General features: G+C 69.6%; 42 protein-coding genes and 1 pseudogene (1 of these 43 running past the window's edge). 16 read left to right on the forward strand and 27 right to left on the reverse strand.

Annotated features, from left to right (window positions below):
• Positions 1 to 467: 467 nt before the first annotated feature.
• A complete protein-coding gene (locus ACFWPT_RS12350) occupies positions 468 to 680 on the forward strand; it encodes a hypothetical protein (protein WP_380481515.1) in 213 nt (70 codons plus the stop codon).
• 525 nt (positions 681 to 1,205) lie between these two features.
• On the opposite strand, the gene ACFWPT_RS12355 is transcribed toward ACFWPT_RS12350, so the two are convergent.
• From ACFWPT_RS12355 to ACFWPT_RS12370, 4 genes are all read right to left on the reverse strand, one after another.
• Positions 1,206 to 1,445, reverse strand: coding sequence for a DUF2267 domain-containing protein (locus ACFWPT_RS12355; RefSeq protein ID WP_380481517.1), 240 nt, complete (start codon positions 1,443 to 1,445; stop codon positions 1,206 to 1,208).
• A gap of 59 nt (positions 1,446 to 1,504) precedes the next feature.
• The gene (locus tag ACFWPT_RS12360; RefSeq protein WP_380481519.1) at positions 1,505 to 1,909 is read right to left on the reverse strand and encodes a DUF2267 domain-containing protein; all 405 of its coding nucleotides are present in this window, start codon (positions 1,907 to 1,909) and stop codon (positions 1,505 to 1,507) included.
• Between the two features lie 51 nt (positions 1,910 to 1,960).
• Entirely contained in the window at positions 1,961 to 2,257 is a 297-nt protein-coding gene (locus ACFWPT_RS12365) for an STAS domain-containing protein (RefSeq protein WP_380481521.1), read from the reverse strand.
• A gap of 132 nt (positions 2,258 to 2,389) precedes the next feature.
• Entirely contained in the window at positions 2,390 to 2,824 is a 435-nt protein-coding gene (locus ACFWPT_RS12370; RefSeq protein WP_380481523.1) for an Hsp20/alpha crystallin family protein, read from the reverse strand.
• A gap of 110 nt (positions 2,825 to 2,934) precedes the next feature.
• On the opposite strand from ACFWPT_RS12370, the gene ACFWPT_RS12375 reads away from it, so the two are divergent.
• From ACFWPT_RS12375 to ACFWPT_RS12390, 4 genes and pseudogenes are all read left to right on the forward strand, one after another.
• Positions 2,935 to 3,630 carry a type III effector protein gene (locus tag ACFWPT_RS12375; protein WP_380481525.1) on the forward strand — a complete coding sequence of 232 codons (696 nt, stop codon included), beginning with the start codon at positions 2,935 to 2,937 and terminating at the stop codon, positions 3,628 to 3,630.
• Complete coding sequence (locus ACFWPT_RS12380; RefSeq protein WP_380481527.1) at positions 3,605 to 3,964, forward strand: hypothetical protein; 360 nt, start codon at positions 3,605 to 3,607, stop codon at positions 3,962 to 3,964. The genes ACFWPT_RS12375 and ACFWPT_RS12380 overlap by 26 nt, the downstream gene beginning before the upstream one ends.
• 399 nt (positions 3,965 to 4,363) lie before the next feature.
• A pseudogene (locus ACFWPT_RS12385) lies at positions 4,364 to 4,867 on the forward strand (hypothetical protein); the annotation flags it as partial.
• 392 nt (positions 4,868 to 5,259) lie between these two features.
• A complete protein-coding gene (locus ACFWPT_RS12390) occupies positions 5,260 to 5,787 on the forward strand; it encodes a tyrosine-type recombinase/integrase (RefSeq protein ID WP_380481529.1) in 528 nt (175 codons plus the stop codon).
• 787 nt (positions 5,788 to 6,574) lie between these two features.
• Here ACFWPT_RS12390 and ACFWPT_RS12395 read toward each other — a convergent pair.
• Genes ACFWPT_RS12395 through ACFWPT_RS12405 form a run of 3 tightly spaced genes read right to left on the reverse strand, consistent with a single transcriptional unit; the run spans position 6,575 to position 12,308 of the window.
• A complete protein-coding gene (locus tag ACFWPT_RS12395) occupies positions 6,575 to 9,454 on the reverse strand; it encodes a WD40 repeat domain-containing protein (RefSeq protein ID WP_380481531.1) in 2,880 nt (959 codons plus the stop codon).
• Between the two features lie 14 nt (positions 9,455 to 9,468).
• Positions 9,469 to 10,308, reverse strand: coding sequence for a hypothetical protein (locus ACFWPT_RS12400; protein ID WP_380481533.1), 840 nt, complete (start codon positions 10,306 to 10,308; stop codon positions 9,469 to 9,471).
• Positions 10,305 to 12,308 carry an ATP-binding protein gene (locus ACFWPT_RS12405; RefSeq protein WP_380481535.1) on the reverse strand — a complete coding sequence of 668 codons (2,004 nt, stop codon included), beginning with the start codon at positions 12,306 to 12,308 and terminating at the stop codon, positions 10,305 to 10,307. The genes ACFWPT_RS12400 and ACFWPT_RS12405 overlap by 4 nt, the downstream gene beginning before the upstream one ends.
• A gap of 557 nt (positions 12,309 to 12,865) precedes the next feature.
• On the opposite strand from ACFWPT_RS12405, the gene ACFWPT_RS12410 reads away from it, so the two are divergent.
• Positions 12,866 to 14,122 carry a tyrosine-type recombinase/integrase gene (locus tag ACFWPT_RS12410; protein ID WP_380481537.1) on the forward strand — a complete coding sequence of 419 codons (1,257 nt, stop codon included), beginning with the start codon at positions 12,866 to 12,868 and terminating at the stop codon, positions 14,120 to 14,122.
• Positions 14,123 to 14,251: 129 nt separating this feature from the next.
• Here the strand turns inward: ACFWPT_RS12410 and ACFWPT_RS12415 are convergent, their stop codons facing one another.
• From ACFWPT_RS12415 to ACFWPT_RS12435, 5 genes are all read right to left on the reverse strand, one after another.
• Positions 14,252 to 14,377, reverse strand: coding sequence for a hypothetical protein (locus tag ACFWPT_RS12415; protein WP_380481539.1), 126 nt, complete (start codon positions 14,375 to 14,377; stop codon positions 14,252 to 14,254).
• A 1,101-nt stretch (positions 14,378 to 15,478) separates the two neighbouring features.
• Positions 15,479 to 16,336: a type I-C CRISPR-associated protein Cas7/Csd2 gene (cas7c, locus tag ACFWPT_RS12420; protein ID WP_380481541.1), complete on the reverse strand. Its 858-nt coding sequence runs from the start codon at positions 16,334 to 16,336 to the stop codon at positions 15,479 to 15,481.
• Positions 16,337 to 16,368: 32 nt separating this feature from the next.
• Positions 16,369 to 18,216 (reverse strand): type I-C CRISPR-associated protein Cas8c/Csd1, encoded by a 1,848-nt coding sequence (gene cas8c / locus ACFWPT_RS12425; protein WP_380481543.1) that lies wholly within the window; start codon positions 18,214 to 18,216, stop codon positions 16,369 to 16,371.
• Positions 18,217 to 18,218: 2 nt separating this feature from the next.
• Positions 18,219 to 18,959, reverse strand: a complete 741-nt coding sequence (gene cas5c / locus ACFWPT_RS12430; RefSeq protein ID WP_380481545.1) for a type I-C CRISPR-associated protein Cas5c — start codon at positions 18,957 to 18,959, stop codon at positions 18,219 to 18,221.
• A gap of 418 nt (positions 18,960 to 19,377) precedes the next feature.
• Positions 19,378 to 21,516, reverse strand: a complete 2,139-nt coding sequence (locus ACFWPT_RS12435; RefSeq protein ID WP_380481547.1) for a CRISPR-associated endonuclease Cas3'' — start codon at positions 21,514 to 21,516, stop codon at positions 19,378 to 19,380.
• Between the two features lie 3,267 nt (positions 21,517 to 24,783).
• Here ACFWPT_RS12435 and ACFWPT_RS12440 point away from each other — a divergent pair.
• The gene (locus ACFWPT_RS12440) at positions 24,784 to 24,933 is read left to right on the forward strand and encodes a hypothetical protein (RefSeq protein WP_380481549.1); all 150 of its coding nucleotides are present in this window, start codon (positions 24,784 to 24,786) and stop codon (positions 24,931 to 24,933) included.
• 305 nt (positions 24,934 to 25,238) lie between these two features.
• Here the strand turns inward: ACFWPT_RS12440 and ACFWPT_RS12445 are convergent, their stop codons facing one another.
• Positions 25,239 to 25,490, reverse strand: coding sequence for a hypothetical protein (locus ACFWPT_RS12445; protein WP_380481551.1), 252 nt, complete (start codon positions 25,488 to 25,490; stop codon positions 25,239 to 25,241).
• A gap of 123 nt (positions 25,491 to 25,613) precedes the next feature.
• On the reverse strand, positions 25,614 to 26,066 hold the full coding sequence (locus tag ACFWPT_RS12450; protein WP_380481553.1) for a hypothetical protein: 453 nt from the start codon (positions 26,064 to 26,066) through the stop codon (positions 25,614 to 25,616).
• Positions 26,067 to 29,619: 3,553 nt separating this feature from the next.
• Here ACFWPT_RS12450 and ACFWPT_RS12455 point away from each other — a divergent pair.
• A complete protein-coding gene (locus ACFWPT_RS12455) occupies positions 29,620 to 30,009 on the forward strand; it encodes a hypothetical protein (protein ID WP_380481554.1) in 390 nt (129 codons plus the stop codon).
• Positions 30,006 to 30,359: a hypothetical protein gene (locus ACFWPT_RS12460; protein ID WP_380481556.1), complete on the forward strand. Its 354-nt coding sequence runs from the start codon at positions 30,006 to 30,008 to the stop codon at positions 30,357 to 30,359. The genes ACFWPT_RS12455 and ACFWPT_RS12460 overlap by 4 nt, the downstream gene beginning before the upstream one ends.
• 554 nt (positions 30,360 to 30,913) lie before the next feature.
• Here the strand turns inward: ACFWPT_RS12460 and ACFWPT_RS12465 are convergent.
• The 5 genes from ACFWPT_RS12465 to ACFWPT_RS12485 form a co-directional block, all read right to left on the reverse strand.
• Positions 30,914 to 32,020, reverse strand: a complete 1,107-nt coding sequence (locus tag ACFWPT_RS12465; RefSeq protein ID WP_380481558.1) for a hypothetical protein — start codon at positions 32,018 to 32,020, stop codon at positions 30,914 to 30,916.
• A gap of 287 nt (positions 32,021 to 32,307) precedes the next feature.
• Positions 32,308 to 33,513, reverse strand: a complete 1,206-nt coding sequence (locus ACFWPT_RS12470) for a Wadjet anti-phage system protein JetD domain-containing protein (protein WP_380481560.1) — start codon at positions 33,511 to 33,513, stop codon at positions 32,308 to 32,310.
• Positions 33,510 to 37,970, reverse strand: coding sequence for a hypothetical protein (locus ACFWPT_RS12475; protein WP_380481562.1), 4,461 nt, complete (start codon positions 37,968 to 37,970; stop codon positions 33,510 to 33,512). Before ACFWPT_RS12475 ends, ACFWPT_RS12470 begins: the two co-directional genes overlap by 4 nt.
• A 17-nt stretch (positions 37,971 to 37,987) precedes the next feature.
• Entirely contained in the window at positions 37,988 to 38,800 is an 813-nt protein-coding gene (locus ACFWPT_RS12480) for a hypothetical protein (protein WP_380481564.1), read from the reverse strand.
• The gene (locus ACFWPT_RS12485) at positions 38,797 to 40,341 is read right to left on the reverse strand and encodes a hypothetical protein (protein ID WP_380481566.1); all 1,545 of its coding nucleotides are present in this window, start codon (positions 40,339 to 40,341) and stop codon (positions 38,797 to 38,799) included. The genes ACFWPT_RS12480 and ACFWPT_RS12485 overlap by 4 nt, the downstream gene beginning before the upstream one ends.
• A 636-nt stretch (positions 40,342 to 40,977) precedes the next feature.
• Here ACFWPT_RS12485 and ACFWPT_RS12490 point away from each other — a divergent pair.
• The 6 genes from ACFWPT_RS12490 (at position 40,978) to ACFWPT_RS12515 (ending at position 46,398) form a co-directional block, all read left to right on the forward strand.
• Entirely contained in the window at positions 40,978 to 41,898 is a 921-nt protein-coding gene (locus tag ACFWPT_RS12490; protein WP_380481568.1) for a hypothetical protein, read from the forward strand.
• A gap of 4 nt (positions 41,899 to 41,902) precedes the next feature.
• Entirely contained in the window at positions 41,903 to 42,208 is a 306-nt protein-coding gene (locus ACFWPT_RS12495; protein WP_380481570.1) for a hypothetical protein, read from the forward strand.
• A 78-nt stretch (positions 42,209 to 42,286) separates the two neighbouring features.
• Entirely contained in the window at positions 42,287 to 42,706 is a 420-nt protein-coding gene (locus tag ACFWPT_RS12500; protein ID WP_380481572.1) for a restriction endonuclease, read from the forward strand.
• Positions 42,707 to 42,909: 203 nt separating this feature from the next.
• Complete coding sequence (locus ACFWPT_RS12505; protein WP_380481574.1) at positions 42,910 to 43,161, forward strand: hypothetical protein; 252 nt, start codon at positions 42,910 to 42,912, stop codon at positions 43,159 to 43,161.
• A 37-nt stretch (positions 43,162 to 43,198) separates the two neighbouring features.
• Positions 43,199 to 44,419 (forward strand): tyrosine-type recombinase/integrase, encoded by a 1,221-nt coding sequence (locus tag ACFWPT_RS12510; protein ID WP_380481576.1) that lies wholly within the window; start codon positions 43,199 to 43,201, stop codon positions 44,417 to 44,419.
• 941 nt (positions 44,420 to 45,360) lie between these two features.
• Positions 45,361 to 46,398, forward strand: a complete 1,038-nt coding sequence (locus tag ACFWPT_RS12515) for a tyrosine-type recombinase/integrase (RefSeq protein ID WP_380481578.1) — start codon at positions 45,361 to 45,363, stop codon at positions 46,396 to 46,398.
• Between the two features lie 712 nt (positions 46,399 to 47,110).
• On the opposite strand, the gene ACFWPT_RS12520 is transcribed toward ACFWPT_RS12515, so the two are convergent.
• From ACFWPT_RS12520 to ACFWPT_RS12540, 5 genes are all read right to left on the reverse strand, one after another.
• Positions 47,111 to 48,388 (reverse strand): hypothetical protein, encoded by a 1,278-nt coding sequence (locus tag ACFWPT_RS12520; RefSeq protein WP_380371635.1) that lies wholly within the window; start codon positions 48,386 to 48,388, stop codon positions 47,111 to 47,113.
• 136 nt (positions 48,389 to 48,524) lie between these two features.
• Entirely contained in the window at positions 48,525 to 49,493 is a 969-nt protein-coding gene (locus ACFWPT_RS12525; RefSeq protein ID WP_380371637.1) for a TauD/TfdA dioxygenase family protein, read from the reverse strand.
• 35 nt (positions 49,494 to 49,528) lie between these two features.
• Positions 49,529 to 50,308, reverse strand: a complete 780-nt coding sequence (locus tag ACFWPT_RS12530) for a hypothetical protein (protein WP_380424868.1) — start codon at positions 50,306 to 50,308, stop codon at positions 49,529 to 49,531.
• A gap of 117 nt (positions 50,309 to 50,425) precedes the next feature.
• Positions 50,426 to 51,685, reverse strand: coding sequence for a hypothetical protein (locus tag ACFWPT_RS12535; RefSeq protein WP_380481580.1), 1,260 nt, complete (start codon positions 51,683 to 51,685; stop codon positions 50,426 to 50,428).
• A gap of 28 nt (positions 51,686 to 51,713) precedes the next feature.
• Complete coding sequence (locus ACFWPT_RS12540) at positions 51,714 to 52,856, reverse strand: amidohydrolase family protein (protein WP_380371645.1); 1,143 nt, start codon at positions 52,854 to 52,856, stop codon at positions 51,714 to 51,716.
• A gap of 261 nt (positions 52,857 to 53,117) precedes the next feature.
• On the opposite strand from ACFWPT_RS12540, the gene ACFWPT_RS12545 reads away from it, so the two are divergent.
• Complete coding sequence (locus ACFWPT_RS12545) at positions 53,118 to 55,103, forward strand: B12-binding domain-containing radical SAM protein (protein WP_380371648.1); 1,986 nt, start codon at positions 53,118 to 53,120, stop codon at positions 55,101 to 55,103.
• 37 nt (positions 55,104 to 55,140) lie between these two features.
• Here ACFWPT_RS12545 and ACFWPT_RS12550 read toward each other — a convergent pair whose 3' ends face one another.
• The 3 genes in view from ACFWPT_RS12550 to ACFWPT_RS12560 are tightly spaced (at most 19 nt apart) and all read right to left on the reverse strand, a layout consistent with a single transcriptional unit that may run on beyond the window.
• Positions 55,141 to 56,244, reverse strand: a complete 1,104-nt coding sequence (locus ACFWPT_RS12550) for an amidinotransferase (protein WP_380371650.1) — start codon at positions 56,242 to 56,244, stop codon at positions 55,141 to 55,143.
• The gene (locus ACFWPT_RS12555) at positions 56,241 to 57,101 is read right to left on the reverse strand and encodes an SDR family NAD(P)-dependent oxidoreductase (RefSeq protein WP_380371652.1); all 861 of its coding nucleotides are present in this window, start codon (positions 57,099 to 57,101) and stop codon (positions 56,241 to 56,243) included. The genes ACFWPT_RS12550 and ACFWPT_RS12555 overlap by 4 nt, the downstream gene beginning before the upstream one ends.
• A gap of 19 nt (positions 57,102 to 57,120) precedes the next feature.
• Positions 57,121 to 57,671: the 3' portion of a cupin-like domain-containing protein gene (locus tag ACFWPT_RS12560; RefSeq protein ID WP_380371654.1), read on the reverse strand. It continues 349 nt past the right edge of the window; only the last 551 of its 900 coding nucleotides appear in the window; the start codon falls outside the window, past its right edge; its stop codon occupies positions 57,121 to 57,123.

Here is a 57,671-nt window from a genome sequence, read left to right on the forward strand (position 1 = left end):
ACCGTCCTTGCCTTGGGGTCTACGGAATCCGCCCAGGCGACTTCCTCACGGGCCGGGCGATCCTGATGGCGCGCTGTCCCTCCACTCATCCTCTGGACTGCACTGTCACTTTCGTACTGCTGGTACTGCACCTGCTGAACTGCGTCTTCCCGTCGGTGGCCGTGGCGGCCCACCTGTTCCCGCAGCCAGCCCCGTCGCCCGTCCTGCACCTGCCTGGCTTCGGAACTCCGCTGCCGGACCGAACCGCGAACTCTGTCCAACAACCCGGGCCAGTTCGTGTCTGCCGGTATCGCCGACTGTTGTCTACGAGAGAAACGCTAGACCAGCCCACGGGCAATGTCTACTCCGGCACGCATAGATTTTGCGTTCGCCGCGAGTGAGGTACTCTGCCGGTGCGCGGCGGCGGCACCCCCCCCGCCGCCGCCGCGCACCGCCGACGAACAAGCAGTACCGCGCAGGAGGCGGGAGTGGAGGACCTGGTGCCCGGAGCAGCGGAGACCGCCCGGCCCGGGCAGGCTGCCCTCGTCGAGGCGATCACCGAGGCCGTGCACGACGGCGACGACCGAACCATCCGCCGGTTGCTGGCCCGCTTCGCCGAACTGGCCACCCTCGCCGACCTGTACTCCCTGCGCGACGCCCTCGACACCGCCCGCCCAGCTGGCGCCCACGGGCAGAGGTGACTCTTGCCGGGCCGCGCTCGCGGACCTGCCTGACCAGATGCCCAGATCGGTCCTGCGCCTGGCGTCGTGGTGCGCAGCGCGCTCGCCCTGCTTGGCCGGGGCGAGGGAGCTGATGCCCGGCCAGGAGGTGAACTCCAACATGGTTCCGGTTCCAGCCGGTACTCGGCAGGGCTGGGCCGGTCACACCCGGCCGAGGTGGATGTCGCGGGTGCACCGGCGTGGCGCCGGACTCGAACCGGTACCCGGCGGTGGCGGTCCTGCGTCGTCGTCCTGCGCTCCGGTGGCCGCCGCCGGCCGGATTGACGGCCCGGCGCCGACTGCCCTGCCACGCTGGGTGGCGGGCGGCCGGCGCCGGTAGTGCCGCCCCGGGTCAAGCCGCGATCGTGAGGTCGGCGCGGCCGAACAGCAGCGCGTAGCCGCGGGGCAGGTCGGTGAGGATGCGGTCGGTGAGGGGGTCGCCGGCGAGGTCGGTGAGGGCCGCCAGGACGGAGGAGACGTCCCAGCGGGCGGCGGTGAGGCTGGTGTTCAGGGCGCGGGCGACGGCTTCGACGAAGGCGGGGGCGGCGACCGGCCGGGGCAGCGGGATCTGCGAGGCGAAGACGGTGCGGGCACGGGCAGGGCTGCGGCGAGGTCGCAGCGTTCCTCCCCGGTGAGTTGGCTGCCGAGGGCGGCCAGGACGACGGTGAGGACGCGTTCGGCCTCCTCGTCGCAGGTGTAGCGGCCCAGGGTGCGGACCTGCTGGAGCAGGAGGCGGTACCGGGTCATGGCGGTGGCCTTCCAGGGAAACGGGGCCGGCCGGACGGGTGCGGCGGCGCGGACGGTGTTCAGGGGCGGTGGCCGGGCCGGGGCCGGCCGAACAGGAGGTCGTAGCCGGGCGGCAGCTGGAGCAGGACGCGCTCGGTGAGGTCGTCGCCGACGGCGTCGGCCACGGTGCTGAGGACCGCGCCGATGTCCCACAGGGCGGTGGTCTCGGTGGCACCCTCGATCCAGGCCGCGGTCGCGCGCGTGAACCGCTCGGGGTTGAGCGGCTCGGCGGCCTGCAGCGGGTTGAGCAGGATCAGGGCGAGGGTCTCGGGCAGGCGGGCGGCCAGTTCGGCGCGCACGTTGCCGACCAGGTGGGCGCCGAGCAGGGCCAGTACGACGCGCGCCGCCCGCTCGGCCTCCCGGGATGTGTCGTACTCACCGCGTTCCCGGACGTCTTCCAGGAACGCCTCCCATCGAAGAGCCACGGTTCCTCTCCCTCCGTTCCGGGGCTCGGCGTGAACGCCGTCGACGCCCGGTCAGGGCTCGACGACCAGGCGCCGGTGCGCACCGGTGAGCTTGCCCAGCCGGCCCACGCGGCGGCCGGCCCCTCGCAGGACCAGGTGGCTGCCGCACCGGTCGGCCTGGTTGCGGGCCCGGACCGGAGCGCCCAGGCCCGCGCAGTCCATGAACGTCACCTCCGACAGATCGAGCACCACCTCCCGATGTGCCCCGAGCGCGGCGGTCACAGCACGGCGCAGCGCGGGGGCGGTGTCGAGGGCTATCTCGCCGCACGCCCGCAGCGCGAAGGGTTCGTGCCCCTGGTCGTCGCGCATGGTGGTCTCCCGCCGCCGGCCCGGCCCACACGGCGTGGTGCGCCGGGGCGGCCGGGCCGGACGGTGGAGCCGGCCGGGGCCGTCCCGCAGGGCCCGGGGGTTGGCGGTGCGGGACGGCGGTCCGGGGAGGGGTCAGGCCTGGATCTGCTTGCGGCTGCCGCTGTGGCTGATCTCGACCTTGCGGGGCTTGGCCTTCTCCGCGATCGGGATCTTCAGGGTCAGCACGCCGGCGTCGTAGTCGGCGCTGATCCCGGCGGGGTCGAGGGTGTCGGACAGCATGACCTGGCGGGAGAACACGCCGAGCGGGCGCTCGGACAGCTCCCACTTCACGTCGTCACCCTGGTGACGGGGGCGGCGTTCAGCCTTGACGGTCAGCATGTTCCGCTCGACGTCGACCTCGATCGCGTCCGGGGCCACCCCCGGCAGATCGAAACAGATCACGTACTCGTCGCCCACACGGCAGGCGTCCAGCGGCATCGGGGCCGGCCGCGACCACGTCCCGTTCGTGCCCAGGAACTGCTGAGTCAGCCGGTCCAGCTCGCGGAACGGGTCAGTGCGCATCAGCATCGCGAAACACCTCCACTGATCGAATGAGAGCCAGTGCGCTTCACCTGAATCTGTTCTAGCATGTCATCCATCCAATGACAAACAGCAAAGTCGCTGAAGGAGTGACAGCCATGGGAAAGCGGCCCGACGTACCCGCCACCGGCGGCGGCCCACCCACGGGACCGGCGTCCTTCCTCGCCGCCGCCGCCGCGCTCGCCGCCATCGACGACGCTGTCCGCACCGCCCGGAACACCCGCCCGACCACCCGGCCCGGCACCGGCGCACCGGACGAGGGCCCCGAGCCGGCCCTGGCCGCCCTGGTACTGCTGCGCGAACTGCGCACCGAGCTCGCCGGCTGGGAGGCGGGCCTGGTGGAGAGCGCCCGTGACGGCGGCGCCACCTGGGCCGACCTCGCCCACCCCATGGGCGTCGCCAGCCGTCAGGCCGCCGAGAACCGCTACCTGCGCCTGCGCCCCGCCGGCAGCAGACCCGAAGAGGCCGCGACCGGAGCGGAGCGCGTCAAAGCCGTCCGCGACCGCCGGGCCGCGGACCGCGCCGTCACCGCCTGGGCCCGCGACAACGCAGCCGACCTGCGCGTCCTCGCCGCCCAGATCAGCGCCGCACCCGGCCTGCCACCCCGGGCCCGCCCCGCGCTGACCGCGCTCACCACCGCCCTCGGCGCCCCCGACCCCGCCGACCTGATAACGCCCCTCGCCGACATGCGCCCCCACCTCGCCGCCACCCACCCGGACCTCACCGCCCGCCTCGACGACCTCACCCACCGCACCGAACGCCTCCGCCATGACAGCGACCAACGACGCACCTGACCCCCTCACCACCGCTGAAGACCGCTGGCAGCAGATCGAGGACCGGCTCGCCGCCATCGAACGCCGCATCCGCGAGCACAGCAGCGCCGCCATCGCCACCGTCGACACCTGCCTGGCCAGAATCGACGCCCTCCACCACGACCTGGCCCACGGGTCCTGGCCCCCGCATGCCTTCCCCACGCCGGCAGGGCCTCCGACCATCCCACCGGAGCAACCAGCGCGAGCCCCCACGCAGAACCCCTCCGACCCCGTTGGCCACCGGCACGCACCTACCGTCCCGAACGCACCGCGACACGCCTCGGAGGCCGCCAGGCAGCAGTCCGGGTACCCGTAGACAGGGAGAACTACCGCCCCCGAGACCCCCTGGCGATACGCCGCGATCTGACGCCACGGCCGAGCGGAGGCGCCGACTTCGCCCATGTCCTACCTGGTTGGACACCCCCACCCCCGCCCCTGACGTCGGCGAGGCGGCCGGGCTGAGGCGGAGTACTCTGCGTGCGTGTTCCACACTGTCGCCGCGTGGGACACGGGCAGGTCACGCGGCAATCGCCAGCTAACGAATCGACGGAGACCTCAGCGACGACGCCGAAGACCGGGACGACGAAGAGGCCGAGCAGCACAAGAACCAACAGCCCCGAACGCGGCCGAGCCCGGCCTGCAGCTCATCTCCCCTTGTCGCTGGCCAAGGGAGACCCGCAGGTCAATAACATTCTCCGGGCTCAGCGGTCGCACGGTGGTCGCCGTAGAAGAGCAGGATGGGAGGCAGATCCCGCGCGCCGCTCGACCTTCCGAGGCGATCACCATTCGCTGCTCACCGAACCCGGGAAACGACCGAGGACGCGTCTACCGGCGCTGCGGCTGCCGCGACGACCACCGTCGACAGCTCGGCACCACCTGCCCCCGCCTCACCGCCGACCCCCGCCACGGCACCTGGGCGTTCGCCGTCGACACCCCGCCCATCGACGGCCACCGCCGCACCGTCCGCCGCGCCGGCTTCCCCGACGAACTCGACGCCCGCACCGCGCTGCGGCGCTTCAACGAGGGCCTCACCCTCTGCGTCATCACCGACCCCAGGCAGCGCACCGCCGAGTACCTGAGGGACCGGCTCGACGAGACGGAGCTCCGCCTCAAGCCCGCCACCATGGCCCGCTACCGCACCTACACCGAGCAGGACCTGATCCCCGCCCTCGGCACGATCCCCCTCATCGACCTCACCCGTCAGCACCTGCAGGCCTTCGTCACCAACCTTCTGCGCCGGGGCCGCGGCAGGGTCACCGTCCACCGGATCATGGCCACCCTCTCCAGCGCCCTCAGCAGCGCCGTCCACGACGGCCGGCTCGCCCGCAACCCCGCCAAGCCCCCGCTGCTCCCCCGCCCCGCCTCCGCCCCCAGACGCCTGTGGACCGAGGAACAGACCGCCCGCTTCCTGCGCTTCACCCACGTCACCGACCCCCTCTACGCCGACCTCGCCGAGCTCATGATCGGCTCAGGCATCCGCAAAGGCGAGGCACTCGCCCTGCGCTGGGACGACGTCCACCTCCCCGACCGTGTCTTCTTCGTCCGCGCGACGCTCTCCGCCGTCGACAACAACCAGCTTGTGCTCACCACCCGAAGACCAAGGGCAGCAGGATGTGGGTCGCCCTCTCCGACCGTGTCGCCTCGGCCCTCGACGACCGCGCCGGCACCCGCGCCTTCGGCAACATCGCCGACAGCGGCGACTACGTCTTCCACCGCCACGGCCGGCCGCTCCATCCCAAGAACGTCCTCGACCACTTCCACCTGCTGTGCGACAAAGCCGGAGTCCCCCGCATCGCCCTCCACGACCTGCGCCACCTCATGACCAGCTTCACCCTGGCCGCCGGAGTCCCCCTGCCCGTCATCTCCAAGACCCTGCGCCACCGCACCCTGTCAACCAGCGCGAACATCTACGCAGAACTCACCCGACTCGCCGCCCGCGCGGCCGTCGACGCCGCAGCCTGGACCCTCGACAACGCGGACCGCGCCGTACTCGGACGCACCGTCTGCCGCGCCCAGCGCCCATGGCGCCAGCACCCACGCCCCCACCGGCACCTGCCCGCATATCAGCAGGCACGAACAGAAGAACCCCCGGCACCATGGCCGATGTGGCCCGGCGACCACCATGCGACCACCAACTGACACGGCAACAGAAAGAGCGGGCACCCGGTTTCCCAAGCACCCGCTCTCACAACCGACTTCACAGTCGGGACGACAGGATTTGAACCTGCGACCCCTTGACCCCCAGTCAGGAAGGGTTCTCCTATTCCTGCCTGAAATGCGCTCGCACACACGTCGTGCGTGTGCAGATGAGCACGTTTCGCGCACGTCGCGCGGCAGCGCGCATGACGTGTGGTCCCCAGCTGGTCCCCAGGTCAGGGGCTTGACGGAGGGTCCGAGTGGCGTTCATGTCTCCAGAGTAGCGCCACTCCGAGCGAGGATCCAGCGATCCTCTCGGATCGCTCAGAAAATCCCAATCAAGGACCACGGGGCACCAGGCGGAAATCAATCCAACTCAACCGAAGGCCAGTCGAGAATAGCCGTGACAAATACCGGACGCACCCCCACTCCCCGTAATCCTGTCAAAATCCAGCGGCGCTCACGGTAGCGGATTCCGGGGGCCAGCCCGAGATTCGGCGCCACCCCACCACACGTGCCTGGGTTGTGTGAGCCCAACAGCCCACGGCCGACGGGCAAGCCACCTGGTCCCGTTTGGCATACCCTTTCGGGCCGTGGACTCATGAAGACTGATGCTGTGCGATCAGGATCGCCTGACCCCACCGACCGCGCGCTGCGAGCACCCTCGCGGCGTGTCGTCGGGCGCGTGCCCCGGCCATTCGATCTCGCCGTACTCCACGCCCCGCACGCTCTGCCGACACACCCACCGAGCCCCCTCAACTCTGGACCATCACTACCTGGTTCGAGGAGGTCACCAAGTGCGGTGTTGCGCGACCGGGCGGCGCGCCCTGCGGGCAAGTCTTTCCACCCCCGCGGCCGAGACCTCGTACCCATCGGACCCCAGCATCGGTCGAATCAGGTTCTTGCTCTGCAGTGTGCGGAGGGCGGCCTTGAGCTGCCCGCGTTTCACAGTCGCGCCGAACGCGGACTTCAACTCCAGCAGTCCGCGGGCGTGCCCACCGTGGAGTCGGCCGAGGACGGCCAGTTCCAGGAAGGACAGCCGACCGATTCGCTGCCCCCTCGACGACTGCTGCGGCTCGACTGGTGTCGGCGACGGCTTGCCCGGACCCACCAGCCACGGCCCCGGGTTGTCCGAAGTGGACAGGATGGCCAACTCGCTTCCGAAGCCGACTGCTAGGACGTCACCCACCGCCGCGACGGTGTGCGCCGCCTCGGGAAAGGACACCAAGGCGTGATGCTCGCCGGTGCTGGCCTCTCGGAAGCGCACGTCGCCCGCCCTGTCGGCCGTGACAATGACGAGTCGGCCCTGGGCCGTCCCCATAGTCATGGCCGTCTCTCCTCCCGCGTTGATCAGCGAACGTCGACGACCGGTGTCCGCGTCCCATGTACGGATGGAACCGTCCGCGTGCCGGGACGCAATCATCGCCTCCGACGGCGTCGCGCCGAATGCCACGGCCCGAAGGCCAGGGATGTTGGTAGAGAACGCCCGGCGCAGGCGGCCGGATGCCAGGTTCCACACCTCGATGAGTCCGTCGCGGTAGCCGACGACAGCAAGGGGTTTCTCCCCGATCCGCCCGGTGGCGATGGACGTGGCGCCGGAGCGCCAACCGAGGCGCCCACCCCGGGGTCGCCCGGTGGTCAGGTCATGGACGTACACCTGCCCGTCGGCCCTGAGGATCACGAACGCCGGCCGCCGAGCCGACCCACCGACCGCTAGGTCCGCGACTGCGCTGCGCGACGCGGAGCGCCGCCACAGCAGCTTGCCGGTGCCGGGTTCGCGGGCTGAGATCCCACCATCGTCGGTGACGGTGACCACGACCGGGCCCTCGGTGGTCGTACCGAGGCCGAGTGCGGTCACGGTGCTCAGGCCCACCGCGTAGACACCCTCGGCCTTGCCCTTGGACGCGTCGAAGATGCGCAACCAGTGGTCGCCGCACCCGGTGGCCACCAGTACCCGTTCACCCGCCCGTGCCGCCGCCACGGCTTCGACGCGTCGTGGATGACGGTTGTCCCTGCCGAGTTCACGGGGTTCGTCCAGGTCCCATACGCGCGCAGTCGCGTCGTCTCCACCACTGACGGCCACTGGTCTGCCGTCACCGCGGTCGGCGACGGCGACGGCGGTGATGCCGTCCGTGTGGGCGGTGAGGATCTGGAGCGGCCTGCCGTCGGCGAGGTTCCACGTCCGCAGCGTCCTGTCCTCGGAGGCGGACACGAGCACGTGGCCGGACAGCGCGTCGAGGGTCCGGGTGCGGCGGTCACTTTGGGCCGCCAGGCCGGCCGCCCGGCGTCCGTGCAGCGTCACCGTGAGGTTGGAGACTGTCTGAGTCGGAGCGCTCCGTGCGGTGGTTTCGCCTGAGTCGTCGATGTACCAGGCGAGTGCTGTGACGGCGCCCGTGTGCCCGTTCAAGGTGTGCAACAGCTGGCCGGTGTCAACGGCCCAGACCTCGATCGACCCATCCGATCCCGCGATGACGGCGACGGGGTGTTCCCCCGCCGTGAGGGCGCGGAGGGCGGTCGACTCTTGGTGGGCCCCTCTCAGTCGGAGCTCAGGTCTACGGCGCGTCAGGTCCCAGACGTAACAGTTCTCGTCCTCGGTGGTAATGACCAGGGACGAGTCTTCGTCCTCGCCGGTGACGGCCAGCCCGATCACGGGCGCGGAATCGACGGCGAAGCGATGGCGTTCAGTGCCGTCGACGAGGCTCACCGCGACCACCCCACCCGCCTCGTCGTCGCCGTATCCGATGACCACCAGGGGTTCATAGCCGATTCTTGTGGCAAGTACGATCGGCCCGGGACCGGACTCCTCCTTGGCGAGCAGGTGGCGTTGCCGGCCGGCCCTGAGGTCCCAGCTGTAGATCGTCCCGTCCGCGCCGCACGTCACGGCGACGGGTACGCCGTCCACCACATGCGTCAACAGTTCGGTCACGGAGCCCGCATGCACGGCCCCGATCTCGGTCAGCATCTCTCCACTGCGCGGGTCCCATCGGCGTAGCGTGCCCTGCGCGTCCGCCGTGACCACGATCCGCTGCTCCGGGCGGCCGACCGCGATCGCGGTCACCGGCGCGGTGTGGCCGTGCAGTTCGTGGTGCAGGGTGCCACTGGCGATGTCCCAGACATGGGCGATGCGGTCGTCTCCCGCGGTGATGGCGAACGGCCAACCGTCCCACAAACCGGTGGCCACGGACCGCACCGGCTGTTCGCTTGCGGTAAGAGTCGCACGCAGCGCGAGGCTGACGTTCCCGGCAGTCGACCATCGACACTGCCACGGAGCGGGGAGGGCGTATGGCGGGTGGTACAACCGGTCGCTCAGGTCGGGGCGCCGGTAGCGCACGGCGTCCACCGCCAGGACATGGCGCCGGACCTCCGGTTCGGCGTTGATGTGACGGGCGAGCGAGGTCTGGTAGATGGGCATGAGACGCTCGGCACCGGCTTCCGGGAGGGCCCCGGCTGTCAGGATCGACCTGGGGTCGGCATGGACCAGGAACTCCGGCTCCTGGAACAGTCGGTGAAGGCCCCCGCTCTCGGCCGCGTGCTCGGCCGCGTGTCGCAGCAGATACGGCGATGCCAGATCCCACCGATGTGTCCCGCCGACCTTCACCTGCCGCATCAGCCGGGCGAACACTCGCCGGGCCGGGTCAGGCCGGCCGGTTCGCTCCTCGTTCGCCGTCACGTCCACGCCTTCCGTTACAGGGTCTTGAGAATCCGGGCCAGCTTCCCGCTCTTCAGGTAGTTCCCGGCCAAATGGAAGTCAAGGGTGCCAATGGAGCAGGATTCGTCGCTCTCCACCCCGCGGAACCGGCGCGAGATCCCCTTAGGGGGAACGGCGACCAAGTCTCCGACGTCGGCGAGATTGGCCCAGCGATTCACCGCGGCCGGTCGTGTGCCGAGGCCGTCCACCGGTGGCGGGGTGAGCCGGTCGAAGACTGCTCTCGGGATGGCGAGCGGGGAACCGAGAGTGACCCACAGGGGGATCGGCGCCGCGTCGTCCTGGAGCCGGTGGAGCGTCTCGTACGCGACGACCGAGCCCAACGAGTGGGCGATCAGCACGTCCGGGCGGTGCTGTTCCAGCGCCGTACGTAGCCGGTCCTGGACCCGCTCCCGGGTCATCCCGGCGGCCTGATAGGCGGCGACTTCCTTGACGAACCGGACCACGAACCACTCCACGATCCGTTCGCCGCAGGCCCATGACTCGGCCAGGTCGGCTATCCAGCGCCGATGCGGGGCGGTCAGGTGGCCTTGCGGGACGGCGGTGCTGGCCCGGCGGTTGTCCGAGCGATGGAGGTACAGCAGATGGGTGAGGAGGTCGGCCTCGCTGTCCGTCAGTTCGTCGAGCTCGTCCTCGGTGCCGCTCTGACGTCCCTGCTCACGGCACTCACGCAGGAGGTCCGCGTAGTAGACGACCACGACATCCGCCCGGTCCACGCCAAGGCTACGGGCCCAGATGGAGGACAGGTTCCGACTGGCGGTCTCGGCCGTCTCACCTCGGCGGTGGTTGCCGATGCCGTGAATGCCGACGATCCTCATTCCGGACTCGCAATCGCGTAGGGGTTGGCCTTCAGGTAGTCCGCAAGACCCTGGTGGAACAGCCGGTAGAGCGTGGATCCGTCGTTCTCGACACCGGTACGCAGGTAGAAACGCGCCGCGTCGAGCAGCTTCCGGACATCGTCGTCGCCGATCTCGGGGTGGAACTCGGGAGCGACCGCGGCGATCGCTTCGGTGGGGAAGCCCTCGCCCTTCGCCCAGGCCACCGCCGCTAGCACGGCCCGCAGACGCGAACCGTTCGTCTGCAGGCCCAGATCCAGTTCGAGGACGTCGGGGAGCGATAGCGGCACGTCGGCGCCCAGAAGAGCCGCGCCTTTCGGGTCCACGGGCGCTTCCAGCGAGTCCAGCGCCCGGCAGTAGATGCGTGCGACAAGGAACGGGCCCCACTCGCGCACGGTTCGCGGGTCCTGGGTGAGCGTGGCCGCGATGCTGCCGGCTAGAGCCGATCGGACAGGTCGCTGGTCCGGGCGACGATAGGCGGGATGCTCGGCGAGATGGCGGGAGAGATGTGTCTCGAGGTCGCGACGCAGTTCGTCATCGGGGACGTCGTCCAGGTCCAGCAGACTGCCCTGTTCGGAGGCCAGCTCCAGCAGTGGCCGGAAGAGCGGCCACCGGCGCGTGCCGACGATGAGCCGGCAGACCGGCAGGCCGTCCGGGCGCAGGGTCGTGGCCAGGGGGATCAGGAGCTGCCGCATGAGGTCCGCGGGTACGTCGGCCTCGTCCAGGGCGTCGAAGATCAGAGGCGGCGGGGTCGGCAGGGACTGGAGGCGTGTCAGCAATTCGGCGACGGTCTGCGGTTCACCGTGCCCGCGATGCGGGTCGTCGGACAGCCGCCACTGGTCGGTGAGCGAGGTGAGGACGGCGTCGAGGTCGCGGCTGCGGGCGTGGATAGCGGCGAGCGAGGGATTGGGCGACGGCACACCTTCGGGATGCTGGGCCGCGAGGTATCGGCGGATCTCCGGTGCGGCCCGGACGACCTCCTCGTGCCCGGCGCAGACGAGGGCCCCCAGGAGCGCCGACTTCCCGCAGCCCGGCGCGCCCGTGACCACGGTCAGTCCACCCGTGGCGGGGTCGTCCACCCAGGGCGCGAGTTGCGCGAGCTGACCGGCGCGGCCGACGAAATGACTGCCCACCCGGTCCATGAAGTGCTCGGCGCCCAGGTCCGCGACGAACTCCCTGACCGGCGGGGTGACCGTCCTGAACCGCTCCCGCTGAGGATCGTCCACCCACCGTGGATTGGGGAAGAACGGCAACCACCGCTCCCGGGCCAGGTCCACCTTGGTGGAGTGGATCTGCTGCTGGCTGCCCCTCCGGCCGAGGCTGCGCTGGATGGCGGGAACCACCCGGTCCCACTTGACATAGCGGAGGGAGGGATCGGTATCCAGACCATTGGCGGCGATCTGCTCCAGCACGTCGGCCACTGCCGCGCTGAACGCCCCGTCGTAGGCGTCGGAGTACGGGCTGGAAGCCGCAATGACCCACACGTTCAGCTCGTCGTCGGGCACCACCGCGAGTTGGGCAACGCGGGCCGCCCGCCCGGCGCGGCAGAGATCCACCACGAGCAGCATCGGCTCCGGCTGGAGCTGAGCGTCCCGGGTCCAGAGGTCCACCGCACTGTCCGAACCGACCCCGCCGTCGGAGGCGACCATGAAGAGCTGTTCCTGACTCTGGAACCGTCTTTCATGCGGGAGCCGGGTCGTTCCGTGCGAAATGACGTGGACGATGCCGAAGTTCTCGCGACGGGCGTGACGCCAACCACGCCCCACAGCCTCCAGATTGGGATCCCGGACATCTGTGACAGCGTACGAGAGCCGCTCGTACGCCTGTCTCAGGCGCGGCATCAGCTCGTCGACGAACGGAAGATCGTCCCAGCCGTCCGCGAGGGGCGGTGGCTCCTCGTCCTCAGGCACGGAAGAGACGAACTTGCCGACCCCCATGAGAAGCATGCTCGGCCGCTCGTCGCCCGAACCCTCCGAGACCATGCCTTCCCCTTGTCACGTTCTCGTCCGGAGAACACCGGGAACGCACCCCGGAACGCCACGGATGTCGTCATGGTATCCAGTTCGGGCAGGCGGTCGCAGAGCACCCTGCCATGGGAGGGCTGAGGCTCCGTGGGCGGAGCGAGGCCGGAGAGGGGAGAGGAAGGCGGACGCAGTGTGATGGGGCCGTCACGTGGTCATGCAAGTCGAGGCGCGACTCCACCGGCGGCGGTCGGGTCACGGTGCGGCTGGCGCCCAGGTTCCAGCGTCCGGTCCGCAACGGCTCAGCGAACACCAGCGCCAACCTTCCACTCACACTGCTTTGTCCCTGCCCGCGGCCACGCTTCCGAGTAGAGACCTCGTGCGGGCCAGTGCTTCGCGATCAAGCTCGCCTACCCACCATCCGCATAGCGTGATCACCCTCGCGGCGTGTCGCCAGCGCGTGTCCCGGCCAGTCGATCTTGCCTGTGCTCCACGCCCCGCCCCGCGCGCTCTGCCGCCACACCCACCACTCCCGCAACTCTGGACACGCCATCACCACCAGGTTCGAGGAGGACTCCATGGCGCAGCGTCCGAAGCGGGGCAGGGTGTATCGCAGGTGCGGGTGCAAGGACGGCATCAGCGGGAAGCAGTTGGGTTCGTGGTGCCCGCAGTTGGCCGCCGACACTTCGCATGGTCGGTGGACCTACGCGGTGGACCTGGCACCGGAGGACGGCAAGCGCCGCACCCGGCGGCGGGGCGGGTTCGCGAGCCGAGCGGAGGCCGCGAGGGAGATGGCGCGGGTACTGGATGCCGAGTACCGGGGCGTGTACGAGGACCGGACGCTGCGCGTCGGCATGTTCCTGTACGAGTGGCTGGAGTCGAAGCGGCCGGCGCTGGCCCCGAACACGATGGCGGGCTACCGGGCGTGCATCGAGCGCGACCTGGTCCCCGCGTTCGGCGGCATGCTGCTCGTCGATCTGCGGCCCAAGCACATCGACGCCTGGGTGAGCGCGCAGCTCACAGCCGGCCGCGGGCGCACCACCGTTCACCACGCGGTGGCGATGCTGCGCAACGCCCTGAACCACGCGGTGCGCACCTGGCGGCTGCGCTACAACCCGGCCAAGCACTCCGTGCCGCCCAAGCCCCGCGCCGCCGAGCGCGTCTGCTGGACCCCCGATGAGGCCGCAACGTTCCTGCGGCACAATGCCGAGCACTATGCCGACCGGCTCACCGACCTGTTCGAGGTCATGCTCGGCACCGGCATGCGCCGCGGCGAGGTCCTCGCCCTGCACTGGTCCGACGTGCACCTCATGGACCGCAAGCTGTACGTCCGCTGGACCCTGACCGCCGTGAACAACGGGAAGATCCACCTCAGCGAGCCCAAGACCGAGGCCAGCCGCGCCTGGGTGAGCCTCTCCCCCAGAGTCATGGCCGCCCTCCAGCGCCAGGCCGCTCTCCAGATGGCCGCCCACCCGGAGAACAGACTGGAGGGCCTGGTCTTCACCCGCCCGGACGGCGAGCCTCTGCGCCCGCAGTGGGTCCTCGACCAGCTCCGCAAACGCACCGCCGAGCTCGACCTGCCGAAGATCGGCCTGCACGACCTGCGCCACACCGCCGCCAGCATCATGATCGCCGCCGGCATCCCCCTCGCCGTCGTGTCCAAGACCCTGCGCCACTCCAACCTCGCCATCACCGTCGACCTCTACGGCCACCTCCTCAAAGACTCCGCCGACGACGCGGTCCTGGCCCTGGCAAAGGCCCTCGACCGCGCTGAGCTGGGTAACACCCATCTCGACAGGATCGGGCTGGTGGGCTCTGACTCGCTGGCGGCGTAGCCGAGCTGGTGCCCACCAGGTATTGAGCAGATCCGGTAGACCAGTCCGCTGCCACACCATCACAGAATGTGGCGGCCTGCTGGCTGGAGAGGCTCGGTCGCCCTCCGGCCAGCAGGTGATGGCCATCGGTCAGCGGAGCCACAGCGAGGCTCCCTCCACATGGGCTTGCGACCCTCGGTCACTCCCGAGGGCGACCGCCACGTGCTGCTCGATCGCGGCGAGCAGCTCCTCGTTGGTGTTGCGATCCTCGGTCACCCTGGAGGGCGACCGCCACTGTGGACTTCACGAAGATCGGCGGCCCCGGAGAGGTGTTGCGATCCTCGGCCGCCCCAGAGGGCGACCGCCACCACCAGCGTGCCGATCCTGTTCGCCGAGCGGCCCGACGAGTTGCGATCCTCGGCCGCCCCGGAAGGCGACCGCCACCACGGCCTCGGATGCTCGGACCACGCTCTCGAACATGTTGCGATCCTCGGCCGCCCCGGAGAGCGACCGCCACCGGGAGTCCGGCGAGAGGCCGGCGAGCAGGACGAGGTTGCGATCCTCGGCCGCCCCGGAGGGCGACCGCCACCAGCCATCCGCAGAGGCGGCCAGAACGTATCGGAAAGGTTGCGATCCTCGGTCGCCCCAAAGGGCGACCCGCCACAGGCGAGCTGCACCTCGGGCCACATATCGATCGACTCATTGCGATCCTCGGCCGCCCCAGAGGGCGACCGCCACGACGTGCGAGCCACCCGGCTTCGCTGTCGGTATCAACGTTGCGATCCTCGGCCGCCCCGGAGGGCGACCGCCACCGGGTGATGGTCTCCTCGGCGTGGTGGATGTTCAGGTTGCGATCCTCGGCCGCCCCGGAGGGCGACCGCCACGCCTCCTCAGGCGTGTTCGAGGACGACGGCGCGCTTGTTGCGATCCTCGGCCGCCTCGGAGAGCGACCGCCGCCTCCTCGCTGAACTCGTGCTCGACACCGTCCTCAGTGTTGCGATCCTCAGTCGCCCTGGAGAGCGACCGCCACCAGGCTGGTCGGGGGCGCCCTGGAAGCCGAGTGCGAGCTCCGATTCTCGGCCGCCCAAAGGTGGGCCGCCACCCTTCATCTGGGCGTCCGTCAGCGGCTGCTTGTTCAGGTTGCGATCCTCGGCCGCCCCGGGGGCGACCGCCACGCCGGTCCAGCTGCGAGAGCTCAGCGACGCGTACCGGTTGCGATCCTCGGCCGCCCTGGAGGGAGACCGCCAGCAGAGCCTGACCCAGTTCTTCGGCTTTGGTGCCGTTGCGATTCCCGGCCACCCAGAGGCGGCCGCCAGAGAATTGTGCCCTGTGTGACCTCGAAGGAACTCGTCCGAAGCACATCGGTGAAGTAGCCAGTCAGTCCACCAGCGCGGTGAGGCTGACTCCTTCCGGGACGTCCGTGTCGACAGTGACCTTGTAGTCGGAGTACGAGCGTGCTGCGGTGTGGCCGAGTGGGGTGATGTGCACGCGGTCGAGGAGCTTGTGGGCGGGGGTTTGGCCGTAGGCGTCGGAGTGGCTGAAGACCCAGAGTCCTCGCAGGGCCATGGAGGCGCGGCCGGCGGCGCGGTCGTGTTCCAGCATCATCTCGAAGGCATGCCAGAGGGCTTGGAGGTCGTCGCTGGTGACGCCGGTCTTGGCGGCGAGTGGTGCCGAGAAGTGGCCTGCGCCCCTGTAGAGGCCGTAGGGGACGATGTTCTTGGTGCCCATCTCGGTCTGCTTGGTGGCCAGGTCCTCGACTCGGGTCGGGGTGACGCGGGTGATGGGGACTTCGATTGTGGTGACGGGGTCGATGGACCTGCTGAAGGTGAGCTGCAGGGGGCCCTGGACGCGGCCGGCGGTTCGGTCGCGGTTCTTGCCGGTGGTCATGACCGCGCCCATCATGCGGACGTCGTAGAAGGTCCGGCACATCCAGTTGCGGGCTTCGGACTCGTTGGCCGCGTTGCCGGTGTCGTAGGCGCGCTCGTGCTGGGCGTTGAGGGCGACGCCTGCTTCCACGTAGATGTCGTAGCCGGGGCGGCCGGAGTTCAGGAGGGCGACGGTGTTGCGGATCTTTCGCTTGAGGGCGACGTCGGTGACGTAGCCCTGCATGGTGATGGGGTCGGTGCGGGGGGCGCCGCCGTTGTCGGGGTCGCCGTTGGGGTTTCCGTCGGCGATGTCGAAGAGGAACACGAAGTCGTGCTTGCGCGTGGGGTCGAGGTGGGCGGGGACGGTCATGGTGGGTTCTCGCTTCCTGGTGGGTGGGGTGGTCAGGCGGTTTCGGCGTTGGCCGGGGCGGATTCGATGAGGTCCGAGACGTCGAAGAGCGCGCCGCCCTCGGCGGGCTGGGGCTCGGCCGTCTCGGCTGCCTTCTCCTTGGCGGCCTTGTGGGCGAGTGCGGCGGTGATGTCGGCGGCCCGCTGGTGCTCGTAGCCGAGGACGAAACGGCCCTGCTCGGGGACGGTGAGCAGCAGGGGGACGTCGTCGAGGTGGTGGTAGATGTCGCGCATGCGGGCTTCGAGCGCGTTGGCGGTGGGTGTGTTGCGGCGGCGGATGATGCGGAGGTGGTTTTCGGCGCCGGCGCGGAGGTTGGCGAGGACGGTGGCGGGGCTGCTCATGGCGGTGCCGAAGTACTTGTCGGTGATGGTGGCGTTGACGGTGCGTCCGGTGTCTTTGGCGGCTCGGCGTTGGACGGCGGCGAGGGTGGCGAAGAGGCGGCCGCACATGTAGGCGGGGTCGTTGGCGTCGGGGTTGAGGCCGGGCATGCCGTGCTCCTGGGTGTGGTGGCGGGTGAGGGCGAGGCGGAGGAGGGCGGTGCGGGGGCCGTCGATGCGGCGGTCGGCGCGGATGCGTGCGAGGAGTCGGGGGAGCATCCAGGCGGGGGGTGGTGTGCCGTGGAGGGCGCTGTGGAGGAGGGCTTCGTCGAGTCCTTCGGGGATGGTCTTGGGGTGGTACTTCTTCTCGGTCTTGACCCATCGGGCGCACGCGAGGGCGAGTCGCCAGAGCGGGTAGACCTGGTATTGCGGGTCGAGGTCATCCGCGGTGCTCTGGTGGGTGGTGTGGGGTGACCAGGGGTCGAGGTACTGGTGGTCGCGGAACCAGCGGCCGAGGCAGTCCTCGATGACCGGCAGGGGGACGTCGATCCAGTCGCGTACGACGACGCGTGAGGAGTTTGCGCCGAGGGTGGCGGAGTAGAACTTGTTGACGTCGGCCGCGAATTCGGTGGTCCCGGTGCCCGGTTTGAGGATCTTCGCGATGAGGTTGGCGACGTCCTCGGGTTGCGGGTCGTCCAGGTTGCCGAAGCCGTTGCGCTTGACGGGTTCGCGGGTCCACCAGACCGTCACGGCGGTGTCGGCGCGCCTGCGGTGTTTCGGGTCGGCGAGGAGTTCTCCGAGTGAGGTGGTGGCTGCTGTCCCGCACGTCTCGCAGAGCGGGGTGGCGGCGAGTCCGGCGGTGATGCCGGCGCGGCCTTGTGCGGCGGTGTTGACGCTGACGAGCTGGGTGCTCTTGGCCTGCTTGGCGGGGATGGCGCCCATGGCGATCGAGATGGGCACGGTGGCGAGCAGCGGGCGTTCGTGTCCGCAGACGAGGCACAGGCCGGTGTTGCCTGCTCCTTTGGTGTCGCTGACCTTGTCCGCCCAGAACTGGCGTGCGCTCGGGTGCTGGTGGGCCCACTGTCCGTCGACGCTGATGGCGACGAGGTCGCCGGCGGCCATGTCGGCTGGGACGTCCAGGGTGGTGACGAGGAAGCGGAGGACGGCTTCGGCGGTGGGGTCGCCGGGGTTGGCGGCTGCCCACTGCCGGGCGAGGTCGGCGAAGGCCGTGCGGCACTTCGCGGCCCGGGCGGCGTCCTTGTCCTTGACCTCTCCGGTCCTGGGGTCGGCCTTCGGTACGCCGAAGACGTACTGGGCGTTGTCGGCGAGCAGGCACGGTGCGATGGCGACCGTGCGGGTGGAGGTCGGAACCTCGAGGCGGAGCGCGGGCTGGCCCTTGGGTACGCGCAGGTCCTGGATCTGCGCGTGGTCGCCGTCGAGGAGCACGGCCCATTTGATCGTCGCGGGTTTCGTGTAGGACTGTTCCTGGCCGGCGACGCGTTCGGTGAGGCGTTGCAGCAGCATGGTCAGGCTCCGGTTCGCCAGGATCCGGCGGGCATGTGGACCTCGTCGTCACCCAGGGGGTGCCGCGGGACGCGGAGCACGCCGTTGTCCAGGCTGGCGCGGAACCAGTGGTAGGTCTCCTGGCCGCGGTCGCCGTACCTGATCGAGTGCAGCATCACGCCGAGTTCCTCAGTGCGCTCGATGGGGCCGGCCTTCGAGCCTTCGGGGCTGCCGGGCCATGATCCGCGCGGGCCGAAGCCCGCGGAGAACTCGCGGCATCCGAGGAAGGGCTGTGAGAAGCATCCGCCGCGTTCGGTGCGGCGGCGCAGCTGCTCGCGGTATTTGGCGGCCGGTGCCTTGGCGTTGCGGGTCGGGACGATCTGGGTGTTCACCCGGTAGGCGACGTCGCGCAGCGCGACGGTGTTGCGCTGGTCGCGGTCGTGCTCGACGTCGTAGCGCTCCCTGTGGTCCGTGCGCAGGGCTTTGATGCGGGGTGCGGTGATGACGGACTTGACCTCGTTGCGTCGGATGCTGATCCATTCGATCGGGGTGAGGACCTCGATCGACTGGATGACGTAGGTCATCTCCGGTTTCCAGAAGATGGCGCTGAGTGCTCCGACTGCCGCGGAGGGCGTCATGACGGGGTAGCTGACCCGTTCGACTTTCAGTTCGGGTCGCGTGAAGCAGGCCAGTGGTCCCCACAGCTCGACGGTCACCGGCGGCTCCGGCCAGCGCGTCTGGGCATGGCTCGGCAAGGTAATCACCCTCTCCAGGGCAATGTGACGATGTGTCAGGCATGGACCGTAGCAGCACTAGCACACCCGTGAAGCTGCTTCCCGGGAGGGCTTGACAGCCTCAGCGGTGCCGTGTTCTGCGACGACCCTTGCCGTTGCCGAATGTGTATCAGGGGTCACTGACAATGACGCCCCCGCCGGCAAGCCGACGGGGGCACGAGCGCGCGGACAGACACCAGCACGCCTGTGTTTCGATCCTCGCCGCCCCTCGTGAGAGGGCGGCGCCACGCTTCGGGAGCCTACCCAACCCGCACCCCCCGGCCGGGCTCTCCCCGCCGGTCCACCTCGCGCTCAGGACGGGGAAGGAGCCCGAAGCGCCTGCGCATGTGACCAACAGCCTTCCCCTGATGAGAAGTTGTCGCGGCCGCCAAAAGTCGACCGGCTACCGCTACCGGCTGGGCGGCTCGATGCCGCGCTGTGGATGGTAGGGGCCGACCCACTCGACGAGGTCGTCAACGATGAGCTTCGCGTGGCCGGCTGCCAACGCGGCGTCCGCCTCGGCCCTGGGGATGCCGGCGATGTGGGGCTGCAGGACGCGCTGGGTCTCGGGCCCGCAGGGCTGACCCGTGCGGAGCATGTCGATGGCGGCACGGGCCGCAGCCTGTTCCTCGGGCTTCAGTTCGGGCCGGACATGGACGACGCTCGCCGTGCTCTCGCCGATCATGACGAACTTCTCCGCCACAGCGGGGAAGTCGAGTTCCCGGCGCAGCGCCTCGATCGGGTCCCCGAGGTTGGCGAGGCCCTGGAGCCGGTAGCGGGTCCTGGAGTAGTGGGCGAGTGCGGTGAGGTCGTCCGGGTCGGCCTTGTCGGGACCGTCGCCGAAGCGGTTGCCTGCGATGCCGAGGGAGAGCATGTACGACGGGTCCGGGATCCTGCCGCTGTCGTGGGCTTTGAAGACGACGACCGTTCCGCGGTGCAGGTGGCCTTCGCGGTTGCAGCGGCCGGCCGCCTGCTGGAGGTTCTCCGGTGGGGCCCAGGCGCGGAAGACTATCGGGAAGTCGAGGTCGACGCCGGCTTCGATCAGCGACGTGGACACGACCCGGACACACTGTCTGGCCGCGAGGAGCGTGCGGATCTCCTCGATCGTCTCCCGGCGGTGGCCCGAGGTCATGCGGGTGGACAGGTGCAGGGCGCCCGCGGGCAGCTGCTCGTGGACGGCGTTGGCGTCGCGCGTGGTCGAGACGACCATCAGCGTCTGCTCGTGCCGGGCGGCTTCGCTCGCCATGGCGGCCAGCGTGGTGTCCTCGCGCCACTCGTAGCGGACGCGTTCGAGGGCCGAGAAGAGCGGCGCGGGGTTGGGGATGACGTGCCTGTGCCCGGTGCCGTCGATGCTGCTGAACTCGGGCTGGGTCGCGGACGACAGCAGCACCGTCGTGCCGAACCGCTCGGTCAGACCCCGCAGTGCCGACAGGATGGGCACCAGCAGCCGGTCCGGCAGCGCCTGGACCTCGTCCAGGACGATCACCGCACCGGCGAGGCGGTGGAGCTTGCGCATCCTCGACGGCGAACGGCTGAAGAGGGACTCGAACAGCTGCACCGTGGTCGTGATCACGAATGGTGCGTCCCAGTTCTCCGCCGCCAACCGGGCCCACCCCGCACGCTCAAGATCGACGGAGGAGTGGTGTTCGAGGACGTCCCGCTCGCCGAGCATCTTCCGGTAGACGGAGGCGTTCTGCTCGGTGATGCTAATGAACGGCACCGCGACGATGATCCGCCGCTGACCGTTGCGCGCGGCGTGGCGCAGCCCGAACGCGGCCGCGGCCAGGGTCTTTCCCCCGCCGGTCGGCACGTGCAGCCGGTAGACCCCCGGCTCGCCGTCCGCCGCGGCCACGGCCTGCTCGTAGATGCTCGTACGGATCCCGTCGATCCGCGACGGCTGCCGGCCGGCGAGCATGGCCTTCCGGGCCTCCTCGAACCGCTCGCCGAGAGCGGCCATGTCCGCGTCCGGGCGCACATACGGAACCCGGCCCAGGTGGTGCGCGCGGGTGTCCAGGCGATCGGCGTCGATGACGCAGCTGAACAGCATCCGGACCATCAGGTCGACATCAGCGAAGTCGTTGTCGCTGTCGGGGTCTGACAGCCACTGCGGCACCGCGATCCCCGCAGACTCGATCTCGGGAACCTCCGCCGAGACCCGGCGAATCGCCTCCTCCACAGCACCGGGCCGCGCCCGCAGCTCCCTCAGCAGAGCACGCATCTCACCCCAGGACCGCAGACCCCCGTGATGACCCTCCACCACCCCCGCAAGAGGCCCCGGCAAACACTGCGCCGCAAGACGGACCCCCGCCCTCTTGTGGTCGATCCCGACCGTCCCACCGGTACCGGCAACCTCCACCAGCCGGTCCTGCCACGCACACCCCCCCTTCCCCACATCGTGAACCAACGCCAGATACTCAGCCGCGGCACCCATACCGAACACCGCACCGAACCGGCCAGCCAGTGCAGCCGATCCACGAAGATGATCACCCAGCAGATGCCACCGGCCAGCACCATTGGGCGAATGGGCATAAAGAGGCTCGTCACGCATGACCCACAAGGCTACCCACCCGCCACGACACACGAGTTACGACTGCGACAAGGCCCCAGATGGCGACCGCCACGCCGGCCTTGCAGCAGGGCAGAGAATGGCCTGGATGCCGTTGCGACCCTCGGTCGTCCCGAAGGGCGACCGCCACGCCGTGAGGGAGTACAAGCGCGGGTCGGCACAGTAGTTGCGATCCTCGGCCCCCCAAGAGGGCGACCGCCACTCGGACACGAGGGGCCGCCGGCCGACCGCGCCGCGATTGTTGCGATCCTCGGCCGCCCAGGAGGGCGACCGCCACCCCGCACTTCCGGTCGACGGAGCACGTGGTGGACCAGTTGCGATCCTCGGTCGCCCCCGGGGCACCACCACCAGGCCCCGCCCCCACCGTGAGGCCGCCCAACGAGGGTTGCGATCCTCGGCCGCCCCGGAGGACGACCGCTACCACGTCGGTGCGGTTGATCACCATCGGGCGCAGCGAGTTGCGATCCTCGGTCGACCCAGAGGGCGACCGCCACGTTGCTGTTGCGCCACTACACGCCCTTGCGCGTGCAGCTGCAGTCCTCGGCCACCACAGAGGGCAACCGCCACCCGTACGAGACCCCGCGCAGCGATCCCGAGGTCGAGGCGTTGCGATCCTCGGCCGTCCCGGAAGGTGACCGCCACACGCCGTCGGACCCGGTGGCGACCTCCCAACGGGCGTTGCGATCCTCGGCCGCCCAAAAGGGCGACCGCCACGCGCAGGTCATCACGCGCTCGAACGTGCCATCCATGCCGTTGCGATCTTCGGCCGCCCCGGAGGGCAGCCGCCACCGGAGCCGACCCAGTCGGACCTGCGCGGCAACCAGTGTGATCCTCGACGGTCCGCAGGGGCGACCGCCACCAATCCGGCGAGGGGTTTGGCAGCCAGCGGCACGGTGTTCCGATCCTCAGCCGCCCCAGGGGGCGACCGCCTCGGCGATCCTGTCCGGCGGGCGCTGGTTCCAGGAGTGGTTCCAACCCTCGGCCGCCCCGGAAGGCGACCGCCGCGGGCGCGGAGGCCAGCAGACTCTCGGCGTCGTCGAGTTGCGATCCTCGCTCGCCCCGCAGTGCGAGCGCCACCCGGCAATGGCGACTTACGCGGTCGACGTCTACGGGTTGCGATCCTCGGCCGCCCCGGAGGGCGACCGCCACCCTGGTGCTGCCCCGTGCGGCGGCGGACGTAGTGGTTGCGATCCTCGGCCGCCCCGGAGGGCGACCGCCACCGCTGTAGCGCCAGGTCCCATCGGGATTGATGGCGTAGTTGCGATCCTCGGTTGTCCTGGAGGGCAACCGCCACCCGCCCTGGCCGAGCTGGGACCGCATCAGGTCGAGGTTGCGATCCTCGGCCGCCCCGGAGGGCGACCGCCACTGTCTGCGTGCCGATGTACTGGCACACGTCGCCGTCGTTGCGATTCTCGGTCGCCCCGGAGGGCAACCGCCACAAGCGCCACCGCCTACCGAGCCCGCGAGGACTTCATGTTGCGATCCTCGGCCGCCCCGGAGGGCGACCGCCACCTCTTCACCGTCGGGGCGCTGGGTTCCGCACATGAGGTTGCGATCCTCGGCCGCCCCGGAGGACGACCCCCACCCCCTGCCTAGCTGTACTGCCTCGGTATCGAGTGATTGTTTCGATCCTCGGCCACCCTGGAGGGCAACCGCCGCTCCGGGGAGTCATCGATATCCGAGAGGTGGTGGACGATGTTGCGATCCTCGGCCGCCCCGGAGGGCGACCGCCACTCCAGTTCGGGCCAGGACCCTGCTGGTAGTGGGAGCCGTTGCGATCCTCGGTCGCCACAAGGGTGCCCGAGGTGGGCCCGCAGGCCCTTGGCGGAGTTGCGATCCTCGGCCGCCCCGGAGGACGACCGCCACCGCGATGGCGGCCGTCATGTGGTTGACCGTGAACGTGGTTGCGATCCTCGGTCGCCCCGGAGGGCGACCGCCACCGCCGTCGTCGAGCACGACAACGTAGTTGGGCGAGTAGTTGCGATCCTCGGCCGCCCCCAGGGAGCGACCGCCACCCGCCGGCTTCGGCGGTGACCCAGGGCGGCTCGGAGTTGCGACCCTCGGCCGCCCCGGGGCGGGCTCCGAGGCTGGTGCCGTCGGACATGACGTTGCGAGCCTCGCTCGCCCCGGAAGGCGGCCACCACCTGGCCCCGCCGGACAGCGCGTACGCGTCTGCCGTCGTTGCGATCCTTGGCCGCCTCCGGAGGGCGACCGCCACTAGAGGACCGCAGGGCCGGGCGCTGTCCATCGTAGCGTTGCGATCCTCGGCCGCACCGAAGCGCGACCGCCACTCGTGGTGGCCTGGATCAGCTCCAGCATCTTACGGAGGTTTCGATGCTCGGCCGCCCCGGAAGACGACCGCCACCGCCGTGTCGGCCGGGATCGACGAGGACCGGCACGCGTTGCGATCCCCGCCCGCCCCGGAGGGCGAGCGCCACGCTTGCGGTGATGCACGACCGGCCTCACCAATCCGAAGTTGCGATCCTCGCTCGCCCCGGAGGGCGAGCGCCACGGCGGCACCGTATGGCGCTGATCGGCGAGCCCCGTAAGTTGCGGTCCTCGCCCGCCCCGGAGGGCGAGCGCCACAGCCGCGTACTCGACGTTCGTGCCGATCGTCACCGAGTTGCGATCCTCGGCCGCCCCGAAGGGCGACCGCCACCATCGCGGCCTCCCTACGGCTTCCTGGCGATCACAGCGTTGCGATCCTCGGCCGTCCTAGAGAACGACCGCCACCGGATGCCCTTGCCCATCTTGCGGCCGATGGACTGGTTGCGATCCTCGGCCGCCCCGGAAGGCGACCGCCACCAGCCGCACCGCGGCCATCAAGGCTAAGAACCAGGCGTTGCGATCCTCGGCCACCCCGGAGGGCGACCGCCACTCGGGGTGGCGGCGAAGGTGGTCTATGCAGCCTCCGTGTTGCGATCCTCGGCCACCCCGAAAGGCAACCGCCACCCCGCATCCCGCTGTTGTACGTCTCGTCGAGGGCGTCGTTGCGATCCTCGGTCGCCCCGGAGGACGACCGCCACCGGGACGCCTCGATCGCCGTCACCAGGGCGAGGTAGGTGTTGCGATCCTCGGCCGCCCCGAAAGGCGACCGCCACTCGCCCTACTCCGCGCCGATGTCGAGGCACTGAAGCGGTTGCGATCCTCGGCCGCCCTGAAGCGCGACCGTCACGGGCTCCCTCGCTGGACGTCTCGCCGCTGGTCAACCCGTTGCGATCCTCGGTCGCCCCGTAAGGCGACCGCCACATGCCGGAGATCGGGCCCCGCCAGGTGCTGATGGTGTTACGGCCCTCGGCCGCCCGAAGGGCGACCGGCGCGCTGGGCTCCGCGTGGCGCAGCTCGATGCTCATCGCGTTGCGATCCTCGCCCGCCCCGGAGGGCGAGCGCCACCGCTGACCCGGGTGGCCACCGCGTCGGGGGAGATGGCGTTGCGATCCTCGGCCGCCTCGGAGGACGACCGCTACCACGTCGATGTGGTTGATCACCATCGGGCGCAGCGGGTTGCGATCCTCGGTCGACCCAGAGGGCGACCGCCACAGCATGCCTGCACCTGAGCATCACCAGAACCCTCCCAGTTGCGATCCTCGCGCCCCGGAAGGCGAGCGCCACTGGTCAGGATGAGGGCGGTGGCTCCGGCCCCCGCGTTGTCGCGGTCCTCGGTCGCCCCGAAGGGCGACCGCCGCCCTCAATCTCGCCCGACTTCACCGCGCCGGGCAGATTGTTGCGATCCTGGTCGCCCGAAGGACGACCGCCACCAGCCCGGCCGCATCGGCCGGCGCGGTACTGACGGCGTTGCGATCCTCGGTCGTCCCGAAGGGCGACCGCCACGCCAGCACACCCCGGCCGCGCAGGCCAGTACCCCCGTTGCGATCCTCGGCCGCGCCGGACGACGGCCGCCGCCCCGTGCGGCGCATCTCTACGGCGTCGGACGCGCGATTGCGATCCTCGGTCATCCCGGAGGACAACCGCCACCCCTGGTGCTGCCCCCATTCCTGCGGCTGGTGTCGCAGTTACGATCCTCGGCCGCCCCGGAGGGCGACCACCACCCATCGTGATCATCCCTCCCCACTCCTGCTTCAGATCGCGATCCTCGGCCTCCCCCGGAAGGCAACCGCCATCATGTTGAGCTCATCGACCGACATCAGCGTGATGTTGCGACCCTCGGTTGCTCCTGGGGGCCACCGCCACATCGCCGGGAGCACCTCGTGCGTCCCCCGGCGCTTGTTGCGATCCCCGGCCAACCGGAGGACGACCGCCACGGCGGCTCCGCCGTCCCGGTCGAGGTCGTGAAGGATACGATCCTCGGCCGCCCCGGAAGGCAACCGCCACCGACAGCGCAGGCCGCCGCGGCCTGGGACCTCGCGTTGCGATCCTCGCTCGCCCCGGAAGGCGAGCGCCACCTCGGCGAACGGCGCCGGTCCCGAAGCGGTCCCGCCGTTGCGATCCTCGCCCGCCCCGGAGAGCAAGCGCCACCCGGGGGGGTGCGGCCGGGAGGGGTCCCCGGCGACGCCGTTGCGATCCTCGCTCACCCCGGAAGGCGAGCGCCACGTCACAGCGGGCATCAGGGCACTCGTCGACCCCCGGGAGTTGCGATTCTCGCTCGCCCCGGAGGGCGACCGCCACATAATCGGAGCTGCCCTCTCCACCGCTCTCCCCCGAGGGTGCGATCCTCGGCCGCCCGGAGGACGACCGCCACGCCGATGGCGCCGACCGTCCTCTCGATCGACTCGTTGTTGCGACCCTCGGTCGCCCCGAAGGACGACCGCCACACTCAACCTGCCGGACGAAGTACGCCGAGAAGTCGCCGTTGCGATCCTCAGCTGCCCCGGAGGGCAACCGCCACTCGGCGCCGACGCCGGCGCAAGCAACCCCTTGCGGGTGTTGCGATCCTCGGCCGCCCCTGAGGGCAACCGCCACGGGTCTCCTCAGGCGGTGGCCGAGGTGACGGGTTGGGGTTGCGATCCTCGGCCGCACTGGAGGGCGACCGCCACACGGGGACACCATCGTCGCCGCCTGGATGCTCGACGAGTTGCGATCCTCGGCCGCCCGGAGAGGCGACCGCCACGCAATCCTCACCGGCGGTCACTGGTTCCAGGAGTAGTTGCGACCCTCGGTCGTCCCGAAGGGCGACCGCCACGGCCCTGGCCGGCATCGGCCTGTACCTGTCCGTCGGGTTGCGATCCTCGGCCACCCCGGAGAGCGACCGCCACCTCAAGGTCGAGACCCTCCCCGGCGGCAAGGAGGTGTTGCGATCCTCGGCCGCTTCAGAGGGCGACCGCCACGTTCACAGTGTTATCGGGCAAATAGTTGCGCAGGGTGTTGCGATCCTCGGTCGTCCCGAAGGACGACCGCCACCCCCGCCAACCGGGAACACCAGCTGCGCTGGCTGCTGGCGTTGCGATCCTCGGCCGCCCCGGAAGGCGACCGCCACTCTCGCGCGTCGAGAAGGAGCTGTTCGAGACCGACGAGTTGCGATCCTCGGCCGCCCCGGCGGACGACCGCCACACCACCGCAGCGCCGATCCGCGTCAGCCCCTGGACGTTGCGATTCTCGGCCGCCCCGGAGGGAGACGCCACCGACCGGGGCAGGAGCATCAGCACCAGCCTGATCCAGTTGCGACCCTCGGTCGTCCCAAAGGGCGACCGCCACGGCATGCCTGCACCTGGGCATCACCGGAACCCTCCCAGTTGCGATCCTCGCTCGCCTCGGAAAGCGAGCGCCACGCCGGCCGGCCAGATCGGCGCCACCGTCCGCCCCCTGTTGCGATCCTCGGTCACCCCGACGGGCGACCGCGACGAGGGCAACCCCGAGCGCTGAGCCGCCGCCGTTGAGTTGCGATCCTTGGTCGCCTCGAAGGGCGACCGCCACCTGGCCGTCGCGGCGTCGATCGTCGGCCGGCACCGCGTGTTGCGATCCTCGATCGCCCGGAGCGGCGACCGCCACCGTCCCCGGAACGGCTTGGCCGTGCGCCCCCGCTCGTTGCGATCCTCGGTCGCCCAGAGGGGCGACCGCCACCAGGATTTCGCGGACGGCACCGGACAGTACCCGTGGTTGCGATCCTCGGCCGCCCGCAGGGGCGACCGCCACCACGCGCACCCCGGCAGTTCAAACGTCCTCAGCCAGGTTGCGATCCTCGGCCACCCCGGAGGGCAACCGCCACGGCCAACGCGCCAGACCATCGCGCGGATGGCAAGGGAGTTGCGATCCTCGGCCGCCCCGGGGGGGGGCGACCGCCAGCGGCCTTCTGGAGACAGGGTCAGCCCGTTCGCGGTGTTGCGACCCTCGGTCACCCCGAAGAGCGACCGCCGCCGCGGGACGCCTCAACATCAGCGTGAGCGCCCTGGAGTTGCGATCCCCGGTCGTCCCGGAGGACGACCGCCACCTACGCGCCGAACGGCACGTTGCCCACGGCCGCGTCATTGCGATCCTCGATCGTCCCGAAGGACGACCGCCACTCTCGCCCTCCTCCGCGGCCGTCCGCATCCCCGATAGGTTGCGATCCTCGGTCGTCCCGAAGGGCGACCGCCACCAGTTGGTCGGGCGAGCAGATCGGCCGCGCGATTTGGTTGCGATCCTCGGCCGCCCAGAGGGCGACCGCCACCTGGGAGGAGACCCCAGCTCTCGACTCCGGCACCGTGTTGCGACCCTCGGCCGCCCCAGAAGACGACCACCACTGCACGGCAGGCGAGTATGGCATCGCTGACGATCGCGTTGGAATCCTCGGTCGTCCCGAAGGGCGACCGCCACCGGCGATGATCTGCTTGCTGCGCTTGGTGAGCTTGGGGTTGCGATCCTCGGTCGTCCCGGAGGACGGCCGCCGCCTGGTTCGGCTGTGCCGAGCAGCCGCAGTTCACCACGTTGCAATCCTCGCTCGCCCCGAAGGACGACCGCCACGACGGCCGCCGCCATCGGGCCGTACCCGTAGCGCGGGTTGCGATCCTCGGTCATCCCGGAGGGCGACCGCCACTGGACGCTCAGGTGGACGTGCCCGGCCTTGGGCCGATGTCGCGATCCTCAGCCGCCCCGGAGACGACCGCCACCGCCGCCTCGGCCTCCCCTCGCCTGGGCACCGACTGGTTGCGATCCTCGGTCGTCCCGGAGGACGACCGCCACTTGCTGACCTCGTAGGTGCGGTCGTACAACAGGCTGTTGCGATCCTCGGCCGCCCCGGAAGGCGAACGCCACCCCGAGCCGAGGCGACCCGGGACCTGGAGGACCTGTTACGATCCTCGGCCGCTCCGAAGGGCGACCGCCACCTGGCCATGGTCCGCCAGGCCCTCGCCAGGTTCAAGTTGCGGTCCTCGGTCATCCCGGAGGGCAACCGCCATGCCGCCGGGCCGAGCGCCTGAGACATGAGGACTTCGTTGCGATCCTCAGCCGCCCCAGAAGGCGACCGCCACGACCCGCGCGCCGACGGCAACGTCCGCGTGGAGCAGTTGCGATCCTCGCTCGCCCCGGAAGGCGAGCGCCACCTCAGGGTGTGTGGGTCTTCGTAGACCCGCCCTTTCCGATGTTGCGACCCTCGCTCGCCCCGGAGGGCGAGCGCCACACCGAGCTGCTGGCCACCGAGCGGCAGCAGTTCCAGTTATGATCCTCGGTCGCCCCGGAGGGCGACCACCACCTGGTGCGTTCGTTCGTCGGTAACGACGGGGTGTGGTTGCGATCCTCGGTCGCCCCGGAAGGCGACCGCCACCAGCTGGGTGACGGCCGAGCCGTCGGTCATGGGGATGTTGCGATCCTCGGTCGTCCCCGAAGGCGACCGCCAAGAGTCGGTCCGCTGTCGGCGAACTCGGGCCCAAGTTGTTGCGAACCTCCGTCGCCCCGGAGGACGACCGCCACGCGGGATGCCTCGATCGCCGTCACCAGAGCAAGCAGGTTGCGATCCTCAGTCCCCCGAAGGGCGACGCCACTCTGACCGAGCAGCGAGAACTTGGCTTCCGATCCAAGATGTTGGGGTGTTCCCAAGGGCCCGGATCCGTCGGAATCGGACACTTTGCTTCGGTGCGACCCGCGTGTCACATGCACACTTCGGGTTCCGAACCACGCCGCCATGACAGACCGAACAACAGAAGGGTCCCGGCCATGGGACGTCTGATCGGTATGGAGGAGTCAAGCAGCGGTGTGACGCCCCTGCGGGCGCACAGCCGGAACCTACCAGGCCGGCGCCACACCCTGGAGGACCACCTGCGCGGATCGGCCGCTCTGGCACGGCAGTTCGGCGGCGCATTCGGTTCCGCGGAGCCGGCCGGGTACCTGGCCCTGGTGCACAACGTCGGCAAGGGCTCCTGTTCCTGGCACCACGGCCTGAACGCCGCCGAAGCCGGCGACGGGAAGGTCGGCGTCCCCCACAAGGAGGCCGGCGCGTGGCTGGCGGCCCTGCACGCGGGGCGCCCGTTCGCCGCCATCCTGCAGGGACACCGCGGCGGCCTTCTCGCGCGTACCAGGACCTACAGACACTCATCGGTTCCGTGAAAGCGCGAACTCACAAGCACCAGGCGCTGATCGACGAGGCGATCGCCCGCACCTCCGCGGTCGTCCCCGAGATCACCCCCACCGCCCGGGTGCCGCTGCCACCCTGGCTTACAGGCCCCGCCGCCCCCGACACGCTGCTCGCACGAAACCTCCTGCTACGGATGCTGTTCAGCTGCGTGGTCGGCGCCGACTTCCTCGACACCAGCGCCCACTTCGTGGCCGCGCCCGCCCGGACGGCGAGCCTCTGCGCCCGCAGTGGGTCCTCGACCAGCTCCGCAAACGCACCGCCGAACTCGACCTCCCCAAGATCGGCCTGCACGACCTGCGCCACACCGCCGCCAGCATCATGATCGCCGCCGGCATCCCCCTCGCCGTCGTCTCCAAGATCTGCGCCACTCCAACCTCGCCATCACCGTCGACCTCTACGGCCACCTCCTCAAGGACTCCGCCGACGAAGCCGTCGTCGCCCTCGACCGCGCTGATGCCGGGCTCAAGCGGACCCCTCGGGGCCTGTGCCGCGCTGCGCAGACCGGCTGGGCCTCTCCGTCCGCCGACACGAGATCCGCCGGGTACGGCAGCTGATCCAGCGCGTCGCCATGGATGTCGACCAGCTCACCGATTACGAACGCGACCATATCCGGCAGGCCGCCCAGATCGTCCGCAAGACCCGTCAGGGCTTCCTCGGCATGCCCCGCATCCGCCAGCCCTACCCGACCTGGACCGGAGCGACCCGTATGAGCACGCCCGAGCCGGGTATTCAGCCCGTGGTCGAAGGCCGCCGAGCCGACACAGGCGCCACCGCCAGCACGTCCAGACCGCCCTTGCCACCACTCCCGGGAGGGCATCGAGATCAGCGTCACCGCGATCGCCCGCCGAGCCGGCGGCGACCGCACACTCGCCACACTCAAGGGCGCGTGCTTTCGGCTGCCGGGAGCAACTGAAACCGCCATAGGCGGAGTACAGGCGTCGGTCGGTCCCAGTAATCGTCAGGAATCAGGCGGGCGAGTACGGCTGGCTCAGGCTCTTCCCGGAGGGCTCGGATGCCACCCTCGTCCGTAGTGGTGGCCTCCAAGAATTGGTAGGTGTACAGCGAGCTGAGAAGGCCGAAGTTCGCGAATCCGTACTCCTCAATCTGACGGGCTTCGTCCGCATCTGAGACCTCCGGGGCAAACACGTGATCCAGCCTCACCAGCCGTCCCTGGTCGTCGAAGCGCGGCTCCTGGGTTTCTGGCCAGGGACTGTGCCAGATCAGGAACCAAGCCAGTCGCTGCTCGTCGGGGTCGGTGATGACACGACCAGCACTCAACATCTCCACCCCGCCGATTGTGAAGGCTCGTGTCTCCTCGCCGTCCCCGAGTTCTTCCACCACTCGTTCCTTGCCCCGGTCCATGATCAGCGAGAAGCTGAGGTCCGGCTCGATCGCGAGTAGTCCATCCCCGAGCAGGTGCATCTCGTTCGCCTTCATCGCATTGGTGACGGACAACCGCTGCTGCCTCCCATCGAGGCGGAAGACGGATGGGTCAACCAGTGTCCACATGGCCATGCTGCTCCAAAAGTGCGCGTAGAGCAGCCGCCCGCCTGTGGCTGCGGCATACGCCTGAGTCGCAGCCATGTCTTTAGCTCGTACCTTCGCCTCAAGCCCGTCGCCGATTGGAGCCACGTTCTTTACCTCGACCAGCAGTTGCGTACCGTCGCTCAGCACGATGCGGAAGTCCGGCGGCTGGAGCCGGCCCTCGGCATCATCGAAGTAGAACAGCCCCGTGTCCTCGGTCTTAATCAGTCGGATAGAGCCGAGGGCCACAACAACGGCTTCGAATGCATACTGGACCTGGATGCCCTGCAGTCTGGAGATGTTGTCCAGCGAGGAACGCAGAGCGTCGCTTATCGCAGTGACGCTCTCTGCGTGCCTGTCTCGAAGCAACTTCTGCCCGTCCGGTTCCGGCAGCGCAAGTTCGATAAGCGGCAGAACCTCTAGCCCCAGGTTGCCCGGTCGTCCTCGTCGCAACGCCATCAGACACACCCTCTCAATTCGCACTCCGCCGTGACTGGCGCACCGCTGGACTTGGCTATGGCATACCTACACCCGCTGGAGCCCAGCGCGCTTTGAGATTGTTCAACAGGTCCATCAGGGTGACTCCTTCGCGGATCCGCGCACGACAGGTTTTGCACTACCTATCGTCTTGCTGAGCGCTTCTGATCTGCGTGGATTCAAACCGCACGCTCGCGGCACCCCGGAGAGTGTGCGGCGACTGATCGAAGGGGCTGGCTACGCGGCTGAAGGTGATCGCGGGGGTCTGATCAGCTCGGTGCATGAGGTTCTCGGATCTTGGCTGGAGGGCAGGGCTGCGCCGCCTGCGGCGCCGGGACCGAAGCGCCGTTGCCGTCAGCACCTCGCGGGAGAGGATCGGAGTGTGGACGGGACGCCATTCGTGCCGTCTCCCGGATGGTGAGCCACTGAGTGTCTTCGAGGTGGTGGTTCTGGTTTGCGGCTTCCTGGGCGACGCGGTCGCCTGCCGTGAGCATGGCGAGGGCTTGATCTTGCAGGGCGGGCGGTAGCCACTCCACGAGCAACCGGGCGTGGCTCGGATCGACCTTGAGTGCCGTGTTGCGAGGGCGGGTGAGGAGGAGCTTGTAGCAGCCTTCCGCTGGTTCAACGGGCGGTAGGCCCAGGAGCGTTGCGGTAATGGAGGCCCTGGCCGGGATGGACAGGCCGTCCGCGTCGAGATCTCCGTAGTAGAGGATGCGTCGGATCTGACGGAGTTCGGTGATGCTGGCAACGGTCGCCTCGAAGGCGCGGCCGGCACCGAAAGCGATGTAGCCGATCCGTCCGGGCTCGCGTTGGAGCAGGTGGCGCAGGGTGGCGAAGGTATCGCTGTTCTCGATCACGAGTATGGTGTCGCCGTCTCCGAGGTGTCGGTAGGCGAGCGGTGGGGCTTCCCGGTAGGTTGCGAGCTGGTCGAGGTCGAGTCGGCCCGGGCCGAAGAGCGCTCCGCCGATGAGGCTGTCAAGGCGCTTCTCGTCGTTGAAGATCTCGTGGGATCGTTCGCGTAGGGACAGGGGGCGGCGGGCCTGCGCTGTGTTACTCGTGTCCCGAAACCACCGGTTGATCGCGGTCAGGATGTTCGTCTGTGTGGTGGTGACGCGCGCGGTCGATACCCAGCTGAGCTCTGGTCTCCATGACCGCGCTTCTCGGGTGGCCGAGGGGACCGGGTGGTGCCGGACGATGCGGACGGCGTCGGGCAGTGGGGGGCGCCCGGCGTCCCACTTAGCCGGGTTGGAGGGCAGGGTGAGGAGTTGCGCGTCGGCAAGCTCGATGAGCAGGGTGGCGAGGCTTTGGCGGCTTTTGCCGCTGTGGGACAGACCCGGTAGAGCAGAGGCGAATGCCTCCGTCAAGGCTGTGCGAGAGAGCGTGCCGCTGCCGGGGGTCCTGGCTTGCAGGGTGTCGTTGAGCCTGGTGGCGGCTGGAGACAAGGGTGGCACCGGGCCGTCCTGCGGCGTGGTCATTGTCCGGCCTCGGTCTTGGTGTAGAGCCGGGCGGCGCTCAGGTAGCCGGCGGGTTCGGGGACCTCGGGATCGGGTGTGACCCGTGGCCTGGGGAGCAGGGATGCGCGCACGCGTTCGTCGATGCGGACGAGGGACAGTCCGCTTCGGGCTTCCGTGTCGTTGCGCAGTTGGATGCGCAGGGGGAACCGCAGGGTGGCGTTGTCGTCGCTGAGTCCGGTGGTGTAGAGCAGCTGGATACCGAGTGCTGTGGCCATCTCCTGCTGGATCTGCATGAGGTAGTCCGCGTTGGCGCGGCCGATGGGGTTGTCCAGCATGAGGAGGCCGCCGTGCCGAGTGCGGCTACGCGGGCCTGGTGAGGTTCGCAGGGCGGCCAGCGCGCAGTACAGGAGGATGGCTCCGGTGAGCTCTTGGCCGCCCGAGAAGATCGTTTTCATGTCTTCCACGCCCACGTGCTCGATGGTGCGCGAGGCAGTTGGTTTGATCACCTTGGCGGTGAAGCCTCGTGGGACGGCGCGGTGGAGGCAGCGCATGACGACGTCGATTCCCTTGAGCCCACCAGCGTTGGGGGCAGTGGCCATGGTCTGGACTGCTTCGCGGACAAGCCCATGGAGCAGGGGCTGCTCCGGCGGCTGGTACTTGATCGTCAGGAAGCGCTGGTTCGACCATGGGCCGGCGTCGTCGGGGAAGACTGAGAAGGCGCTGGCGCGGTCGAGCTTCTTGAGCTCTTCGGAGACACGACCTGCCAGTTGGAGGACCAGGGTTTCGCGTACTTGCTCGACTCCGTTCAGCTGGGAGGCCAGGACAGCGGCGCGTTCAATGAGAGCGGTGACGAAATCGGCGGCCAGGGGTGGGATCATTCGTCCGTCTAGGGCGGAAATCTGTGCGCGCAGGGGAATGTCGAGGTCGTGGTAGGCGACGTTGGAGACGGCGTCCTTCAGATCGGCTACGGCTCCTTCGACAGCTCGGTCGGCAGCGCCCTGCTGCTTGTGGCTTGTCGTGTGGACGCTCACGGCTTCTCGGGCTTTGGACTCGGCGCCTTCAAGTGATCCAGGGTAGGGTGCGGCCTCCTGATCGATGGGCATGCCCTTGATCGCCGCCTCGAAGAGTGCAAGGACCGGGGCCAGGGCGGTGCGGCTACGCTCAGCCTGCTTCTTGGCGCGGCCCGCGGCGTCGAAGGAGTCCCCGGCCGTCCGCGCTGCCCGGTCCGCGCTGCTCTTCAAATCTCCGGCTGTCTCGAGCAGCTTCTGGGCCTGGGCCCGGTCATGCGGGGTCCACTCCTGTGCGGCCTCCTCTTCCAGAAAGGCTTGGCCCTCTGCCGGTTGGGCTTGCTCGAGCTGCAGTTGGACGCGGGCGCACTCCGAGTTGAGAAGGCTTTCGTCGGTCTGCAGTCGCGTGGTCTGCTCGGTCATACTGCGCACGAGGGCATCTCGCTGGATGGCATCGTCAGCACGTGTGTCCTGCGCGAGGGCCTGTGCTCGATCTTGTACAGAGGGCGGGACCTTCTTCCAGAGGGCCTGGCAGGTCTGGAGGTCGGCCTCGGCAGTCCGCGCGCGCTCGCGAAGGTCGTCACCGACCTCACGGGCGTGTAGATCGGAGGCGGCTTGCTGGTACTGCTGTCGCAGCACGGGCAGGGGGGCGAGCACGCCAGCCTGTGCCTGGCGGCGTTCGGCCTCGTCGGTGGCCGTGATCACCTCCAGCTCCCCGCTGTGTCTGGCCGCCTCCTGTTCGTGATTCTCGATGAGGCGGGCACGGCGAAGGTTCTCGTCCTCCGCTGCGGAGCAGGCTGCTTCCAGCTTGCCGAACTCGGCGAGCCGCAGTGTGGTCTGGCGTTCGAGTTCGGCGATCCGGTCGGCGGCACGGCCGGCCTCGGCCTCGCTGTCGGCCAGCCTCTCCAGGTCGTCTGCCGTCCTTTGCTGGGCTGCCCACTGGGCGAGGACGTTATCGCGTTGCGACTCGGTCTCGCCCAGGGCAAGTTCGAGTTCCTGTGTTCGGTTGGAGGCCGCGTCGGCTGCTTCCCTGGCGGCTCCGGAGGCGGCCTGAAGGCTGCTCAGTTCCTCAAGGCGTACGTCGAGGGGAAGCTCTCCGATCTCGTCCTGCCAGTGGTCCAGGGCGGCAAGGAGTCGTGCCGTTGCCGTTCGGCGTGTTTCCTGCTGCTGGATTTCCTCGGAGGTCTCCCGGATACGCGTCTCGACGATCTCTCGCTCGCGTGCGGCAGCCAGTTCATCGTGCATGGCGGGTGTGGGCTCCACCACGGTGCGCCCCGCCTGGTCGCTGGGGGCCGTGTTGGCGAAGCGGTTGCCGGTTCCGATGGCCACGGCCGCTGCCGGCAGTGGGCGGAGATCTTCCAGGAACTGGCGCGCCTTCTCCAGCGCGAACTCGTCGGTCACGATCACTCCGTCCACCAGGTCGGGGTGATCGGACACTGCCCGGGCGTGGAGGTCGGTCGGCAGGTTGTCGCGCATCCAGATCCATCCGGGATGTGCAGCGACTCCGTGCCCGAGCAAGGCGTCGCAGACCTCGCGGACGTGAGTGCGCGCGGGCAGCAGTCCGGCACTGGTGTCCAGGGCGGTCAGGTACTCCTGGTCTCTGTCCAGCTTGCGCCGTTGAGCTGTGAGGGCTCCTTCCAGGGCTGCATGGCGGCGGCTGGCGACGTCGTGCAGCGGCCCTGCCGCAACGGCGATCCAGGTCAAGGCATCATCGCCGGTCGCGTCGAGTTCTGTCTCCAGCAGCTCTGAGCTGAGGGGATCGCGCTGGATGTGCCGCGCCCTGGTCCGGAGCCTGTCGATCACAGCGCTCGCGTTGTCTGCGGCATTTCTGGCCGCGGACGCGGCGGCATCGGCAGTGGAGAGCTCTGCCCGAGCTTGGGCAGCGCTCGTCTTCGCGTCATCGACAGCTGCTTTCGCATCGTCGGCCTGCTCCCCCAGGTCCCTTTCCGCCGTACGGGAGCGGGCAGCTGCGTCCGCCGCCGTCTCTCCGGCCAGCACGTCCCGCGATTCGCGTGCCCGCTGGAGGGCGGCTTCGAATTCGGCGACGAGCGAGCTGAGGTTCGCCGTCTCGCCCTCCGCGACACCGTCGAGCTTGCGCAGGTCGCCCATGCGGGCGCGCCACTGGCTGACGTCGATCCCGCTGGCGCGCGTGGCCTCCTGCAAGTCGCGGATCTTCTTACGGGCGGCCTCTTCTGCCAGCCGCAGGCTGATCCTCAGCCGGGCTGCGGTGTCATCGGCGGCCCTCGCATAGGGCGCGATGGCCCCTTCGGCCCGGGTCAGGTCGAGCTGGGTACTGTCGAAGGCATGGCGGGCAGCCGCGAGGGCCAGGGCCAGCGGAACTTGGGTCCAGCCGTCGCGCTCCCGTTCGACTTCGAACCTCCTCGCCTCGGCATCCGTCCGCCTGGCTTCCAGGTCGGCCAGATCCAGCCGGAGGCTGTGCCATTGGACGTGTCGCAGCGCGCGGTCGGCTGCGTCCTGTGCGCCCAGTCTCGTCCGGTTCTCGACATCCGCCTCCTCGTAGGCGGTACTGCAAAGCTCGATCTCACAGGCCAGTTGCCTGTCCCTGGCCAGGAGTGTCGAAGCCAGCGCCACGAGGTTCGTCGAGGCTTGTGCTGCCTGTGCCGCCTGCGAAAGTTGTGCCGTGTGGGCGTCGTCGACCTGTTGGCACTGGCGCTGCATCTCGAGGGCGAACGCGCGCTCCTTCTGCCAAAGCTGGTACTGCGAGACTGCCCCCGCGTACCCGGCGAACATCTTGCCGACCGCGTCGTAATCGGAAGCGTCGGAAGCCTTCGTGAGGAGCCACTCCACGAAGGCAGCGGACGTGGTCGTGGTGAACGCGTTGGCGGCACCGCTCTCGGTAGCGTTCATCGCGCGCTGGACGTTGAACAGGTCGGGTTCGAGGCCGAGGCTGCTCTGGTGGGCTTCCCACTCCTTCTGGCCGGCCTCCTCCCGCAGGCCCAGTCCTTCATGGCGGGCCCTGAGGTCCCGCAGCTCGGTGCAGAAGTCGTCGAAGGAGAGCCAGGTGCCGTCATGGTGGAATGGCAGGCGATCCGCGGTGAGGGCCGCTCCGGGCTGGAAGCTGTAGAAGAGCCTGCTGAGGTTCTTGTCTGCTGCCGGCGCGAGGACCTGACCGGTGACCAGGAGCCGGCCGGTGCGCGCGTCCACCCACTCCATCACGATGTGCGACGGCTGGGCGGGCGAGACGACGAACTTGCGAAGCGCCTCGAGATCCTTGTGACGGTAAGGGATGGTCGTGCACATGATTGCGGTGAGGAGCACGCCCTTGCCACCCCCGTTCTGCAGCATCACCAGGCTCGCGGGCGAGGGCCGACGGGGAACGTGGCCGGCGTCGGGAACCAGAGCGCCGGTCGATACCGGCTCTCCGACCCCGGACAGGTCGAGGTCGACGCACTCGTACCGGGCGTCGCGAGGGCCGAAGTTCCGCAGCAGGACGCGGTTCAACTCGTACACAGTGGACTCCCGTGGGGTCAGTCGGCGAGGGTTGCGGCGGGCGTGGGACCAGGTGCGCCGGGCGTTGGAGGGGCGGCATCACCGGTTTTGTGTCCGAGGTCACTGCTCGGCAGACGGGAGATGCCCAGAGCCGCGAGTTCTTTGAGCATCTCGCCGGCTGCGAGCTCGCGGATCTGCACGCGGTACTTCACGTGCGTGACGTATGTGCCCTCGCCATCGCCTGGCACCTTGTGCATGAAGCCGTAATCGACCAAGTGCTTAAGCGCCCGCTCGACGATCTTTCGGCTGGATCCGAACGGCTCGTTGTCGCCCTTGGTCCTGCCCGTGGCGCTGCGCCGCAGGTACGCACGCCACAGGGCTTCCAGCCCCGGTTGGCCGGTCGGCGGGTCCTGATCCTCACCGGCCGCGTTGATGCGCTGCTCGATCGCCAGAGCGTGTTCGCGCACGTAGTCGTCGACGGCGCTGACGGTGACACGGCCCACGAACTCGTCGTCGTCCAGGTCCTGTGGCCGGGGGAACGCGAGAGTAGCGATGGCGAGTTGGGCGAGCAGATACAACGGCCGGTCCCCGGTATTGGGCACCAGCTCGGTGACTGACAAGGACAGTGAGCTCTCCGCGGTGGTGCCCAGGATGAGTCCTGAGCGGTGGTCGACACCCAGGACCGTGAGATCGAAGCCCTTCGCCGCCATGTGCACCATGCGGGCATAGTCAGGGTCTCGGTGGTACCGCTGGACGAGTCTCGCGTACTCGCTCGATCGTGCCGGCGCTCTGCCGCGGCCCAGGGCCATAGCGATCATGCGGGTGGCGTCCGCCACGTCATCGTTCGTCATACCTGGTCCTTCATGGGTGCAGGGGCGCCGGGACGGCGGGGCGAGGGAATAGGACGGGCTGCGGGCGGACTTCCCATGGCGTTGGCGGGGTCGGCCCGCACGCTCAGCACGAGGAAGTCAGATCCTCCGAACCGCTGGTCATCCAGCTCCACGCCGTCGTCGATCGCCACAACCGACTCCCTCCCTTCGGCCAGCCGGGAGACGGGGATGTTGCGGAAGAGCTCCTGGACACGTAGCGCGACCAGCTGATCGGTCCCCCACCGCTGGCTCGCGCCTGGCGGGTTGAGCCGTGCTTGCTGCAGGAGCGAGGACAGGCGTACTCCCGCCGCCGGCACGCCGGCGAGCATGTCTGCCACGTCCTGCTCCTGTTCTGCGGTGAACAGAGGTTCGTCGGCTGATTCGTCCCATTCATGATCGGTTTGAACCACAACCGGCTCCAAAGGCTGAATCTCGGTGACCCGGCACAGTGCGGCGAAGAAGTCGGGGAGGTAGAGCACGTGCGGGCGCTTGGAGCCGAAGGCCGCGCGGGTGAAGGCCGCCAGCGGTCCGATCGCAGTGTCTATCGGCAGCTCGAGGACCGGCCGCAGCAGCTGGTCCTCGAGGTGGACCCGTGTGTGCAGCGCGGGTACGACGAACACCTGCCGGTCCTGCTGTCGGCGGAACTCCGGGCCGAGCTCCATCAGCAAGGTGGTGAGCCCCGCGTGGCGGTCGAGGCAGTCAGCGAGCACGGCGTCCAGATCGATCAGCTGCTGGCGCTTCTGCTCGTCCTCGGTGATTGCGAGCAGCTCGCCCACCCGCTGCTGCATGGCAGTCTCGGCATCGGAGCGCGCCTTGACATGATCGAGGGCGAGTTCGACCTCCTCGTCGACCTGGTCCGCCCAGCTGATGGCGCGTACGCTGCGCTGCATGGCGGCCCTCCAGGCGGTGAGCTGCTTCGCGTAGCGCAGGCTCTGTCGGCGGGCGTGCAGTGCCGCCTGCAACGCGTCCTCGATGCGGGCCCGCTTCAGCATCGCAGTCAGTCGGGCCTCGGCCGCGATCTGCGCCGATGCGACGTCGATGTCGATCGCGTGGAGGAGGACATTGATCGCGGCCTCGGTCACCACCAGTGCGGCACGCCCAACCTCGTCGGGCACTTCCCTGAGGATCTGGAACGGGAAGTCCCTTACGGAGAAGCCTTCTTCGTCAAGGGTGCCGATGGGCTGCCGGAACGCACGGTCACGCTCCTCGACGTTGATCAGTCGCTCGGTGATCCACGTACCAACGGCCTCACGTTCTCTCTCCGTCCCTTCGGGCACCTGAAGAGCCGCGTATCGTGCGACTTCCTTGGCCACGGCATCCTGGCGAACCATCGTGCCCATGTCGCTGCTCAGGGCTACGAAGTCGACGGCCGCCAGAGCCAGTTCTGCGAGCCGGTAGCCTTGCCAGCCCCTCTCAGTCTTTGCCTTGCTGGAGTCGAGGCCGACGATCGGGCGAACCACAGCCAGTGCTTTCATACGTGCGGTCAGGCTCTCGTAGGCCGCGGTCGGTTCCTCGAAGAACACTGGCAGGGCCCCTTCCGTAGATGGCCGACACGAGGGCCAAGCTAGAGGGAGGGTCTGACAATACGTCATATTCGAACTGTCAAACGATTATTCTCGGAAGCTGAATCCTCCCGCCGACCGACACCCGAACCAGTTGTCCCGTCACAGTCAAAAGTGTCCGTGGATCTTGTCCTGAGCTGCAGGCTTGCCACGTCGGTTGAGAACCGTACGTTCGCGCGACCTCAAACGCACTGGCCGTAACGGTCAGCTCGCTGGCAACCTCGCGCCGATTGCGCCCCTCGATGCACCGCAGCAGCCCGCATCACCGCCCCGGCCTGCCATCGCTGCGGCAAGGTCCAGCGCCAGCCAGCACCTCAGGCAGCCACCGTTTGGGGAACTCCTCAAGCGGCTGGGCATCTACTCCCCTCCGGGCCGGACGTCCGTCCCGATGGGGCTCTCCACCCAGCTGCTGGCAACATTTCTGACGGAACTCCTGGGACCAGCCCGGAGACGGGCACGGCCTGGACCCAGTCGGGAGGTAAGTGGGCCCGATACGCCGCGGAACTCCGCGACCGCCCCAATCCCAAGGCTTCGCCGGACAGCGGGCGCTGGCAAAACTCCGAGCGGTGACGGTCCAGCAGTCTTATCGTCTCAGCTATGAATGCAGAGCAGTTGAAGCGTTCATCCCAGCGGTGGATGGATGCCGCCCTTGCGGCCTTCGTCGAGGGCCCGGATAGTTACGACTTCGCCGTTCACCATGCGGGCGTCGCGACAGAGCACCTGCTCAAGGCATACCTTGTTGGGCTGCATCCGGCCCTGATCGTCGACGGCCGACACTTCGACTCGTTGCTGCATGCCACGGGCTTGGGCGCCCACGCGGCTCCGCTGACCAAGGTCAGGACCATCGGACTCGCTGAAGCCCATGAGCGTGTGCTCAGGCTCCTTCCCCGGAAGATCCCGATCGACAGGAAGGCCCTGGAGCCTCTGGCGGACGCCCGAAACGGGGTCGCCCACAGCGCGATCCACGACTCGACACAAGCCGAAGCCGTCTTCACGATCTGCCTGCGCCTGGTCGACCCGGTTCTCGAGGAACTGAAAATCGCACCCACTGGCTACTGGGGTCCCTACCTCGTCCTGCATGACAAGCTGGTTGACGAGCAGGTGCGGCAGGAACGTGTCGCGGCGGAAGCGCTGCTGGTCAAGGCCCGCGCAGTGTTCGAACAGCGCTTCGGGCACATGTCACGCAAGGAGCGTGATGTGGTTCTGGCCGCAATCACCCGTCAGCCGATGCTCACCGCGGTCCGGGAGGAACCGAGAGAGTGCCCGGCCTGCGGTTCTCAGGGATGGGCAGCTGGCGGGGTGGGAATCGTCCGCAGTCTCGGCGACGTCGGCGATGCCCCGCAGGAGCTTTACTTCGAACCCTACGGGTTCCACTGCGCGGCGTGTGACCTCGAAGTGGGCAGCAGCCTTCTCGGGCACTTGGGCGACCTGGACCAGATCATCTTCTTGGATGACGACGCATACGACCACGTCGGGGCTGAAGCGCCCGTGGACGAAACCACCTACCGAGACCGATGACGACTTGGTCGGCACCAGCCCGGAGGCCGTCGTCCGCGATCACGAAGCCAAGCTGACGCTGCCCCAGATGGCCCCTGTCATCTGGGGCAGCACCCCCAGCACCCTGACCGGCCTACTCGGTCAGGTCCAGCCCGAGATCGACCGCCAGCCTCTTCGCGGCGTCCAGGTCATCCGCCGCTGCATTCCCACGCAGGGCAAGGGAGATCGTCACATCCGCCTTGTCCAGCGTCGGGATCATCACACCGACGCCGACGAAGGGGGTGGTGTCCGAAAGCAGATCGGCCAGACGACGCGCTCAGGTCCCCGGTGACCTCATCCACGACAGCCCCGTGCGAGCCGCATCGACGAGGAGGATGGTCGGCCTGGCCTCGGCCTCGATGTCTTGAAGATGCCCTTCGACGACGAGGATGAACCGGCCGGCCCGGTCTATCGGATGCACCACCTCGACGCAATGGACCCGACCGACTTCGAGAAGGCGTGCGCCGCCACACTCGCCCGAGACGGCTTCACCAACTTCCAGCACTCCGGGCGCTCCGGCGGCCTCGGGGCGGACGTCATCGCCTACGACGACCACAACCGCAAGGTGGTCGTGCAGTGCAAGCACTACAGGAGGCCGGTCGGCACCAGGGACATCCAGATGTTCAACGGCACCGCCCGGCCCGAGCACAGCGCCGACGTGCCAGTCATGATCGGGCTCAACGGGTTCACAGCAGGCGTCCGGGAGTTCGCTGCTCGCCACGATCTGGCGCTGGTCGGCCGACGGACCCTAAAACGGTGGGCCCACGGCGCCTCCTCTACATCGCGATGAACGCGGAGCTGGACGAGGGCCGCGCAGTTGCCCGAGCCTGCGGTCTCCACGGCCGCCGGTCGATCAGCGCCCATGAGGCGGGCCCGCAGTGTCAGTCCCCATCCCAGCTACCCCCAGGCGCGGCCGAAGGCCGCCGTAGCGCATTCCCGTTCCACCGGCCGCTCGGTAGGCGTGAGAGACACCCCAAGGATCCGGCAGGCCGAATGACTGCTGCGCGCCAGAAATCCGATGCTCCGCACGCAGGCTCTCGGGGGATCACCGAACTACAGCACTCATTGTTCGACGCTCATGAAATTGTGCCGTCGCGCCGCAAGAAGAAGCCGCCGAATTCGCCAACCCGCCCCTTTGTTCGCTTTCCAAAGGGATCGCCGCAGCTCACAGGCACAGGTGGTCGCGCAGTTCGCTTCGTCCGCGCCATGATCCGCTCCCTGCCGCGCCAGGGCGCCACGGCGTGATGCTTGCGGCAGTCCGATCACACAAGGAGCGAATCCCATGAGCCTGACCGATCCCCAGCGCGGACGCGTCTACCGGCGCTGCGGCTGCCGCGACGCCGCCGGACGCCAGTACGGCGCCCGCTGCCCGATACTGAACACCTATTCCGACCACGGCCGTTGGGCCTACGCCGTCGACCTGCCCAGCACCTCCGGCAAGCGCGAGACCCGCCGCCGCAGCGGCTTCCCCGACGAGAACGCGGCCCTGACCGCCCTGCAGCGATTCCTGGCGGCAGAGCGCACCGGCATCGCACTGGACGAGACCCTGACCGTCGCCGAGTACCTGACCGAGTGGCTGCTCTCCAAGCAGGACGTCCTCAAGGCCACCACCTACGCCGGCTATCACCGCCACGTCCACCACGACCTCATACCCGCCTTCGGTCCCCTGCCCCTGAACGCCCTGCGCGATCGGCACGTCACCACCTGGTCCCGCAAACAGCTGGCCGCCGGCCGCGGACGCCCCACCGTCCACCGCTGCTGCACCATCCTCTCCAGCGCCATGAACGCCGCCGTCGGCGCCGACCTGCTGGCCCGCAATCCCGCCCGCAACGCCGCGCTCAAGCGTCCCGCCGCACCCGAGCGCCGGTGCTGGACACCGCAGCAGGCATCCGCCTTCCTCCGCCACAACACCGAGACCTACAACGACGTCTACGCCGACATCTTCGAGGTCATCCTCGGCACCGGAATGCGCCGCGGCGAGGTCCTCGGTCTGCACTGGCCCGAAGTCCACTTTCGCCAGCGCGTCCTGTTCGTACGCTGGACCCTCGCATCGATCAACAACGCCCGCCTGCACCTGCAAGCGCCCAAGACCCGCGCCAGCCGCAACTGGGTCAGCCTCTCCCCCCGCGTCACGGCCGCACTGCGCCGCCAGGCCACCCGCCATCGCGGCATGCATCCCGACCAGCCCCGCCCGAACGGCATGGTCTTCACCCGCCCGGATGGCAAACCCGTCAACCCCGAACGCCTCCTGCACACCCTGCGCCAACGCTCAGCCGAGATCGGCCTGCCCAAGATCGGCCTTCACGACCTGCGCCACACTGCCGCCACCATCATGATCAGTTCCCAGGTGCCGCTCGCCGTCGTCTCCAAGACCCTGCGGCACTCCACCCTGGCCACCACCGTCAACATCTACGGCCACCTGCTCCCCCAGGCCGCCCGCGAGGCCATCAATGCACTCGCCGACGCGCTCGACCGGGCAGACCTCCCACGCGAGATCAACTGATACTACGTCAGCAGTCGTGATCACGCTGGACTCACCCCGGCCACAAACCGCCAGGTCAAAGAGTCGGACGCGACCACCCTGCGACCACACGACCCTCGGAAACGACTGAGAGCGGGTACTTGGCTTCCCAAGTACCCGCTCTCACAACCGACTTCACAGTCGGGACGACAGGATTTGAACCTGCGACCCCTTGACCCCCAGTCAAGGGGTTCAACTATTGTCGGCAGCCGAGGCCTCGTGGCCTCGGCTTCGTTGTTGCTCAACCATCCTGAGGTGCAAGTGAGTTGGGACTTCTCAACGGAATCGCCGACGCAGCGAGCTGACAGTTGCTCAGTGTTTACTTCGTGCAGAAGTGTCCGTTTCGGACCATGGGCGCCCATAGGCGCTCATCGGGTGTGGTCCCAAAGTGGTCCCCAGGCCGAGCGCCCCGCCACAGCTACTGCGTGTGATCGAAACCTGTCGGCCCTTCAGCAAGCGGCGTCGTACCTGCCCGACCGCCCCTGCGTCGATGCCGTCAGCCGACCCGCGGGTCCCGGTCCTGCGGACGGATCATGGTCGCTTACCCACCGGTTGCGGACAGTGATCTTCCGGGCGGTGTGTCGTCTTGAGCGTGTCGTCGCCCTGTGGTTCTGACGTGCTTCGCGCACCGCCCCGCACGCTCTGCCGCCACGCCCGACGAGGCGGCGAACCTTGGTCTCGGGATCATCCGGTCCGAGAGAATGGGGAAGCTCATGGGACAGCGTGCACGGCGTGGTCGGGTCTACCGGCGGTGTGGTTGTACGGGCGGGCACGGGAAGCAGTTGGGTCCGTGGTGTGTGCGGCTGCTGGAGGAGGCGGGTCACGGGTCGTGGACGTACTGCGTCGACCTCACTCCGGAGGAGGGCAGGCGTCGTACGCGTCGGCGGGGCGGGTTCGCCAGCCGCGCTGAGGCGGCCCGGGAGATGAGGGCGGTGCTCGACGGTGAGCTGCGCGGGGTATACGAGAACCGCCGTACCACCGTCGCGAGCTACCTGCGCGAATGGCTCGCCACGAGAAAGCCGCACCTCGCACCGAACACCTACGCCGGCTACGCCGCGTGCGTCGAGCGCGACCTCGTCCCCGCCTTCGGCCACCTCCGGCTCCTCGACCTGCGCCCGGAACACATCGACGACTGGGTCACCACCCAGCTGGAGGCCCAGCGCGGGCGCGTCACCGTCTACCGGGCCGCGTCCACCCTGCGCAACGCACTCAACGCCGCCGTCCGCTCGTGGCGCCTGCGCTACAACCCGGCCAAGCACTCCGTGCCGCCCAAGCCCCGCGCCGCCGAGCGCACCTGCTGGACCCCCGAGCAGGCAGCCACCTTCCTGCAGCACAGTGCGGAGCAGTACGCGGACCAGCTGACCGACCTGTTCGAGGTCATGCTCGGCACCGGCATGCGCCGCGGCGAGGTCCTCGCCCTGCACTGGTCCGACGTCCACCTCATGGACCGCAAGCTGTTCGTCCGCTGGACCCTCGCCGCGATCGACAACGGGAAGATCCACCTCCGCGAGCCCAAGACCGAGGCCGGCCGCGCCTGGATCAGCCTCTCCCACAGGGTCATGACCGCCCTCCACCACCAGGCCGCCATCCAGATGGCCGGCGACCCGGAGGGCCGGCTCGAAGGCCTGGTCTTCGGCCGCCCGGGCGGAACCCCGCTACGGCCCCAGTGGGTCCTCGACCAGCTCCGCAAGCGCACCGCCGAGCTCGACCTGCCCAGGATCGGCCTGCACGACCTTCGCCACACCGCGGCCAGCATCATGATCGCCGAGAACATCCCCGTCGCCGTCATCTCCAAGACCCTGCGGCACTCCACCATCGCCACCACGATCAACCTCTACGGCCACCTCCTCAAGGACTCCGCCGACCAGGCCGTGCTCGCCCTGGCCCAGGCCCTCGACCGGGCCGCCGCCGGACGGAGTCCGGTCCCCGGGCCTGGTGAGGTCCTCCGGCGGGCGGCGTAGCCGCGCGTCGGAGGGCTTCCGTACTGCGGCTTGGGCGGGGTGAGGCGTCTCTGGCTGTGCGGCCGGTCAGGGACGCCCGAGCGTGGCGTCGGCAGCTGGGGCCTCGTGCTCCTCGGAGTCCGGGCGGAGCATGTCGAGGAGGTCGTGAGCTGCCCAGTCCGGGAGGGTTGCGGGGGCGGCGCGCGGCCTGAGCTGACCCTTTCTGCAGGGTGCGCAGTCGCGAGCGCCGGTCGTAGGCGCGGGCGGGCTCGCTTCTACGCCTGCCCCTCACCCGCTGACGAAGCGCACCCGGTCGGCAACCTCTGGCCGCAGTCTGTCCGGCGCCGCTAGTCGACGTCGGCGGCGCACCGAAGCATCCGGACAGGGCCGCGCCGAGCGGGGCGGCGGCGACGGAGGCCAGGCTCATCGGCAGGGTGCGCACGCCGACTGCCTCGGGGCGGGCGGTGAGCAGGCTGCGGGCCGCGACCTCGGACAGCATCCCGACGAACCGAGGACCATGCCCAGCTTGAGGCCTTGCCGTCCTGAGAAGTCCTACTGCGTCCACCAGCACCCAAATCGGCTGTTCCCAAAACAGCGTCAAGGCCCAGCATCGGATTCGGCCACACGGAGTAACAGCCCTCTGCCGGCCCGGCTCGATGCTTCGACCCCACGATTCGGGTGGATGCTTCGCCATCTGGCTCTTGGTGCCTGCCTGCGTGGGCACCTTCGCTCATCATGACGCTTCTGTCGGTGAAGGTTCATCGTCCGATTCGATCAGGGCCAGAAGGCTCTGCGTCGCCCAGTCGGGAAGGGCCAGTGCGGTGGTCCGGGGCAAACGGGCCTTTTGCTGGAGGAGCCGTTTGTGGAAGATGGCACGTGTCAGCCAAGCGAAGGTGTCATCGTCTAACAGGTCGGGGTGGCCGCCGGCGGCGTCAGCGAATTGTTCCGGGTCTGTGAAGACCTCGAGGACCGAGGCGGGGAGGGTGTCGGCATCCGCGGCACGGGCGATAGCGCTGCGGGTCACGGTTTCGAACCAGCCTGAGCCCCACCACTCGCCAACGGACTCGGTGTGGGAACCATGCATGGAGAGCAGGCGCATGGTGGCCTCCGCGCCGAGATCCTCGTCGACCTGTTGCCAAAGGTCGATCTCACGGTGGATGGATGCAAGGATCGGCCCCCAGCCTTCTTCGAAGGTGTCCCGCAGGGCCTGGCCGTCCGCGAGTCGGCGGGCGGGGGCTGTGAGGGCGAGACGCACAGCGTGCCAGTCGATGGCCTCGAGGTGGACGTGGGGCAGGACGGCCCGGGTGGCGGCGATGTTGGCCCGGGCCATCGCGATGTCGTCGATCTTGAAGTGCCAGTCCTCGACGTCGCTCTCGCGCCGCCAGCACCATTCGGCGATCCCTCGCGCTGCCGCTGACGGCACCGAGTCGGGGGAGATCACCGGGTAGGCACGCAGCCCGCTTCCGATGCGCCAGTAGAAGTCCTCGCCGAACGCCCTGAGTACCTGCAGGCTGTCGTGCTCGCGGCGGTGCCGACGGATCGCGGGGCTGATGTGCTCTTTCCAGAACAGGGTGCTCAGGGTCCCGCGGAGCGATGTCTCGTCGCCGGGCAGATAGATGCGCGTCACGTCGAGCAGCCCGGCGGCGGCGAAAGCCCGGCGTGCGGCCTCCGCCCTGTCCACCTGGGTGGATTGCGGGCTCAGGTCGATGATGAGCGGCTCGTCGAGCGCGAACAGCGGAGGAAGGTACCCGTCCCAGTCCCAGCCGTCGGTGGGGTCGTCGATGACGAGGCGGCCGGTGGCCGGAGACCAGCTGATGAAGAGGTGGAAGTTGGAGCGGCTCAGCTCGACCGTTGCCGCCGCGTCGGCGCCAGAATCGTCCTCGTCCTCTTCGTCCTCGTACCACTGATCTGCCTGGGTCCAACCAGCCTGCCGCAGGGGGGCCATGAGCCGCTCGAGCAGCTGCGGCCCGAGGGCGTGCGGTGACAGGGGGCTGTCCGGCGTGCTGTCCATGGGAGACCTCGTCAGGCGGGTCGAGGGAAGGTTCAGGGCTGGCCGGCTTGGGCGGATCGGGCCCGGAACAGCAGCTTGCGGACGATCTGGTGCCACTGGCGGGAGTCCTCGCTGTAGGAGCGGTCGTCAGCGTCGGTCAGCTGCCGCGGTACGCGGTGAGCGGTTCGCCGTGGACGGCCTCGGAGGTGAAGCCGTCCGGGCCGACCGGGCGGTCGCCGAGTACGGTCACCCGGTAGAGGGTGCGGCGGTGGTCGGTGCGGTCCAGGTCGGCGGGTTGCAGGTGGGCGACGGCGCGGTTGTCCCAGATGGCGACGTCGCCGGGGGCCCACTGCCAGCGCACGCTGTACTCTGGGCGGCCGATGTGCCCGTGGAAGAGCTCCAGCAGGTGGCGGCTCTCCCAGGGCAGCAGCCCGCGCAGGTGGGTGACGGACGCGGGTGGTGCGAACAGGGCGCGTTCGCCGGTCTCGGGGTGGACGCGCACCACCGGGTGGACGGAGAGCAGGGTGTCCTCGGTGAGCCGGCGCAGGACTTCGACGTCCTCCTTGTCGGACAGCAGCAGGCGGTTCGCGGCGTAGAGGGTGTGTTCGGCGCGCAGTCCGTCGGCGAGCACGCGCAGCGGTTCGGAGAGGCCCTGGTAGGCGGCGACCAGGTTGGTCCACTGGGTGTCGCCGCCGTACGGGGGGACGGTCTCGGCCCGTAGGACCGAGATGGCGGGCGGGTTGACGGCGGCGGCCAGGTCGACGTGCCAGCCGGAGTACGGCTCCAGGGCCTTGGGCCTCAGTCGCTCCTCGAACCGCTGGCCGTGCCGGGTGTCCTCCACGTCCGGATCGACGGTGAGGACCTCGGGGTACCCGTCCGGGTGGACGCCGTGCTTGCGGCCGGGACGCCGGGTCAGCTCGCCGAGGCGCCGCCCGAAGGCGATGTGCTCGGGGTGGCCGAGCCGCTGGCCGCGCAGGAAGACCACCTTGTGGCGCAGCAGGGCGGCGCGGACGGCGTCGATCGTCGGGTCGGGCAGGGCTTCGGCGAGGTCGACCCCGTCGATCATGGCGCCGATGTGGCCCGCGAGCTGTCGGACGTCGATCCCCGCGCCCGTTGCTTCCGTCATGAGGTCCTTTCCCTCCGGTCGGTCGGCCTGGCCGGTCAGGCCCACTGCAGGACGGTCCGCTCGTCGAGCAGGCCGGTCGACCAGAGCGCCACGGTGCGGCGCACGTCCGGTCGTCCGCTGGGCGCGACGGCGTGGACGTTGCCGCCGTCGAACACGTAGACGTCTCCGGGGCGGATCTCCAGGGTGATCCGTTCCACCCCTTCCAGGGCCTCCAGCGGGTAGCCGTAGCTCCCGGGCGGCAGCCCCAGGGCCCTGCGGTCCTCGGGGCCGGGCGCGGCGTTCCAGTAGACGAGCTCGCCGCCCGGGCCGTTCTCCAGGCAGGTGAGGGCGTTGCAGACTGGTCGGACCCGGATGACTTCGAAGCCGGCCAGGTGCGGCTTCATCCAGCCGTACGGGGCGTCGTCGTGCGGCAGCAGGCCGAAGGTCTCGCTGTTGGCACGCGACCGCAGCTTGAAGACGGCGGCCTGTCGGCCCTCGTGTTCCGCCGGCCGCAGCTCGACGCCGAGCCCGGCCAGGTGCGCGCGGCAGTCCTCCAGCAGATCGGGCAGGGTCGGGCCCGGCCCCTCCCAGATCGCGTCGAGGCCGGGGCGGGCGCGTTCGGACGCGTCCAGGTAGGCGTCGAGGCTCCCGGAGGAGACGAGGATCGGGCCGGCGACGCGGTCGGTGCTGCGGACGGCCTGCGGGGGACTGACGGTCAGGGGACTGGCCCAGAAACGGCGGCAGGTGCGCTCGCAGACGTCGGGTGCCAGCGCGCCGCGGAAGATGGTGCCGGCGACGCGGCCGGACAGGACGTCCCACCAGGCGTCCCAGTCCACGCCGTCCCGTTCCAGGAAGCGGAAGTACGCGACCCCGACGCCGGCGTCCCGCCAGCGTCGGGGTCGCGCCCGGGTCGGCCATGGCCGCGATTCTCCCTCGTTCGGGGTCGGGGGGTGTCAGTAGGCGATGCTGAGCACGGTCTGCGGCGATCCGTGCACCTTGTGGGCACGCTCCTGCATGACCATCACTCCGGCCAGGCCCTCCGGGGTGTAGAACCCGCTGAGCTTGGTGTAGGCGTCGAAGCCCACCTGCTCGCCGTCCCGGGTGACGCCCGTGGCCGGTTCCGGCAGCAGGCGGGCGTCCTGCGCGACCCAGAGGTGACCGGCCGCCGTGTCGACCAGGGCCCGGTCGAAGAGGGCACGCAGCGCCGCGCCGGAGAAGCTGCCCGTGTGGTAGACGGCGCGGCTGCCCCAGTTCAGGGTGGGGTGATGGCTGCCGAACTTGAGGTAGTAGCGGCGCTTGCCCTGTCCGAGCGCGCAGTACTCGTCCAGGCCGATCCAGCTGCCGTCGGGCAGGTGGAAGCCGTCGGGGGTGACGATCTCGGTGTGCGGGAAGAGCCCGCGCACCCGGTCCGGGTAGTACTGCCGGGTCTTCTCCCAGAACGGCCAGGCCATGGTCACCTTGGCGTCGTAGAGCGGGGTCGGCGGGTGGTCGAAGAAGAGTTCGCCGCGCTCGCAGGCCTCCATCCACTGGTCGAAGAAGCCGTTGTAGCGCAGGTCGTAGAACTCGTGGGCGCGCACGAGCCCGCAGTCCTTCCAGTGCACCCGGTCGAAGCCGAAGTGCCGGATGCCCCGCTCGCGCAGTCGCTGCACGGTGTACTGGACGCCGTGCGGCCGGGAGGCGTTGCCGGTGAGGTGGTGGACGACGAGGTCGTCGCCGAAGCGGGCCCGGAGCGAGTCGGCGAGGCTGTCGATCGGCGCCCCGAGGTGTCGTGAGGGGCCGCCGAAGTCGTCCGGGAAGGCCTGGTAGAGCGCGTGCACCTGGTCGGCGATCTCCCAGCCGGACGCCGGGCACTGCACCTCGGCGATCTGGCCGGGGGCCGGCTCGTCGGTGCGGAAGTACCGGGGCAGTTCCAGGTGCCGTTCAGTCAGGTTCTTGTGGTAGGTGTGGTCGCGTTCCGGGGGCTGGCGGGCGAGCAGGGTGTCCGCGACGGCCGGGTCGATCTCGCCGCGCACGCTGGCCAGGAAGACGTCCCGGGTGATCCGCAGGTACTCGCGGATCAGGGCGTTGCGATCGATGAAACCCTCGAAGGTCCCGGTGTCCATCGGGTAGGGGCGGGTGGAGATCAGGTTGGTGAAGCCGACACTCGTCCGGGTCCTTCGTTCGATGTCGTCGTCGATGAAGCGGTACCAGCGGTTCGCGTTCTGCTCCGCCATGCGGGCTCCCTAGCGGTGGACGGCTGGGTCACTCGGTCGGTTCGGCGGCCAGGGTGGCGAGGTCGAACCCGTAGAGCCGGGCGCAGTTCTCGGAGGTCACCTGTTGCCGCGCCTGCGGGCCGGCGTCCCGCAGCCCGAGGTCCAGGACCTGCCGGGAGTTCGGCCAACTTCCCTCGTAGTGCGGGTAGTCACTGCCCCAGAGGAAGTTCCCCGAGCCGAGCAGCCGCATGGTGAGCACGCCCACCTCGTCCTCGGTGAAGGTGGCGTGCACCTGGCGGCGGAAGTAGGCGCTGGGCGCCATGGTGAGGTCGGTGCGCAGGGCCGGGCCGAGCTTGTCGTAGATGCGATCGGCGTGCAGCAAATGGTAGGCGATCCAGCCGATGTCGTTCTCGGCCAGGACGACCTGGAGGTCCGGGAAGCGCTGGAGGACCCCGGAGAAGATCAGGTCGGTGAGGGTGTGCTGGAGTTCCTCCGGGTAGCCCATGTTGCGCCGGATGCGGCCGAGCGGGCTGTCGTAGTCGAAGAGCTTCGGGCTGTCCCGGTAGCCGGTGAGGCAGTGCATCGACACCGGCATGCCCAGGGCCTGGGCCTCCCGCCAGAACGGGTCGTTGATCTCCCCGCCGAAGTCCCGCTCGGTGGGGGTGGAGGCCCAGATCGCGGCGCCCCGCAGGCCCAGCTCGCGGCAACGGCGCAGCTCCCGTACGGCCTCCTCGGTGTCCCACAGTGAGATCAGCCCGAGGCCGACCAGTCGCTCCGGGGTGTGGCGCACGTACTCGGCGAGCCAGTCGTTGTAGGCGCGGAAGCAGGCACGCTGGAACTCTCCGTCGGAGAGCCAGAACAGGTGCAGGCCGAGGCTGGGGTAGAGCACCTCGCCGGCCACTCCGTCCAGGGCCATGTCCTTCAGCCGCGCGGCCGGATCGCTGCCGCCCGGCCGGGCCGCCTCGACCACCGTCTCGGCGTCGGTGACGAACCCCTCGGCGGTGGCGTCGGTGGCGTAGAGGCTGTTGACGAGGGCGGGGGGCAGGTCGTCGCAGGTGAAGTACCAGCCGCGCCGCTCGGCGTCCCAGGAGACCCGGGGCGCGCGGTCGCGGTACTTGCGTTCCAGTCCTTCGGTCCACAGGCGCACGGGTTCGACGACGTGCGAGTCGGCCGAGAGCACGGGAAAGGTCAAGGATTCACTCCTCACGGGAGGGAGGGGGCCGTCGCGGCGGGTCCGGTCGGTACGGTGCGGTGCGGTGCGGGCGACGGCGAGGCGGTGGCACGCGGAAGCTCGTGGGTCCGCCGCAGGGCCGGAGCGGCAGGAGCGTGGAATCCATTGTTGTCCGGTGCATGCTCCGGTCAAGGGGTTGCACCGCAGAGAGTGAGGATCCGGACACCTTGCGCTGATCCGTATGGTGGTGAAGAGGACTGACGATGTGTCACCATCCCCAGCATGGCAGACCCCATCCCAGTGGTACCGGGGCGACACGGCGTGGACCTGCTGCTGCTGAGCGCCTCGAACTACCCGGCACTGCCCATCTATCCCTACGCGTTCGTCCAGGTTTCGGCGATCGCCGAACGGCACGGCCTGACCACCGCCCGGTTCGACCTGCTGCGCACCCCCAAGCCCGAGTGGCGCTCGGTGCTGGCCGCGGTGCTGGAGCGTACCGACCCCCGCCTCATCGGCATCCACCTGCGGCAACTGGACTCGATCTTCATCTGGAACTACGCCGACGCCGACCTCCCCGGCGCCCCACCGGTACGCCGCAACAGCTACTGGCCGATGCACGAGACCGAGGAACTCATCGGCATCCTGCGGGACCTGACCGACACCCCGGTCATGCTCGGCGGCTTCGGCTTCACCACCAGGCCGCACGCCCTGCTGGAGCGGCTGCGGCCGGACTACGGGGTGGTCGGCGAACCGGACGAGATCATGGGCCGCCTGGACGACATCCTGGCCGGGCACGACCTGCGCGGCATCGCCAACCTGGCCCACCGCCACGGCGACCGCTACACCGTCAACGAGCGGGTCTTCCTGCCCCCCACGGACCACCCCGAGTACACCGAGGAGATCCTGCGCGACCTCCTGGACTTCTACGGCCCCGAACGCGTCCTCGGCCCCGAGCCCGAGGTCCACGTGCCGGTGGAGGTGCAGCGCGGCTGCCCGTACCGCTGCTACTTCTGCACCGAGCCGATGGTCAAGGGCCGGCGGCACCGGGTGCGGGACCTGGACGCCGTGCTCACCGACATCCGCTTCCTGGCCGATCGCGGTGTCACCCGGATCTGGATGGTCTGCTCCGAGGTCAACATCGGCCGCAACGACCTGCTGTTCGAGCTGGCGGCGCGCATGCGCCGGCTCAACCGCGACCGGCCCCGGCCGGTGCAGTGGACCTGCTACCTGCTGCCCAACCCGGCGCTCGAACGCGCCGAGATCCGGATGCTGCTGGAATCGCACTTCGAACCCAGCTGGAACCAGTTCGGCTCGTACGACGACGCGAACCTCAAACGTACCCGCGTGCCGTACCGGGCCCGCCACGCCGTGCAGGCACAGGTCGACTGGCTGGAGGAGGAGGAGGCGTTCCGCCTGGCACGCGGCCTGCCGGTGCCGCCGCGGAGGCTGGACATGTTCCTCGGGAACTCCTACGCCACCCCCGAGACCGTCTCGACCACGCTGCGCGCGGTCAGCGACCTGCGACTGGCCGAGCGCTTCGAGGACTCCCTGATCACCCGTGCCACCCGGGTCTTCGACCTCGGCGATGGGATCACCGGAGAACCGGGCGACGCGGCCTACTCGGTCGGCCCCCGGGGCCGGCTGGAAACCGTGGACCTGCTGTATCCGACCTTCAGCTACCCGCCCGCCCTGGTCGCGGCGCTCGGCGGCGCCCGGGCGGTGGACGAGTTCTTCGCCCACGTCGAGGCGACCTACCTCTCCCGCGCCCACCGTGCCCGCCTCGACTGGCAGGGGTTCCTCGCCCGGAACGCCGGGGCGGGTGAACTGGCAGCCTGGTGCGGCCGCCTGGGGAGCGGCGGTGAGGGCGACAGCGCGGAGCTGCGCACCGTCCGGGCGGCCCTCGCGTCGGACGGCGGCGTGGCTCTCGTCGGGCGGTTGCTGGATCCGGCGGACGGGTCGGAGTCCGAGGGCCCGCTCGCCCGGACCCTGGTGGAGCTGGCGGTGGGGACCGAACTGCCCGCTGTCCGTTCGGCGTTCGCGGGGATCGGCCTGCCCCGGTACTGGGACGACCGGACCGGGCGCACCGCCTACGAGGTGTGCGCGGAGCTGGCCGCCCGGTTCGGCTCCGTCGAGGAGGTCCTCGCGGCGGTGCGTACGGCGGTGGAACCCGGCGACCCGTCGGTGCCGCTGCTGGCCGTGCGGTACTGCCTGTACGACAACAACGTCGTGCTGCGCCCGGACTACTCCCGGGTGCTGTTCGCCTCCTGAACGGGTGCGGGGCGGCCCTGCCGCCCCGCACCCGGACTCAGCTCCCGGGAACCGACAGGTACCGGCCCGGACCGCCCTCGCGCACGGTGTCCAGCGTGACGCAGTGGAACGACCCGCCGAAGCTGTAGACGTGCCGGAAGTCCACCTCGACGCAGCGGAACCCCCAGGCCGTCAACGCCTCAATGAGTGGCCGCTCCTGGCGTTCCACCACCACGGTCTCCGGATCCAGGGACAGCACGTTCATGCTCACCCACGGGCTGCAGAAGTACATCGGCCAGTCCGCGGGCAGGGCCGGCGGAGGGGCGGGCAGGATCTCCCAGCCGTCGAACAGCTCGGAGTGCACGTACCGCCCGGGGTGGACCAGTAGCTTGCCGGGGGCGAGCGCGGCGATGGTGGCGTCGATGTGCATGGCGTGGGCGTCGTCGGTCTCCACGGTGTGGACGGCGAACTCCGGGCCGAGCGCGCTGCGCATCCAGTCGATGCCGAACTCGTTGGTGACGTGGCTGCGTTGCACGATCAGGTCCCGGCCGAAGCGCAGGAAGTCGGCGGCGTCGAAGACCGGCTCGAACTCGGTCACGGCCCAGCGCCCCGGGTCGTGCGCGCCGCGGTACAGCTCGTCGGTCAGCTGCGGGCGCGGCGCCGGCAGCCACCGGGCACCGCGACGGAAGTACGACTTGATCAGCGGGCGGAAGGCGTCGGCCTCGTGGTACCGGCAGCGCCAGGCCATCGGCGCCTCGACGATCGCGTCGCCCACCACGATCAGCGAGTCCCTGGGCATCGCCGCGTAGAGCCCGCCGTCCGACTCCCACTCCGGAGTGCGGAAGGGGCGGTGGTGCCGGGCGGCGTCCGGCCGCCGCACCCGGATGCCCTCGGCCGTCAACACCTCGGCCAGGTTGTCGAGTTCGGCCTCCGCGGCCTTGAGGTGGCGCTCCGGCAGCGGCGAGCCGCCGTGCTCCCGGAAGACCGGCCAGGCGGACTCCGGCATGGTGTGTTCCAGCGAATCGTGCCAGGTGGGGAACACCGCGCCCAGCAGGCTCCCCACCACCACCTCCCGCAGGGGGTCCCACTCGGTGTACGAGTTGACCGCCGGTCCCGCCGCGCCGCTCCGGTCCCCGAACGGCCGTGATTCGTCGCTCGTCATGTTCCCCGTTCCTCAGCCCGACCGGGGTTCGGCGCCCCCGGTACGTCGTTGCCGCGGCCGGCCCCCCGCCACGGTTCGCCTGTCGGCCGGCTGGCCAGCCCGCCCGCCGTCTCCCCACCGTCGATCACGAAGGACTGCCCGGTCACGAACGCCGCCTCCGGGGACGCCAGGTAGGCCACCAGGGCGGCGATCTCCTCCGGCAGGCCGAGCCTTCCCAGCGGCAACAGGCCTTCCTGGTCGGCGAGCTGCTCATCGGTGTACTCGGCCCGCTGCATCGGGGTGAGGACGTAGCCCGGACAGACGGCGTTCACCCGGATGCGTGGGGCCAGCTCCAGGGCCATCGTCCGGGTCAGCTCGATCAGCCCGGCCTTGCTGACGTTGTACGCGGCGTAGTCGGGCATGCCGACCAGTCCGCTGACCGAGGCGGTGTTGACGATCGTCCCGCCCCCGCCGGCAACCATCCGACGGGCCGTCTCGCGGGCCACCAGGAAGGCCCCGGTGAGGTTCACCCGCAGCGTCCGCTCCCAGTCCTCCAGCGAGGTGTCGAGGAACGGGCTCCGGATGCTGATGCCGGCGTTGTTGCACACCACGTCCACGCCGCCCCAGGCGTCGTCGGCCTCGGCGAGCGCCTCGCACAGCTCGGCCTCGTCCCCGACGTCGGCGGCCAGCAGCAGTTCGACCCGGGGCGAGTCCTTCGCGAAGGATTCCAGCGCCTCGCGGTCGCGGTCCAGGACGGCCACGCGGTGGCCGTCCGCCAGGAACCGGCGGGCGATGGCCGCACCGATCCCCGAGGCGCCGCCGGTGACCAGGACGCGCCGCCGCGGCGGACTGTCCGAACTCACTGACTCTGTAGGCATGTCGGCCATGCGATCCCTTCTACTGGGCGCCGGAGCTCGGGTCGTTGCCGCGGGAGAAGTCGCCGGTGCGCAGCGCGTCGTAGAGACGCCGACCGGTGGACGCGGGGCTGAAGAAGAACCGCGTCGATTCCTGGCGCCGCAGCAGCCCGTGGACCACGAAGTCGCGGGCGGTGGCGCCCCAGTACGCGGGCCCGAGCAACCCGAGCAGGCGCAGATAGTCCGGCAGTCCCAGCGGCTCGCCGAACCAGTGGTTGACCGAGACGGACGGCGTGTGGGCCCGGATGTCGTGCCACCAGCCACGCGGGATGTAGAGCAGGTCGCCCGGCCGCATCCGCGCATGGTGCAGGACGGCGTTCCGAAGCCGGGGGAACCGGGACAGGTCGGGGTCTGCCAGGTCGATCCGGCTGTTCACCAGATTGCCGGGGAACGGATAGACGGCCCTGCTGTCCTGCCAGGACACCAGGATGACGCTCTTCTCGCCCCAGACCTGGCAGAAGAAGTTGTCCTTGAGGTCGGAGTGCAGCATGGAGCGCGTCCCGGCGGAGCCGATCCACACCCGGGTGTCGGTGC

The sequence above is a fragment of the Kitasatospora sp. NPDC058478 genome, from assembly GCF_042720345.1.
Lineage (GTDB): Bacteria > Actinomycetota > Actinomycetes > Streptomycetales > Streptomycetaceae > Kitasatospora.

What these genes read in the sequence shown, in the direction of transcription:
- ACFWPT_RS12535 (WP_380481580.1), bottom strand. Translation starts at nt 51,685, where the DNA reads ATGGCGGAGCAGAACGCGAACCGCTGGTACCGCTTCATCGACGACGAC.
- ACFWPT_RS12490 (WP_380481568.1), top strand. Translation starts at nt 40,978, where the DNA reads ATGAATGCAGAGCAGTTGAAGCGTTCATCCCAGCGGTGGATGGATGCC.
- ACFWPT_RS12525 (WP_380371637.1), bottom strand. Translation starts at nt 49,493, where the DNA reads ATGACGGAAGCAACGGGCGCGGGGATCGACGTCCGACAGCTCGCGGGC.
- ACFWPT_RS12445 (WP_380481551.1), bottom strand. Translation starts at nt 25,490, where the DNA reads ATGACCGAGGATCGCAATCGCGCGTCCGACGCCGTAGAGATGCGCCGC.
- cas7c (WP_380481541.1), bottom strand. Translation starts at nt 16,336, where the DNA reads ATGACCGTCCCCGCCCACCTCGACCCCACGCGCAAGCACGACTTCGTG.
- ACFWPT_RS12400 (WP_380481533.1), bottom strand. Translation starts at nt 10,308, where the DNA reads ATGAGGATCGTCGGCATTCACGGCATCGGCAACCACCGCCGAGGTGAG.
- ACFWPT_RS12375 (WP_380481525.1), top strand. Translation starts at nt 2,935, where the DNA reads ATGGGAAAGCGGCCCGACGTACCCGCCACCGGCGGCGGCCCACCCACG.
- ACFWPT_RS12410 (WP_380481537.1), top strand. Translation starts at nt 12,866, where the DNA reads ATGGCGCAGCGTCCGAAGCGGGGCAGGGTGTATCGCAGGTGCGGGTGC.
- ACFWPT_RS12465 (WP_380481558.1), bottom strand. Translation starts at nt 32,020, where the DNA reads ATGGCGTTGCGACGAGGACGACCGGGCAACCTGGGGCTAGAGGTTCTG.
- ACFWPT_RS12515 (WP_380481578.1), top strand. Translation starts at nt 45,361, where the DNA reads ATGAGGGCGGTGCTCGACGGTGAGCTGCGCGGGGTATACGAGAACCGC.
- ACFWPT_RS12470 (WP_380481560.1), bottom strand. Translation starts at nt 33,513, where the DNA reads ATGACCACGCCGCAGGACGGCCCGGTGCCACCCTTGTCTCCAGCCGCC.
- ACFWPT_RS12555 (WP_380371652.1), bottom strand. Translation starts at nt 57,101, where the DNA reads ATGCCTACAGAGTCAGTGAGTTCGGACAGTCCGCCGCGGCGGCGCGTC.
- ACFWPT_RS12455 (WP_380481554.1), top strand. Translation starts at nt 29,620, where the DNA reads ATGGGACGTCTGATCGGTATGGAGGAGTCAAGCAGCGGTGTGACGCCC.
- ACFWPT_RS12370 (WP_380481523.1), bottom strand. Translation starts at nt 2,824, where the DNA reads ATGCTGATGCGCACTGACCCGTTCCGCGAGCTGGACCGGCTGACTCAG.
- ACFWPT_RS12405 (WP_380481535.1), bottom strand. Translation starts at nt 12,308, where the DNA reads ATGGTCTCGGAGGGTTCGGGCGACGAGCGGCCGAGCATGCTTCTCATG.
- ACFWPT_RS12355 (WP_380481517.1), bottom strand. Translation starts at nt 1,445, where the DNA reads ATGACCCGGTACCGCCTCCTGCTCCAGCAGGTCCGCACCCTGGGCCGC.
- ACFWPT_RS12510 (WP_380481576.1), top strand. Translation starts at nt 43,199, where the DNA reads ATGAGCCTGACCGATCCCCAGCGCGGACGCGTCTACCGGCGCTGCGGC.
- ACFWPT_RS12435 (WP_380481547.1), bottom strand. Translation starts at nt 21,516, where the DNA reads ATGCGTGACGAGCCTCTTTATGCCCATTCGCCCAATGGTGCTGGCCGG.
- ACFWPT_RS12545 (WP_380371648.1), top strand. Translation starts at nt 53,118, where the DNA reads ATGGCAGACCCCATCCCAGTGGTACCGGGGCGACACGGCGTGGACCTG.
- ACFWPT_RS12550 (WP_380371650.1), bottom strand. Translation starts at nt 56,244, where the DNA reads ATGACGAGCGACGAATCACGGCCGTTCGGGGACCGGAGCGGCGCGGCG.
- ACFWPT_RS12505 (WP_380481574.1), top strand. Translation starts at nt 42,910, where the DNA reads ATGACTGCTGCGCGCCAGAAATCCGATGCTCCGCACGCAGGCTCTCGG.
- ACFWPT_RS12390 (WP_380481529.1), top strand. Translation starts at nt 5,260, where the DNA reads ATGTGGGTCGCCCTCTCCGACCGTGTCGCCTCGGCCCTCGACGACCGC.
- ACFWPT_RS12500 (WP_380481572.1), top strand. Translation starts at nt 42,287, where the DNA reads ATGCCCTTCGACGACGAGGATGAACCGGCCGGCCCGGTCTATCGGATG.
- ACFWPT_RS12520 (WP_380371635.1), bottom strand. Translation starts at nt 48,388, where the DNA reads ATGGACAGCACGCCGGACAGCCCCCTGTCACCGCACGCCCTCGGGCCG.
- ACFWPT_RS12480 (WP_380481564.1), bottom strand. Translation starts at nt 38,800, where the DNA reads ATGACGAACGATGACGTGGCGGACGCCACCCGCATGATCGCTATGGCC.
- ACFWPT_RS12380 (WP_380481527.1), top strand. Translation starts at nt 3,605, where the DNA reads ATGACAGCGACCAACGACGCACCTGACCCCCTCACCACCGCTGAAGAC.
- cas8c (WP_380481543.1), bottom strand. Translation starts at nt 18,216, where the DNA reads ATGCTGCTGCAACGCCTCACCGAACGCGTCGCCGGCCAGGAACAGTCC.
- ACFWPT_RS12365 (WP_380481521.1), bottom strand. Translation starts at nt 2,257, where the DNA reads ATGCGCGACGACCAGGGGCACGAACCCTTCGCGCTGCGGGCGTGCGGC.
- ACFWPT_RS12440 (WP_380481549.1), top strand. Translation starts at nt 24,784, where the DNA reads ATGCCGGAGATCGGGCCCCGCCAGGTGCTGATGGTGTTACGGCCCTCG.